The sequence below is a fragment of the Flammeovirga sp. EKP202 genome, from assembly GCF_014534745.1.
Lineage (GTDB): Bacteria > Bacteroidota > Bacteroidia > Cytophagales > Flammeovirgaceae > Flammeovirga.
Genome location: NZ_JACVVP010000020.1, coordinates 57,672 through 115,342, shown reverse-complemented (window position 1 = coordinate 115,342; position 57,671 = coordinate 57,672). Strand labels below are relative to the sequence as shown.

General features: G+C 34.6%; 47 protein-coding genes (2 of these 47 cut by a window edge). 18 read left to right on the top strand and 29 right to left on the bottom strand.

The window, feature by feature from the left end:
* The 6 genes from IC221_RS14090 to IC221_RS14065 form a co-directional block, all read right to left on the bottom strand.
* Nucleotides 1-1,077: the 5' portion of a hypothetical protein gene (locus IC221_RS14090; RefSeq protein ID WP_188169578.1), read on the bottom strand. It extends 234 nt beyond the left edge of the window; 1,077 of the gene's 1,311 nt are visible here — the first part of the coding sequence; the start codon lies at nt 1,075-1,077; the stop codon falls past the left edge of the window.
* 333 nt (nt 1,078-1,410) lie between these two features.
* Nucleotides 1,411-2,106 carry a DNA repair protein RadC gene (gene radC, locus IC221_RS14085; protein ID WP_188169577.1) on the bottom strand — a complete coding sequence of 232 codons (696 nt, stop codon included), beginning with the start codon at nt 2,104-2,106 and terminating at the stop codon, nt 1,411-1,413.
* A gap of 145 nt (nt 2,107-2,251) precedes the next feature.
* Nucleotides 2,252-2,866 carry a hypothetical protein gene (locus tag IC221_RS14080; protein ID WP_188169576.1) on the bottom strand — a complete coding sequence of 205 codons (615 nt, stop codon included), beginning with the start codon at nt 2,864-2,866 and terminating at the stop codon, nt 2,252-2,254.
* A 578-nt stretch (nt 2,867-3,444) separates the two neighbouring features.
* The gene (locus tag IC221_RS14075; protein ID WP_188169575.1) at nt 3,445-3,774 is read right to left on the bottom strand and encodes a YdcF family protein; all 330 of its coding nucleotides are present in this window, start codon (nt 3,772-3,774) and stop codon (nt 3,445-3,447) included.
* The gene (locus IC221_RS14070; RefSeq protein ID WP_188169574.1) at nt 3,758-4,003 is read right to left on the bottom strand and encodes a hypothetical protein; all 246 of its coding nucleotides are present in this window, start codon (nt 4,001-4,003) and stop codon (nt 3,758-3,760) included. The genes IC221_RS14075 and IC221_RS14070 overlap by 17 nt, the downstream gene beginning before the upstream one ends.
* 281 nt (nt 4,004-4,284) lie before the next feature.
* Entirely contained in the window at nt 4,285-4,899 is a 615-nt protein-coding gene (locus tag IC221_RS14065) for a hypothetical protein (RefSeq protein WP_188169573.1), read from the bottom strand.
* Between the two features lie 1,793 nt (nt 4,900-6,692).
* On the opposite strand from IC221_RS14065, the gene ctlX reads away from it, so the two are divergent.
* Entirely contained in the window at nt 6,693-7,628 is a 936-nt protein-coding gene (gene ctlX / locus IC221_RS14060; RefSeq protein ID WP_188169572.1) for a citrulline utilization hydrolase CtlX, read from the top strand.
* Here ctlX and IC221_RS14055 read toward each other — a convergent pair.
* The 7 genes from IC221_RS14055 to IC221_RS14025 all read right to left on the bottom strand — a co-directional run bounded on the left by IC221_RS14055 (nt 7,625) and on the right by IC221_RS14025 (nt 17,436).
* Nucleotides 7,625-8,902 carry a hypothetical protein gene (locus IC221_RS14055; RefSeq protein ID WP_188169571.1) on the bottom strand — a complete coding sequence of 426 codons (1,278 nt, stop codon included), beginning with the start codon at nt 8,900-8,902 and terminating at the stop codon, nt 7,625-7,627. The genes ctlX and IC221_RS14055 overlap by 4 nt on opposite strands.
* A gap of 57 nt (nt 8,903-8,959) precedes the next feature.
* A complete protein-coding gene (gene metF, locus IC221_RS14050; protein WP_188169570.1) occupies nt 8,960-9,919 on the bottom strand; it encodes a methylenetetrahydrofolate reductase [NAD(P)H] in 960 nt (319 codons plus the stop codon).
* Between the two features lie 306 nt (nt 9,920-10,225).
* On the bottom strand, nt 10,226-10,927 hold the full coding sequence (locus IC221_RS14045) for a hypothetical protein (RefSeq protein WP_044205277.1): 702 nt from the start codon (nt 10,925-10,927) through the stop codon (nt 10,226-10,228).
* A gap of 9 nt (nt 10,928-10,936) precedes the next feature.
* Nucleotides 10,937-11,953, bottom strand: coding sequence for a transaldolase family protein (locus IC221_RS14040; RefSeq protein WP_188169569.1), 1,017 nt, complete (start codon nt 11,951-11,953; stop codon nt 10,937-10,939).
* Between the two features lie 53 nt (nt 11,954-12,006).
* Nucleotides 12,007-12,837, bottom strand: coding sequence for a 3-deoxy-8-phosphooctulonate synthase (gene kdsA, locus IC221_RS14035; RefSeq protein ID WP_044205283.1), 831 nt, complete (start codon nt 12,835-12,837; stop codon nt 12,007-12,009).
* A 120-nt stretch (nt 12,838-12,957) separates the two neighbouring features.
* The gene (kdsB, locus tag IC221_RS14030) at nt 12,958-13,713 is read right to left on the bottom strand and encodes a 3-deoxy-manno-octulosonate cytidylyltransferase (RefSeq protein ID WP_044205285.1); all 756 of its coding nucleotides are present in this window, start codon (nt 13,711-13,713) and stop codon (nt 12,958-12,960) included.
* A gap of 141 nt (nt 13,714-13,854) precedes the next feature.
* Nucleotides 13,855-17,436, bottom strand: a complete 3,582-nt coding sequence (locus IC221_RS14025; RefSeq protein ID WP_188169568.1) for a S8 family serine peptidase — start codon at nt 17,434-17,436, stop codon at nt 13,855-13,857.
* A gap of 335 nt (nt 17,437-17,771) precedes the next feature.
* On the opposite strand from IC221_RS14025, the gene IC221_RS14020 reads away from it, so the two are divergent.
* The 3 genes from IC221_RS14020 (at nt 17,772) to IC221_RS14010 (ending at nt 23,688) form a co-directional block, all read left to right on the top strand.
* Nucleotides 17,772-19,535, top strand: coding sequence for a long-chain fatty acid--CoA ligase (locus IC221_RS14020; RefSeq protein ID WP_188169567.1), 1,764 nt, complete (start codon nt 17,772-17,774; stop codon nt 19,533-19,535).
* 207 nt (nt 19,536-19,742) lie between these two features.
* A complete protein-coding gene (locus IC221_RS14015) occupies nt 19,743-21,125 on the top strand; it encodes a 3' terminal RNA ribose 2'-O-methyltransferase Hen1 (RefSeq protein WP_188169566.1) in 1,383 nt (460 codons plus the stop codon).
* Entirely contained in the window at nt 21,115-23,688 is a 2,574-nt protein-coding gene (locus IC221_RS14010) for a polynucleotide kinase-phosphatase (RefSeq protein ID WP_188169565.1), read from the top strand. Before IC221_RS14015 ends, IC221_RS14010 begins: the two co-directional genes overlap by 11 nt.
* 73 nt (nt 23,689-23,761) lie before the next feature.
* On the opposite strand, the gene IC221_RS14005 is transcribed toward IC221_RS14010, so the two are convergent.
* Entirely contained in the window at nt 23,762-24,430 is a 669-nt protein-coding gene (locus tag IC221_RS14005; protein ID WP_188169564.1) for a PD-(D/E)XK nuclease-like domain-containing protein, read from the bottom strand.
* A gap of 266 nt (nt 24,431-24,696) precedes the next feature.
* Here IC221_RS14005 and IC221_RS14000 point away from each other — a divergent pair, with 266 nt between their 5' ends.
* A complete protein-coding gene (locus IC221_RS14000) occupies nt 24,697-25,764 on the top strand; it encodes a hypothetical protein (RefSeq protein ID WP_188169563.1) in 1,068 nt (355 codons plus the stop codon).
* 113 nt (nt 25,765-25,877) lie between these two features.
* Here the strand turns inward: IC221_RS14000 and IC221_RS13995 are convergent, their stop codons facing one another.
* From IC221_RS13995 to IC221_RS13970, 6 genes are all read right to left on the bottom strand, one after another.
* A complete protein-coding gene (locus IC221_RS13995) occupies nt 25,878-26,408 on the bottom strand; it encodes a gliding motility lipoprotein GldH (protein WP_188169562.1) in 531 nt (176 codons plus the stop codon).
* The gene (ricT, locus tag IC221_RS13990; protein ID WP_188169561.1) at nt 26,401-27,789 is read right to left on the bottom strand and encodes a regulatory iron-sulfur-containing complex subunit RicT; all 1,389 of its coding nucleotides are present in this window, start codon (nt 27,787-27,789) and stop codon (nt 26,401-26,403) included. The genes IC221_RS13995 and ricT overlap by 8 nt, the downstream gene beginning before the upstream one ends.
* A gap of 72 nt (nt 27,790-27,861) precedes the next feature.
* On the bottom strand, nt 27,862-28,323 hold the full coding sequence (gene coaD, locus IC221_RS13985; RefSeq protein WP_188169560.1) for a pantetheine-phosphate adenylyltransferase: 462 nt from the start codon (nt 28,321-28,323) through the stop codon (nt 27,862-27,864).
* On the bottom strand, nt 28,320-29,138 hold the full coding sequence (locus tag IC221_RS13980) for a DUF3822 family protein (protein ID WP_188169559.1): 819 nt from the start codon (nt 29,136-29,138) through the stop codon (nt 28,320-28,322). The genes coaD and IC221_RS13980 overlap by 4 nt, the downstream gene beginning before the upstream one ends.
* Before the next feature lie 59 nt (nt 29,139-29,197).
* Nucleotides 29,198-29,809 (bottom strand): hypothetical protein, encoded by a 612-nt coding sequence (locus IC221_RS13975; RefSeq protein WP_188169558.1) that lies wholly within the window; start codon nt 29,807-29,809, stop codon nt 29,198-29,200.
* A 211-nt stretch (nt 29,810-30,020) separates the two neighbouring features.
* The gene (locus IC221_RS13970; RefSeq protein ID WP_188169557.1) at nt 30,021-30,665 is read right to left on the bottom strand and encodes a peptidylprolyl isomerase; all 645 of its coding nucleotides are present in this window, start codon (nt 30,663-30,665) and stop codon (nt 30,021-30,023) included.
* Between the two features lie 30 nt (nt 30,666-30,695).
* Here IC221_RS13970 and IC221_RS13965 point away from each other — a divergent pair, with 30 nt between their 5' ends.
* Entirely contained in the window at nt 30,696-31,151 is a 456-nt protein-coding gene (locus IC221_RS13965) for a VanZ family protein (protein ID WP_188169556.1), read from the top strand.
* Between the two features lie 40 nt (nt 31,152-31,191).
* Here the strand turns inward: IC221_RS13965 and IC221_RS13960 are convergent, their stop codons facing one another.
* On the bottom strand, nt 31,192-33,198 hold the full coding sequence (locus tag IC221_RS13960; protein ID WP_188169555.1) for a fused protease/ribonucleoside-triphosphate reductase: 2,007 nt from the start codon (nt 33,196-33,198) through the stop codon (nt 31,192-31,194).
* 477 nt (nt 33,199-33,675) lie between these two features.
* On the opposite strand from IC221_RS13960, the gene IC221_RS13955 reads away from it, so the two are divergent.
* Nucleotides 33,676-36,864, top strand: a complete 3,189-nt coding sequence (locus IC221_RS13955; RefSeq protein WP_188169554.1) for a SpoIIE family protein phosphatase — start codon at nt 33,676-33,678, stop codon at nt 36,862-36,864.
* A 15-nt stretch (nt 36,865-36,879) separates the two neighbouring features.
* Here the strand turns inward: IC221_RS13955 and IC221_RS13950 are convergent, their stop codons facing one another.
* The 4 genes from IC221_RS13950 to IC221_RS13935 form a co-directional block, all read right to left on the bottom strand.
* Entirely contained in the window at nt 36,880-37,170 is a 291-nt protein-coding gene (locus IC221_RS13950) for a KTSC domain-containing protein (protein ID WP_188169553.1), read from the bottom strand.
* 63 nt (nt 37,171-37,233) lie between these two features.
* Entirely contained in the window at nt 37,234-38,226 is a 993-nt protein-coding gene (gene rsgA / locus IC221_RS13945; RefSeq protein ID WP_188169552.1) for a ribosome small subunit-dependent GTPase A, read from the bottom strand.
* Between the two features lie 86 nt (nt 38,227-38,312).
* The gene (locus IC221_RS13940; RefSeq protein WP_223241381.1) at nt 38,313-39,557 is read right to left on the bottom strand and encodes a 3-deoxy-D-manno-octulosonic acid transferase; all 1,245 of its coding nucleotides are present in this window, start codon (nt 39,555-39,557) and stop codon (nt 38,313-38,315) included.
* A 91-nt stretch (nt 39,558-39,648) separates the two neighbouring features.
* Nucleotides 39,649-40,155, bottom strand: a complete 507-nt coding sequence (locus IC221_RS13935; protein ID WP_188169551.1) for an RNA polymerase sigma factor — start codon at nt 40,153-40,155, stop codon at nt 39,649-39,651.
* Between the two features lie 156 nt (nt 40,156-40,311).
* Between IC221_RS13935 and IC221_RS13930 the strand changes: the two genes are divergently transcribed.
* The 7 genes from IC221_RS13930 (at nt 40,312) to IC221_RS13900 (ending at nt 47,961) form a co-directional block, all read left to right on the top strand.
* Nucleotides 40,312-41,202: a zinc dependent phospholipase C family protein gene (locus IC221_RS13930; RefSeq protein WP_188169550.1), complete on the top strand. Its 891-nt coding sequence runs from the start codon at nt 40,312-40,314 to the stop codon at nt 41,200-41,202.
* 108 nt (nt 41,203-41,310) lie between these two features.
* Nucleotides 41,311-43,326, top strand: a complete 2,016-nt coding sequence (locus IC221_RS13925) for an LruC domain-containing protein (protein WP_188169549.1) — start codon at nt 41,311-41,313, stop codon at nt 43,324-43,326.
* A 157-nt stretch (nt 43,327-43,483) separates the two neighbouring features.
* Nucleotides 43,484-45,049, top strand: coding sequence for an NFACT RNA binding domain-containing protein (locus IC221_RS13920; RefSeq protein ID WP_188169548.1), 1,566 nt, complete (start codon nt 43,484-43,486; stop codon nt 45,047-45,049).
* Nucleotides 45,050-45,170: 121 nt separating this feature from the next.
* Complete coding sequence (locus tag IC221_RS13915; RefSeq protein WP_044205478.1) at nt 45,171-45,398, top strand: DUF3098 domain-containing protein; 228 nt, start codon at nt 45,171-45,173, stop codon at nt 45,396-45,398.
* Nucleotides 45,399-45,432: 34 nt separating this feature from the next.
* Nucleotides 45,433-46,224, top strand: coding sequence for an undecaprenyl-diphosphate phosphatase (locus IC221_RS13910; RefSeq protein ID WP_188169547.1), 792 nt, complete (start codon nt 45,433-45,435; stop codon nt 46,222-46,224).
* 16 nt (nt 46,225-46,240) lie between these two features.
* Nucleotides 46,241-46,939: a tRNA pseudouridine(55) synthase TruB gene (truB, locus tag IC221_RS13905; RefSeq protein ID WP_188169546.1), complete on the top strand. Its 699-nt coding sequence runs from the start codon at nt 46,241-46,243 to the stop codon at nt 46,937-46,939.
* 77 nt (nt 46,940-47,016) lie between these two features.
* Nucleotides 47,017-47,961 (top strand): bifunctional riboflavin kinase/FAD synthetase, encoded by a 945-nt coding sequence (locus tag IC221_RS13900; RefSeq protein ID WP_188169545.1) that lies wholly within the window; start codon nt 47,017-47,019, stop codon nt 47,959-47,961.
* A gap of 13 nt (nt 47,962-47,974) precedes the next feature.
* Here the strand turns inward: IC221_RS13900 and IC221_RS13895 are convergent, their stop codons facing one another.
* From IC221_RS13895 to IC221_RS13885, 3 genes are all read right to left on the bottom strand, one after another.
* On the bottom strand, nt 47,975-49,351 hold the full coding sequence (locus IC221_RS13895; RefSeq protein ID WP_188169544.1) for a S9 family peptidase: 1,377 nt from the start codon (nt 49,349-49,351) through the stop codon (nt 47,975-47,977).
* Between the two features lie 392 nt (nt 49,352-49,743).
* Entirely contained in the window at nt 49,744-50,817 is a 1,074-nt protein-coding gene (gene dinB, locus IC221_RS13890; RefSeq protein ID WP_188169543.1) for a DNA polymerase IV, read from the bottom strand.
* 14 nt (nt 50,818-50,831) lie between these two features.
* The gene (locus tag IC221_RS13885) at nt 50,832-51,362 is read right to left on the bottom strand and encodes a hypothetical protein (protein WP_188169542.1); all 531 of its coding nucleotides are present in this window, start codon (nt 51,360-51,362) and stop codon (nt 50,832-50,834) included.
* Between the two features lie 210 nt (nt 51,363-51,572).
* Between IC221_RS13885 and IC221_RS13880 the strand changes: the two genes are divergently transcribed.
* A complete protein-coding gene (locus IC221_RS13880) occupies nt 51,573-51,929 on the top strand; it encodes a hypothetical protein (RefSeq protein ID WP_188169541.1) in 357 nt (118 codons plus the stop codon).
* Nucleotides 51,930-52,416: 487 nt separating this feature from the next.
* On the opposite strand, the gene IC221_RS13875 is transcribed toward IC221_RS13880, so the two are convergent.
* On the bottom strand, nt 52,417-54,645 hold the full coding sequence (locus IC221_RS13875; RefSeq protein ID WP_188169540.1) for a two-component regulator propeller domain-containing protein: 2,229 nt from the start codon (nt 54,643-54,645) through the stop codon (nt 52,417-52,419).
* A 176-nt stretch (nt 54,646-54,821) separates the two neighbouring features.
* Between IC221_RS13875 and IC221_RS13870 the strand changes: the two genes are divergently transcribed.
* The 3 genes from IC221_RS13870 to IC221_RS13860 all read left to right on the top strand — a co-directional run.
* Nucleotides 54,822-56,711, top strand: a complete 1,890-nt coding sequence (locus IC221_RS13870) for a glycoside hydrolase family 13 protein (RefSeq protein WP_188169539.1) — start codon at nt 54,822-54,824, stop codon at nt 56,709-56,711.
* Between the two features lie 197 nt (nt 56,712-56,908).
* Nucleotides 56,909-57,532 (top strand): CoA pyrophosphatase, encoded by a 624-nt coding sequence (locus IC221_RS13865; protein WP_188169538.1) that lies wholly within the window; start codon nt 56,909-56,911, stop codon nt 57,530-57,532.
* Nucleotides 57,533-57,654: 122 nt separating this feature from the next.
* On the top strand, nt 57,655-57,671 hold the start of the coding sequence (locus IC221_RS13860) for an SDR family NAD(P)-dependent oxidoreductase (protein ID WP_188169537.1). 967 nt of this gene lie beyond the right edge of the window; the window shows 17 of its 984 coding nt (coding positions 1-17); it begins with the start codon at nt 57,655-57,657; the stop codon falls past the right edge of the window.

Below are 57,671 nucleotides of genomic sequence, written 5' to 3'. Positions count from 1 at the left end.
ACGGTCATCTTCTTGTGCTTGGAAATCAATCTTTAAGTAATAATTCGTAGGATTAGGAAACACTTTTTCAATCCCAAATTCCTCTTTATCAGAATGATTGGCTAATAATTGCCTGCACCAGATAAATTCCTCACCATTTTGCTGTACTGTTCTTAGTCGGTAAAATGTGTTTTTATCTTTGTTAAATGTAGCGTCTTGTAATTCATATGGGTTTTCAGAGGATGATTTGCCGCTGGCATTGACTCTACCCAATTCCGTGAAATTTTCTCCATCATTTGATTTCTCAATGATAAAGTGACTTGAGTTACGTTCAGATGACGTCTCCCAATAAGCAAAAGTAATGTCGTTCTCTACCTCTATATCAAAGTATTCCAATATGGTAGGGAGTTTTAAACGATAGGCTGTAATTTGACTACAAAATTCCCCATTTCCTTGACAGCCCGATGTTGTGATTTTAGTTAAATCACCCAATATATTTTCTCTGTATTTATTTTTTACAACCAAATCACTTTGAATGTGAATTTCTGCACTTTCACCTATTTGAAGTTGTGCCTTTTTATCTAAAAAGTGAATATTGAGATAAGTAGATGAAATATGTCCTTTCAGTTCAGCGATATAATTGTCAATCTTTAGGAATATTTCATGTGCATCAATACTGCCTACTTCCCTGATAGAAAATTCACCGTCAGAAGCACTTATTATGGCTTTTTGGACCTTAAGTTTACCTTCGATTACTAATGAACACTTGGGATTAACAGTGAGTGTGTTGGTGATGAAGATACTGCCATGATTCGTAATGACAAATTCAGCACCATTCGAAATATCAACAGCACCTACCACTAATTTTTCAACATCTAAGTTGAAGTCAATGATAAAGGATTTATTTTTTACTAAAATGATACTTTCTTCAGAGGGAACAACTTTTGGAGACCAGTTATTGGGGTTTTCCCATTGTTCAATACTAGTATACCTTTCCAATTCTGGTTTGATACTCGTATAAGAATGAATTAATGGCGTAGCAAAAGTAGTAGTTGTTATACTAAAAATTAAAATAAAAAGAGTAGAGACTGATTTCATGATTCTGGCTTAGTTTAAAAAAACTAATAGTTACTTTTTGTTGATTCAATATCGATTTGGATACATAAGTACGACATCAAAAATAGTTCATTATTGATTCTTAATTATTTTTTTGTGGAAATAAATACGACATAGGGTTTGACGGTGATATTATTTAGATCTTTTCGAAGTTAATAATCAAAAAAATAGTAAGAAACAGTGTAATGTGATTTTGATGTTGTGCTTACTTATATTAAAATACTCAATATTTTTATTAAAAAGTTAATAGATTATCAGAACCTTATTAAAATGATATTGAAAATTAAATATGTGCAATACTCATTCTCTTAAAGGTTAAAGGATACCTTCATCTGCAAAGCTGAAATAGTTGTCATTGGCAAAAATGATATGATCTAATAACGGAATTTCTAAAAACTGTCCTCCTTCTTTAATCTTCTTGGTCATCGAAATATCTGCTTGACTTGGTTTAATTTGACCTGAAGGATGATTATGAACGATTACTATTGAACAACCTTGATGGGATAAAGCCTTCTGGAAAATGATTTTTGGATCGGCTACTGTACCGGTCATTCCTCCCATGCTCACCTTCTCAATATTTTTAATGTGATTGGATCTTGTAAGAATAATAACCCATAACTCTTCATGATTAAGGTCTAATAGATAAGGAGTAATAAAACTGTAAATATCCTTGGAACACGTAATTCGAGTCCTTTCCTTCTTTTTAGTTTCTTTTCTTCGTCTTCCCAATTCCAAAGCTGCAATAATACTTATCGCTTTTGCATCTCCAATGCCATTGATACTTTTTAAATCTTCAATACTAAATTGAGCTAATGCATTTAAGTCGTTATTTCCTTTATTAAGAAGGAGTTGAGCAACTTCTATGGCTGAGAGTTTTTTTGATCCTGAACCTAATAAGATGGCAATAAGTTCAGCATCAGAAAGGGTATGCCTTCCTTTGAGTTGTAGTTTTTCTCTAGGTCTATCTTCTTCAGCGAGGTGCTTGATCGTTAGCTTTTCTTCTTGTATCATAATTAGAATAGTTAGTAAGATGAATCAATTAAGAGTTGCTAATATAAAACAAAAGAGGTTATCATTTATATGATAACCTCTCCCAGTATGAAATGAAATGAAATAAATTATTACTTATATTTTTAATCTAATTTGATATCTCTAATTATAGGATTGAGAATGAATCTGAGTAAGATACTCCGTCAATGATTAATTCTGCAGTGTATGTTCCTGTAGGTAATGTTGAAAGGTCGAAACGCTTAACGTTTTTCGCTCCAGCTACAAATCTTGAATTGTAAACTGTTTCTCCATCAGTAGTGTATAATTTTACTTTAACGAAACCTTCAACGTTTTTACCTAAAATGATATTTAGGTTTTCTTTCACTACAGAAATTTTGAATTTTTGGTTTGAAGAAGCTAATTGGTAATTCATCATAACAGCTGTATTTGATGGTGTTACGAAAAATTCTCTAACTAACATTTTATCTTCAAAATTCATTTTGAATGTATATTTTCCTTCAGGTAAACTTTTGAAATTAATATCTTCTTTAACTTTTCCTGAAGCTATAACTCTTTTTGATGTATATACTTTACCAGAAGCATCTTCAATAGTAAAGTTAATTTCTTCGCCTTCTAAATTTTGGAAAATAATTGAAGCTGATGTTCCATCTTCTGAAGCTTTGAAGAAATATGAAATTCCATTAAATGGTAAGTAGTAATCTTTAGCTGATAAACTAAGGGTAACTAATAATGCAGCAAATAAGGTCGTGATCTTTTTCATAGTATGTATTATTTAATTTATGTTTTTTCTGTTTTGATTACATTACAAAGGTGAGTGATTATTTTCTTTTGTCAAAGTCAAAATCGCCGAAATTAATTAAGTGTATTTGTGTATTTTAATATTTAAAAGTTTTGTATTTAATACGCTTAAAACATTTTTCGTCATTAAGTGTAAGTTGATCCTTGTACAACGTTGGGGGTATATTGATTAATGGGGAAGTATGTTTGTAAAGTGTATCACGGTACACTTATAAATATTTCTCCAAATAAAAAAATGTTAAAAATCATTGTTAATATTTAGTTCACATATAATGCTGTTTCTGTATATGTAAATAATTGAAAATTAAATGTTTACGCAGTGTTTTAGCTGCTTTTTAGCAGGTTTTATTTTTCGTCTTTTAGCGTATTATAAATCAAAAGGGAGAATGATGAAAACTTATTGAAATGGGTATTGTAAAGCAGTTTTTTGTTCAGTTTTAAGAATTTGATATGAATTGATAGAATATACGAAATACTCGTGTTTTTTTATTGGAATTTTAAAATGATGGTATAATAGGTAATAAAAAAAGCAGCGTAAAATCAATACCAAAAAAGGTATTTATAGAAACCGAAGAATTCCCTGAATAATGAATAAAAATCCCTCCACTCAAAATAGTTTGGACTTACTGCTGACACATTCTCGATTCCCGCTTTTTTAAATGCTAATTTACATCTTGTGATGTGGCTAAACTGAGAAACAACAACTACAGATTTACTGTTCGGAACTAATTTCTTAAAATTTACAGCAGTGAGCCAAGTAGTATTTCCAAAGTCATCAATGATGATATCTTGTTGAGGTATTCCTTTTTGAATAAGATATTCAGCCATTTTCTGTGCTTCATAATGTCCTTCTTTACCTAAAGCCGCCACTTACTACTATTTTTTGTACAAGCCTTTTTGTATAGATTTCGAACCCCTTGTCCACTCTAGCTTGTAATCTCTGAGAGAGTGTACCATTTTCATTTACCTTGTTTCCTAATATCACTGCATATTCTGACGTGCGGGGTTGAGCACTGATTCCATCAACTATAATGAATACCTCGTGAATAATAAACCAGAGAAATGATAACAAAGTGATGATTTTAAAATAGCTCAACATGTTTGTAGGAAGTCGTATTTTAGTTTGTAAGTACAGAACGTCAGTTTAAAAAATTAAAACTGTTTGATATTAAACATAAAAGGATCATCTCTTATTCAAAAAATCTATTTCAATAAATGGGTAAAGTAAAGAGAACTCCATTGTATAGTTTTCAACCAAGTATTTTTCGATCGAATAGTAAAAACAAAAAAGAGGTTGCCACTGAATGACAACCTCTCCCACAAAGTATGAAATGAAATGAATTATTACTTATATTTTATAAACTAATCTTAATGTCTTGATTATAAGATTGAAAATGAATCAGAGTAAGAAACTCCGTCAATAATCAATTCTGTAGTGTATGTGCCTTGCGGTAATTTAGAAAGGTCGAAACGTTTGATGTTTTGAGCACCAGCCATGAATTTACTATTGTAAACTGTTTCACCTTTGTCTGTGAATAATTTAATTTTCACAAACCCTTCAACACTTTTACCTAAAATGATATTTAAGTGCTCGTCGATTACTGAAGTTCTAAATTTTTGAGTTGAAGATGCTAAGTGGTAATTCATCATTACTGCACTTTTAGATTCAGTAACGTAAAAATCTCTTACTAGCAAATTGTCTTCAAAGATCATTTTAAAAGTATATTTTCCTTCAGGTAAACTCTTAAAATTGATATTTTCTTTTACTTTTCCAGAAGCAATAACTGTTTTATTGATATAAACATTACCAGCTTCATCTGATAAAGTAAAATTGATTTCTTCACCTTCTAAGTTTTCAAAAATTAATGAAGCAGATGTTCCATCTGTAGAAGCTTTAAAGAAATATGAGATGCCGTTAAATGGTAAATAATATTCTTTTGCTGTTAAACTAAATGATACTATTAATGCCGCGAATAAAATTGTAAACTTTTTCATAGTATATGTATTAATGTTTCTTTATTTCTGTTTTGATTACCTTACAAAGGTGAGTGATTATTATCTATTGTCAAAGTGTAAGTAGTCGAAATTTATAAAGTGTAAAAATGCTATTTTATATTATAAAGTTTTGTATGAGATACACTTAATACTTTATTAATCATTAAGTGTAAGTTGATCCTAGAACATCATAAGGAGGATATTTATAATGCAGTAACTTTGTTTGTAAAGTGTATTGACCTACACTTAAAGAGAAAAAAACGAATAAAAAAATGTTAATTTTTTTTTATTTACACTCTGTTTACATTTTTGCGATAACTTATTCATTTTGAAGGCTTAGCTGATAAGAGGGGGGGAGTATTTAAAATGCCTACAGATTTAAAAAGTGAATACTGAGAATTTGAATAAATAGTAAAATCAATATTAGCCACTCATTTCATGAAATTCTTAAACTTGTCCCTTCAAGTCCAAAAATAGTACTACCAAAGTAATTGAGTAGAAAGCCACTGATGTAAATATAAATCTTAGCATCATTTGTAGGACACCTTACAAATCATCTGAAATCTCCTGCTTTCTTAATATCATAAATATTCGAAAGCTTAGTTTACAGCATATTGAATAAATTTCAAGAATGATGCACTGAAAATTAAAGGTATTGAGAGAGAATAGAACTATTGATACTCTTTTCCTTATTCGTTGTTTTAAGGGATCAACAACAAAAAGTGGGCAAAAAACATAAAAATTAATAAACAAAAAAAGAGGTTGCCACTGAATGACAACCTCTCCCACAAAGTATGAAATGAAATGAATTATTACTTATATTTTTAACTCTTAATAGAGTGTTTTTTCTTTTTTGAGTAATTCAAAAGTTATTTCCTTTTGATTACATAACAAAGGTGCGCGATTATTTTCTTTTGTCAAAATTTAAAACGTCAAAATTTAATAAGTGTAAAGTGTGATTTTAAATATTATTAATTTTGTATTTTATACGCTTAATTACATTTTAAGTATTAAGTGTAAGTTGACCCTTATGTTTCGTAGTGCATCTTGCTACGAAAGAGAAAGTTTGTTTGTAAAGTGTTCTGTGGTACACTTAAAAAATTATGACGATATTAAAAATTGTTAAAGATCTTTTTTTGGTGATTTTCGCCACTTTTTTGAAGGAAATTACTTCAGTAGAAGAGAGGTTAGATGTCTTAATTTTGGTATGTATCACATTATGAAGCGTTTCTTTGTTTGCAAGTGTACTCCTTCATCATGAAGTTCAAAATAATTTATCGAGTAGAGATGAAATTTTTATGTACAAAAAAAGAGGTTGCCACTGAATGACAACCTCTCCCACAAAGTATGAAATGAAATGAATTATTACTTATATTTTTAACTCTTTGTAGAGTATTATTTCTTTTTCTCAGTAATTCAAAAACTTATTTCCTTTTGATTACATTACAAATATGGGGTAATATTTTCTATTGTCAAAGCTTATTTATGTGAAATTTACTACTGCGAAATTTCGCAAAAACTAATATTAGTTTTGTATTATTCACACTTAATACTGTTTTGTGTTGAATTATTCTGTAATGACATAGATCATATTTTGATTTTGCATTGAATTACTGACAATAATATAGTTAAGTGTTCACTCGTACACTTATTGATTTTTTTTTGAAAAAACCGAATAAAAAAATAGATTTTTTATTTTTTGAAGTAATAAACGAGAATTTTGAGTAGTATTGCCACTGAATTTTATTCATTATTGATTTACCATACTATACTTATAAAACATATATACACAAATGAATAATTCCTCTCAACATATACTGATGGTAAGACCTGCGTCATTTGGCTTTAATGAAGATACAGCCGTAGATAATGAATTTCAGGAAACTAATTTTAATCTTTCAAATTCAGATTATGTAGAAAGTGCATTAAAGGAGTTTGATCACTACGTAGCTACTCTTAGAGCAAATGACATCGATGTGACTGTCATTGATGATACACCAGAACCTAAAAAACCTGATAGTCAGTTTCCTAATAACTGGTTTACAACACACCGCAATGGTGATATATTCTTATATCCAATGCGTCCTTTGAATAGAAGAGCGGAAAGAAGAAAAGATATCATTGATATGCTGGAAATGTGTTTCCATGTGTCTAAAGTGACAGATTTGTCAGTTTACGAAGAGAAAAATCAGTTTTTAGAAGGAACAGGAAGTATTATTTTCGACAGAGTCAATAAGATTGCTTATGCTTGCCTTTCTGGAAGAACTGATAAGGAACTGTTTGAACAGCATGCAGAAACATTAGGTTATGAAGCTGTTGCTTTTAATTCTGTAGATGAAAATGGAAAAGCAATTTACCATACAAATGTAATGTTTTCTATTGCAAGTGATTTTGTGGTGATTTGTGGAGCTTCTATTACAGATGAGAAAGAAAAGGCAATGCTTTGGGATAAGTTTAAAGCCACAGGTAAAGAAATTGTAGATGTTAGTTATGCTCAATTAAGAGACTTTACTTGTAATGTCTTGGAGGTGACAGATTTAAATGAGAATAAAAAGTTCACAATGTCTTCAAGAGCTTATCATTCTTTCACTCCTGAACAGATTGAATTGATGGAGAAATATGTGAAAATCATTCATTCTCCGATTGACACGATTGAAAATGTATGTGGTGGTGGTACAAGGTGTATGATGGCGGAAATTTACTTAGCCGAGAATATTCATAACCTCTAATCATTATCGGATAATTTCAGATAAGATTCTATTTGAATCAAAATAACATAGTATAAAAATACACTTGCCCCAATTTTGTATCTACTCAATGATCCTAAATTGGGGCTTGCTATTGCCAAGAATCCAATCATTGATAATGAATAAACCAACAGAATGCCTATAAGTAATCGATTATACTTTGAAATTTTGACCTTTTTGCTAATTAATAGATAAAAGTTCAGAATGATAAGTACAATAGAGGCAAGGTTTTCAGTACTGATTAATACATCAAAAATATGCCTTGATGTGAAATAATTGGGATAAATAAATGGTGTGATGATGGCCTCTGGGATTGAAAGAAGTATACCGTTCCAGCTTTCATCCATATTTTCAAGATGAATTGCATGAGGATCCTGTTCGTTTAAACTAAGTTTTAAATAATTAGCATAAATCGTTTTTGGAAACTGATCTAATCCAAAATGATATTCAAAATTGACTATAAAAATCCCACCCAAAGCAATGAAGGAAAGTAATAGGAAAAGATACTTTTTGTTAAATTCAATAGATTTGATTTTCAGATAGATAAAGAATAATATCGGTAAAAAGAAAATTACAAATCCTCCGAAATAATAAAACTTAAGTTGAAGTAAACTGTACAATAGAAAAAGTAGGATGATAATAGAAATTGCCTTTACTTTTTTAGTGATGATATCAATTGAAATACCAATGCAAAAATATAAAATAGGTATAGATATCGTTTCTTTAATGACTCCACTACTCCAAAAGACTACCGTTGGGAAACAGAAGTTGGCAATTAGAAAGCTAAATTGAGTAGAGGGGTAGAGTTGAGTGACTCTTTTTAATAAATACCATACCCCACAAAAACTGAAAAAAGACATGTAAAGAGACATTACCCAATAATTATTGAAGCAAATGAGACTCAAAACACTACCAATGATGGTAAAGTATACTGTGGAACTATTACTTTGGATCAGTTGGGCTTTTATTTCAGGTGGATAGTGATAGGGTTTGGAGAATACGAAATCAATGTATCCTAAAAAGTTAGTTTTAGCAATCTCTGCTAGTTTGACCGAATCATTGTAAAGTATAAATGTATCACCTCCTTTATAATAAGTAGAGTAGATGTACCCTAATAGTAAACCCAAAATGAGTTTTACGAATAAGGCTCGATCATAGATAAAGGGAAAAAGTGAAGCATTTTTTTTTCGATGTAAAAAAATACCTACTGCTAAAAGGAGAATACTAAAAATGATCATAAAAAATTGCTGCAACATTTGAATGGACTTCAAAATATTGCAGCAATATAATTACTTCGTTTGAGAAATCTAATCCTAGAAGATGGCCTCAGCGATATCTTTTACAGAAGTAGATCTACCCATAGAATAGAAATGCATACCTGGAACACCGTATTCAATCAGTTCTTTTGATTGTTTGATACCCCATTCGATACCCAACTCCTTGATCTCTTTATTATTTTTACACTTTTTAGCTTCAGTCAATAATTCCTCAGGGAAGTCTAACTTAAAGATACTTGGTAAAAGAGTCAATTGCTTTTGAGTAGTCAAAGGCTTAATTCCTGGAAGGATTGGCACTGTAATACCCGCCGCACGACATCTATCTACAAAGTCAAAGTACTTTTGATTATCAAAGAACATTTGAGTTACGATGTAATCAGCACCTAATTCTACTTTCTTTTTTAAGAAGTCAATATCAGATGACATGTTAGAGGCGTCCATGTGTTTTTCAGGATAACCTGCTACACCAATACTGAAACCACCTTTAAATCCTGCTTGATCTGCATATTTAAACTCACCTTCATTCATCTTAGTAATATGCTCTACTAACTCAGAAGCATAAGCATATCCTTCAGGGTGAGGTGTAAAAGACGCTTCACCTTTAGCGGCATCACCTCTTAAAGCTAATATATTTTCAATCCCTAAGAAGTTTAATTCAATAAGGATATTTTCAGTTTCTTCTTTAGAAAAACCACCACAAATAATATGAGGGACAGTATCTACTTTGTATTTGTGCATAATAGCAGCACAAACGGCAACTGTACCTGGTCTATGACGTTGGATTGATTTTTCAAATAAGCCGTTTGATAATTCTTTATAAACGTACTCCTCTCTATGATAGGTAACATCCACAAATGCAGGGTTAAACTCCATTAGTGGGTCGATAGCATCAAATAATGATTGAATACTCTTACCTCTTACTGGGGGAAGTAGTTCAAAAGAAAATAATGTCTTTTTATCCTCGGCTGCTTGATTAAGACGATCTATAACTTTCAAAGGCTGTAATATTTAGTTTGTTCGAAACATAAGTACTTGATTACAATCGCTCAAATACATAAAACGCGAATGCAAAGTTATTTTCATCTGTAAGCTTTACCAAAAAGAAAGTGATAAATTTTCTTTTTTTTGATGACTTTTTTATAAAATCTTCAATAATAACGTGGAATACCTATGAAAATGAAAGCTAATAGGGATAGGAAGAGAGAGAATCTCTTTGTGGAGTTCACTTTAATTCTAAAAAAAACAATCCCTACTCTTCTTTAGAAAAATAGGGATTGTATAAAAAGCTCTTATCAGTCAGCTTTAAAGAGGATTGTTTTCTATGAATTCACTGCCTTCATTCTTAAAGAACTTAGTAGGAATTTCATTTCTCAGTTTGATGTATTTTGCATAGTCACCTTCAAAATCAACTCTCTTATCGATAGTCTCATCAAAACGATCCAATAAACATAATACAACTTCTGATACTTCTCTTACTGCGTTGCTGTTACCTGCATTGCCAGTAATGTAATCAGCATAGCCATGCATACGGCAATATTCAGTGAAAAGTGGGCTTCCTTGTCTTCCGACCATAAAACGGGCACCTACTTCTCTAGCTAAAGAAATATCAAGGATATCATCAAAAGTGAAAAGGATCTCTTCTGCTTTCACGCCAGACATGCTGTCGACCAATGGAAGTACTTTTACTTTATCTTTGACTAAGTAGCAAACAGCATCAAAATGTTCCCTTTTGGCCCATTTAAATGCGGCTTCATTAAATTCTCCGGTTACAACTGCTGTGAAAGGGATTTCACCGTGCTCTAAGAAGTAGCCAAAGCGAAGCATATTTACACCCATAGAGTCCACTTCACTAAATGGACTAGGCATTGCACCACCTTTTACACCACCATTAAAAACACCGTCCCAGTCAAAGATTAATCCTTTGACTTTCTTCAATTGCTCTAAAAGAGAAGAGGAGGCGGTTACAAACACGCCTCCTCCTTCTTCGAATAATTCTTCTCTCATGGTTAGAGATTAGTATTTTACGATATCTTGAACGTCTAATAAACCAATAGCTTTACCGTCAAGTGTCACTACTAATTCATCAACTTGCTTCTCTTTGATTAAGTTTGATGCAGCGAATAATAATTCGTGAGCATCGATTGAGATAGGAGCGTTTAATCCTAAATCACCAACTTTAATGCTTGAAACATCACCACCTTTTTCAGATACTAAACGACGTAAGTCACCGTCAGTGAAGATACCGATAGCAGCACCGTTAGCGTCTACTACAGTAGCAGCACCAGTTTTGTTGTTAGTCATAACAACTAATGCCTCAGCGATAGTAGCGTCAGCAGTGATAGTAGGGTTGATGTCAGATAAAGCATCACCTACACGTACAGTCATTAAACGAGTATCGTTGATGAACTGATCAGTACCGATTTTTGTGAAGTGGTTCTCAGTTAATTGAGACATGATCTTCCAAGGTACAGTAATTGTATGAACTCCGATGTCTACAGCGTCACGTACGTGTTGGATTGTACGAACTGAAGAGAACATGATTTTAGTATTGTAACCGTAGTAGTTTACAGCTTCAACACAATCTTTCACTAATGAAAGAGCGTCATGTCCTTGGTCTTGTAAACGACCAACTAGAGGACAAACATAAGTTGCTCCAGCTTGCATAGCCATATATGCTTGTTGTAAAGTGTATACAAGGTGAACGTTCACTTTGAAACCTTCTTTTACAAGCATTGAACAAGCCTTAAGACCTACTTTAGATACAGGAATTTTGTAAACAGTAGTTTCACGGTCTAAACCTAACGCCTCTTGACGTTTTGCTTCAGCAACGATTTCTTCTGCAGTGTCACCTAATGCTTCGATTTGAAGAACAGGAACAATTTTCGACAACTCAACAATTGTACCGTCGATATCAGTGATACCGTGACGAGCCATGAAAGTAGGAGTTGTAGTTAAACCAGTCATGAACGGAAGTTGTTCAAAAGATGATTTGATCTCATTGATCTCCGCAGAATCTAAATATAATTCCATACTAGTAAGTATATATTTTGTTTTTTTAAATCGGAAAAAATGTGAAGAAAGTACTAGCGGTAGCTTACTTCGATATTGTGTAATTCAATTAGAGGTTTCATGAACTCTTCTAACTGATTTACATCTAATTGACTTGCCGCATCACAAAGAGCTTCGTTAGGGCAAGGGTGAGTTTCGATAAATAAACCATCGATACCTGCAGCTACACCAGCTCTAGCCAATGTGCTTAAGTATTGACGAGCTCCACCTGTAGGATCCGCAGAAGGGATACCATATTTACGGATAGAGTGAGTAACATCAAATACAACTGGGTAACCTGTTTGTCTCATTTCGTAGAATGAACGTGGGTCAACAATTAAGTCGTTATAACCGAAAGAATAACCTCTTTCTGTTAAGATGATGTTTTTATTGCCTGTAGACTCAACTTTTTGAGCAGGCTTGATCATGTTTTCAGGAGCTAAGAACTGACCGTGCTTGATGTTTACTACTTTACCTGTTTCTGCAGAAGCAACTACAAGGTCAGTTTGCATACATAAGTAAGCTGGAATTTGAAGAATATCTAAAACCTCAGCAGCAGGTTTTACTTGGTCAGGATAATGAATATCTGAAACTAAAGAGAAACCGAATTCATCTTTTACTTTTTGAAGGATTCTTAAACCTTCATCGATACCAGGACCTCTGTAGTAATCTACTGAAGATCTGTTATCTTTTTGGAAAGATGCTTTATAGATCATCGGAATGTTTAAACGTTCCGTAACCTCTTTTAATTTCTCTGCTGTTTTCATCATGATACTCTCGTCCTCAATAACACAAGGACCAGAAATCAGGAATAACTCGTCGGCTCCACAGTTAATATCGCCAACTTTGACAATGTTTTTACTCATCTGTATATATTGCTTTTGTATTGGGTGACGTCCAAACTTAAAGGACTAATCTCCAACGATGCGCAATTTAATTTATTTTTAAATTAATGCCCAATGATAAACGTTAGCTATTTGTAAATTTTAAACTAACTTTTGCATAATTTGTCGAACACGTTCTAAATCCTCTTTCGTATCTACAGGAATGCTGTCATGTTCTGTAATACCGACTTTGATTTTATAACCGTGCTCAATCCATCTTAGCTGTTCCAACGACTCTAATTGCTCTAAATTTGTAGGCTCAAGAGAAGAGAATTTTGCTAAGGCTTCTTTGGTATATGCATAAAGACCAATGTGTTTATAAAAAGTGGTATGTTGCATCCACTCTTTCGGGTCCACACCTCTTACGGTAGGAATGACTGCTCTACTGAAATACAATGCGTCTTTGTTGTGATCAAAAGTCACAAATACCTCACTATTATTGATCAAGTCTTCTTCATGAACAACCGGTAAGACGAGTGTAGCAAATTCAGTACTTTCATCAAAACTTTCGATCAACTCAGTCAGTTGAACAGGCTCTAGAAGAGGTTCGTCTCCTTGGATGTTCACTACTGCATCAAAGTTTTTACCTGTTTGTTGGTTGACGATCTCTAAGGCTTCAAGACATCTTGATGTACCATTAGAATGATCAACTGAAGTCATGACTACGTTCCCTCCAAAAGATTCAACTGCTTCAACAATACGTACATCGTCTGTGGCGATATACACATTTTCTACTGTTGCAGTAGCACGTTCGTATACGTGTTGAATCATCGGTTTTCCACAAATATCAGCAAGTGGCTTACCTTCCAATCTAGATGACCCATAGCGAGCAGGAATAATTCCTAAAAACTTACGCATATTTAAATTATTGATTCTTATTCGATTAGAGCTTGAAGAGTGTTGAAAAATCCCTAAAAACTCATAGTGGCTACAAATGTACTATTTTTGTTTTTGTTGACACTAAAATATTAAGAAATGATAAATTAAAAGTTTACAACGTTATTGAATGGAAATTTGCCATGATTTGCTTCCATATTTCGAAGAGGCTTTCAAAATACAATTCTTACTCTGAAGTGTTCTTGGAAGATAAATCGTATAATGTGCTCCGTTTATGGTATACGGAATTTGATCCAATAGTAAGCGTCCGTCTGTTGTATAGAGTTCAAATGACATCACTCCTAGATTTCTTGATAAAGCTAGATGTATGATGCCATCATGCACTGGATTTGGATACAATTTACCTTCTTCCAAAGTAGAGACCACTGAACTTAATGGGTTGTCACTTTTTACTTCAATTTCTTTTGAAATAATATAAGTACAGCCAGCTCGGTTGGTTGCAAATAGTCTTAATTCTGAAGTTCCGGTAGATGTAAACGTAGGAGTGACTGAAATGGCATTGGTTTCACCTATTTGTTCGCCATCAAGATACCATGACCATGTAGTTGCATTATTGTGTGCATTGAAAGTGGCAGTGATGTTTCCGTCAACATAAGAAATACTATCTGAAAGTGTATAAGTATTGAAAGTGGAGTCAATGACTACTTCAGTATATACTTTATCAGAAATTGCGATGTTTCCACTGCCGCAAGTAATCCAAAAAGAAGTATCTCGCTGTATATCTTGTAATAGAAGTGAACTTCCTGTATAAAGCAGTTGTGTTAAGAATTCGTCTTTGTAGAAATTATACATACCACAGCCTTTAGGTTGTATAATTACACTACTATTAATACACGAATAAAGTGTTGGTTCAATATCCAATACCGGAATCACTTCCCCTCTTAATTGCACGATATCTCCATTATACACATATCTCCCTTGGGATTGAACGTAATAATAGTCGATAGAATCAATTAAGACTTCAAATTGTCTTCCTCTACTTTGTAATACTTTATTGTCATCATTATCACTTTTGTATAGGGCTAAAGAGTCAAAATCATCGGTTCTGATTGTAACGGATTCTCCTTCGTAAGCAGCTTGAAATGGAATTTCAGGAGAAGGACCTTTTAACCAATATTGAGTGTAAGGACGAATGCTGTCAATTTGAGCATGAAGTTGTGTTAAACTATCGGCTGCTGTAATAAGGAATCCTACTCTTGCAGTCTCGTTCGCTTGTAATTTTGGAATACTTAAACTGATTACACTAGATGAATTGGTACCGACTCCGGCTGCACCGACTGTTGTAGTGCCAATGCCTGAAGATACCGCTTGAATTTTCTCTTGATCCGTAAAGCCATCTGTGATATCAATAGCACTATTGTCACCATTTAAATTATCTATGGCTTGGATATTAATTTTACCTTCATTTAATAATGTAATAGCCGCATACTTTCTTTCATTGACGTGCTTGACAAATACCATTCTTCTCTCTGGGTCATAGTCTAAAATGGAACTGTCAGCAGGGAAGTCATTTTGAGAAAAAGTAGTGTATTCCATCATCCAATCCATGAAAAGCCCAGCATATAGAGTGTCAATTTCAGCATTGGAATTATTTTTTATGGCAAGTTCGGTAAAGAATTCACTGTTTACGTAATATTGATTTCCAGAAAAATAAGTTTGATCAACTTCAACGGATACAGGAGCATTTGATTTCGAGTCAACATATTTCATTGTGTAAGCATGAACAGGGAAATTGTTGTCAGAAGCGTATTCTCTAATATAGTTGACAAAAGAAACGCCTTGGAAATCGGCACTTCGAGTATTTGTAGTGATGTTTGTATAGGTAGCATCAGATACTCGGTCTTTACTAGCCAATATGACACCAGCTTGTCTTGTAAGGTGATAATACCCAAAGTTATCTTTTTGATTTGAAGTATAATAGTTTAATCCATGCTCTTTACCAATGGTGCCGTCAGGACGGAATACCCCAGTGATTTTACTGAAATTGATAAACTGTTCAAGCGTGATATTTAATTCAACATTTTGCCAGTCCTTGTAAACATAATTGGAAGTGCTATCCACAAAGTTGATTCTGAAGTGCACATTTTCCTGAAGGTTTGCTGATTCACTAATTTTAAAAAGAAAAGGAGTGTTTTCATTCGAAATTTCTTGCTCATCATTTAGCTGTCCGATAAAAGTAGTATCAGCGATAGGGGTGTAACTATCGTTGTAGGAAGTCATAATAGCTTTTAAGTCCCCAGAATTTCCGTTTAAAATATTTTTAAAATCAAACCAAATTGCAATAGTGTCTCCTAGTTCTATTGTGATATCTCTTGTGATGTGATGACCATACTGTATGTTTTCAGCTTGAATAATATGTGCACTGTCTTTATAAGTTAATGCTCGGTATGCATCGGCTAAACCATATCCAAAGACATATTTATTGTTGGCATTACTTCCAATGGAATAAAAAGTCGTATCGGCAGTAAAGCGAATAAGTTGTTTGACTTGTTTGGCTGTAAGTTCAGGATATTCGCCTCTAACTAATGCGGCAATTCCTGTAAGAGTAGGTGATGCAAATGAAGTACCTGTAGCTCCTTTATATCCATTATTTGTGGTGGTAGTTAAAGAACCGTCAGTACCTGCTACAGTGATATTGTAGCTTTTAGTATAGTTTCTATGATTTTTATTTTGATCTACAGCAGAAACGGACATTACATTTTCATAAGAAGCTGGGTAATAATCTGTGAGTACTTGACCGTGATTATCATTTCCCGCAGCAGCAATGAATAGTACATCGTATTCGGGGTCTTCAGTATAAAAGTCAATGACTTCTGCATAAGCTCTTGAACTAACATTGGCAGCACCCCATGACATGTTAATGATATCCGCACCATTTTCAGCAAGGTAACTTAAGCTACTTAAAGTATTTCTGACGGCAAATATCATTTTCGTATTAAACCCCATACCTGCAATTCCAATCTCATTGTCAGGTACAGCACTGGCATTACCAGCAACTTCAGTACCATGGTCCGTACCTGTTAGGTTACCACTATTCGTACGGAAATTGTATCCATAAATATCGTCTACATAACCGTTATTGTCATCGTCAATACCCGCAATACCGTTAAGTTCTAACTCATTGACTTTCAAATTGCCTTTAAGGTCTTCGTGTTCTACATCAAAGCCACTATCATGAATACCAATGATAACATCTTCGCTACCCTTAGTAATAGCCCAAGCTTGTTTTAGATTGTGATTGAAGATATTGTGTTGCGATGTATGGCTTGGATCATTAGGAATATACTCTGGAATTTCCTGTAAATCTTCGTAGTAGAAATCTATTTCAGCGTACTCCACAAGAGGGTGTTTGTAGAGTTCTTCTAATGCAGCTTGAATATCGCTACCATTATTAATATGTATTTCTAAGATGTCAGGTCTTTCTTTTTGAAAAATTTGATAGAAAGAAAAGGGGTTCTTAGAAGGAGGAATGATGTGTGAAAACTTTTTAGGAGAAAGCATTTTAGCAGGGTAGTCACGGTCTTCAAGGTAAGACGTCGACCAAGGTTGAAGAATCTCTGCATCTGTACTTTTAAGCTTAGCATAAATCACTGAGTGATTCTTATCCTGTGCATTCATCACAAAATGGAAAGACACAAGAATCGTAACAATGATAAATTTGGAGAGGGTATTATATAATGACATTCCTTTCATGGAGAAATTGCAATCTATGTAAAGTCATGAAATACAACTTTATAAAGCTGTTTTCATTTATATCTTCTTAAAATTAGGACAAATATATTATTATCAATAGATTTAAGATAACACAAAATCCAATAACAAGAAAGAATGTCTCTCAACAAAGTCATTGGAACAAACTTTAGAAGCATTTGAAAGGATAAAATAAGTTTTTAGAGCTGATTGATGTCACTTTTATGTTGCATCATTCTCTTCATAAAACTTCCCTTTTACCTGAATAATATTAAACCTAGTTGCTTCATTTGAAGAGGTATTCCAATTTAATTAACAACCAATAAATTATGACAACACCTAAACGAACATTTGATTTTCTGTATTTACAAAAAGAGCACTTTCCGAAGGAGGATTGTGTAGCCTACAAACAAAACGGACAGTGGAAAAAGTTTTCCACAGAAGAAGTCGTAGAAATCGTTAACAATCTCAGTGTAGGGTTTCTTGAGTCGGGCTTAAAAAGTGGTGATAAAGTCGCAATCATCTCAGCCAACAGACCAGAATGGAATTTCATTGATTTAGCCTGTCAGCAAGTCGGTATTATTTCAGTGCCCATCTATCCGACGATCACCGTAGATGATTACAGCTACATTTTTGAGAATTCTGACTCGAAATTTGTTTTTGTAGGAGATGAGGATCTGTTTCAAAAATCAACTGAAGCAGCAGAGAAAGCGACTAACATTGAGAAGATCTTCACATTCGATAGAATTGAAAATGCTCCACATTGGACGGAAGTGGAAGAACTTGGTAAAGGCAATGAAAGAACTGAGATAGAGAAGATGATGGCAAGCATTAAAGAAGATGATTTGATGACCATCATTTATACATCAGGTACTACAGGAAGGCCTAAAGGTGTGATGCTTTCTCATAAAAATGTGGTATCCAATGCAATTGCGGTGTCATCCGTTTGCCCCATCGAAAAAGGAAAATCAAAAGCTTTGAGTTTTCTACCGTTATGCCACATATATGAAAGAACAGGCTTCCATTATTTCCTTCAGTACGGTGTTTCTGTTTATTATGCCGAAAGTATGGAAACAATCGCTGCCAATCTACAAGAAGTGAAGCCAGATGTATTCAACACTGTACCACGTTTGTTGGAAAAAATCTATGATAAAATTATAGCGAAAGGTTTAGAAGCAAGCGGACCGAAACGTGCTATTTTCTTTTGGGCCCTAAATTTAGGCCTCCGTTATGAACCAAGAAAAGATCAAGGTTTTATTTATGATAAACAGCTTGAATTGGCCAATAAATTGGTTTTCTCTAAATGGAGAGAAGCTTTGGGAGGCAATGTAAAAGCAATTAACGTAGGAGCGGCGGCACTCCAGCCTCGTTTGGCTAGAGTTTTTTGGTCGGCAGGGATAAAACTTTGTGAAGGGTACGGGTTGACGGAGACTTCACCGGTGATTGCGGTGAATAGAGCAGAGGAGATCGATATGATGGTAGGTACAGTTGGGCCATTGATTGAAGGAGTGGAAGTGAAAATTGCTGATGATGGGGAGATTCTCGCTAAAGGCCCTAATGTCATGATGGGGTATTATAAAAACCCAGAGAAAACAGCAGAAGTTTTGCAAGATGGATGGTTCCATACGGGTGATATTGGTGAGTTGGTAGAAGGGAAATTCTTGAAAATTACAGACCGTAAAAAGGAAATGTTCAAAACATCAGGAGGGAAATATGTTGCACCTCAATTAATTGAAAATAAAATCAAAGAATCTTATTTTATTGAGCAAGCTGCGGTGATAGGAAATAATAGAAAGTTTCCATCAGCACTTGTAGTTCCTAATTTTGATGGACTGAAGGAATGGTGTAATCTCCATCACATTGATTACACCACAGATCACGAAATGATAAAGAATGATCAGGTTCTTGAAAAAATTGAACAGGAAATTGAGAAAGCGAATAAAAACTTTGCTCAATGGGAAAAAGTGAAGAAAATATCGCTTGTTGATCATGTTTGGTCCATTGATTCAGGAGAGGTAACACCTACGTTAAAGTTGAAACGGAAGGTGATCAATGAGAAATATGAGAGCATGATTGAGGAAATGTATCAATAATTTTTGAAGAGGCTATGAGGTGAAATTCATAGCCTTTTTTATTAGTACTTAAACTTTTTATTCTTTACTTTTATTTACCTGTTTGGGAAAAGCAAACTAAATTTTGTCTGACAATAACAACAAACCAATATTGAATTCTCACAGGAATGAGATATTTCTAGCTTAGTCTATAGCAGGAATTAAATTTTTTTGAAACTTAAAAATCAAATGTTACTCAACATCACAACTACGCATCAGCCTGCGTCTGTATTGGGGTTTATGTTGCATAAGCATCCCGATAAACTGCAAACTGTAAAACTGTCCATCGGAAAAGCACATGTATTTTATCCCGAAAGCTCAGAAGAGAAAACAACAGTGTCATTGTTGTTGGATATTGATCCAATTGACATGGTAAGGGGAGGTAGAAACCTGTCAGGAAAAGGATTCGCATTGGGTCAATATGTGAATGATCGACCCTATGTGGCTTCGTCATTTATGAGCGTAGCCTTATCGAAAGCTTTTTCAACAGCGATGAACGGAAAGTGTAGTCATGATCCCAGTCTTGTAGATGTTGAGATGCCCTTTGAAGTAAGTTTAACTTCATTGCCAGCTCCAAAAGGTGGGGAATTGCTGATTAGAAATATGTTTGAGCCTCTAGGTTATGAGGTGGAATTGGAACGTTATACGTTGGATGAAAAATTCACGGAATGGGGCGATAGTAAATACTTTACATTGAATTTGAAGCATATTTTAAAATTGAAAGATCTGCTTTCTCACCTGTATGTTTTAATTCCAGCATTGGACAATGATAAGCATTATTTTGTGAGCAATAATGAAGTTGAAAAATTGTTGGACAAAGGAAAAGAATGGTTGAAAAACCACCCTGAGAAAGAACAGATTACCAAAAGGTATCTTTTTAATTTAAGCCATCTTTCAAGAAAAGCCTTAGAACAACTTCGTGATGAGGATGTCGCAGAAAATGAGGTGGAGGAAAATGTGAAGAAGGAAACATTGCATACTCAACGTTTGAAATTGGTCTTGGAAAAACTTTTAGCTTCCGGGGCTAAAAATGTGATTGATTTAGGTTGCGGAGAAGGAAAACTGATTCGAATGCTAATCAAGGAAAAGCAATTAGAGAAAATTGTCGGAATGGATGTTTCCTATCAAGATTTGACCAAGTGCAGGGAACGACTGCATTGGGAGGAAATGGCGCCTAAGCAAAAAGAACGAATAGATCTTTTCCAAGGAGCATTGACGTACCAAGATGACCGTTTGGCAGGGTTTGATGCGGCTACGATTGTGGAAGTGATTGAACATATGGATGAAAGCCGTCTTCAATCTTTTGAAAGGGTTGTATTTGAATTCGCGAAGCCTAAAACGGTTTTTCTTACCACACCAAATGGTGAGTACAATGTACTTTATGAGAGCATGGAAGAAAATACTATGCGTCATACAGACCATCGTTTTGAATGGACAAGAGCAGAGTTTGAAACGTGGGCAAACAAAGTAGCCGAAACGTACAATTACACCGTTTCATTTTTACCAATCGGAGAAGAAGACAGTAAAGTAGGAGCTCCATCACAAATGGCAATTTTTAATCATGGAAATTAAAGTACCTGAATTATCATTAGTACTTCTTATCGGTTCTTCGGGTTCGGGTAAGAGTACATTCGCAGCAAAACATTTTAATCAATACGAAGTCGTATCATCAGATATTTGCAGAGGCATAGTGTCTAATGATGAGAACAGTCAGAAAGCGTCACAGGATGCTTTTGATGTATTGAATTTTATTATAGAAAAAAGGCTGAAGAACGGCCTGCTTACGGTAGTGGATGCTACCAACGTTCAGAAGCAAGCAAGAAAGAATTTGTTGAATCTTGCTAAAAAATACCATACGCTTCCTGTAGCCCTTGTTTTAGATATGCCTCAGAAAGTATGTGAGGAAAGAAATAAGGAAAGGGAAGATCGTAATTTTGGCAATCATGTCATTAGAAATCAGCAACAGCAACTTCGAAAATCAATCAGAGGCTTGAAGAAGGAAGGTTTCAGAAAGACTTATGTGTTAAAAGGAGAGGAAGAGGTGGAAGCTGTCACTGGAGTGGTAAGAGAAAAACTCTACAATGACAAGAAAGATGTACATGGTCCTTTTGATATCATTGGTGACATTCATGGCTGTTATGATGAAACAATTGAATTATTAGAGAAACTTGGTTATTTGATCGATCAGGTGGAAGATAATGGTTCCAATTATGGTATCGAGGTAACACACCCAGAAGGTAGAAAAGTGATTTTCTTAGGTGATTTGGTTGATAGAGGGCCAAAATCTCCTGAAGTATTGAAGTTGGTGATGAGCATGGTCAGAAGTGAAGTCGCTTTATGTGTGCCTGGTAATCATGACATCAAATTACAAAAGAAACTGAGTGGTAGAGATGTGCAATTGAAGCACGGATTGGAAGTGACGATGGAACAGCTGGAAGGTGCTTCTGATGCATTTTTAGAAGATGTAAGAGAGTTTCTTTACAGTCTAGTCAGTCATTATATTTTAGATAATGGAAAATTGGTAGTCGCTCATGCAGGGGTGAAAGAAGAAATGCAGGGAAGAGGATCTGGGGCAGTACGATCATTCTGCCTTTATGGAGAAACCACAGGTGAAATTGATGAATTTGGCCTGCCAGTCCGATACAACTGGGCTTCGGAATACCGAGGTAGTGCGAAAGTGGTGTACGGTCACACTCCAGTTCCAGAAGCAGAGTGGTTTAATAAGACTATTGATATTGATACAGGTTGTGTATTTGGAGGGAAATTGACCGCATTACGTTATCCAGAAGAAGAATTGATTTCGGTGGATGCGGCAAAGGTGTATAGTGAGCCAGTAAAACCTTTGGAAGCAGGAAGTTCATCAGGCATGTCACATCAGCAGGAATATGACGATTTGTTGGTGATTGATGATGTCATTGGAAAGCGAATAGTACAGACAAGGTTGAGAAATAACCTTACTATTAAGGAAGAGAATTCCATTGCTGCACTAGAAGTAATGAGTCGATTTGCGATTAATCCAAAATGGTTGATCTACTTGCCTCCAACTATGTCTCCTTGTGAAACGAGTGATTTGCCTAACTATTTAGAACATCCAAAAGAAGCGATCAATTACTTCAAAAAACGTGGAGTAGAGCAGTTGGTTTGTGAAGAAAAGCACATGGGCTCAAGGGTTGTTCTTGTGGTTTGTAAAAATGAAGAAGTCGTACTGAAGCGTTTTGGTATTGAAAATGAAGGCATCGGAGTTTGTTATACTAGAACTGGAAGAAACTTTTTCAATGATCAGACTATAGAAAAAGAATTCTTGAGTAGAGTGCAAAGTGCCTTAATGGAATCAGGGTTCTGGGAACAATTTGATACCGATTGGGTCTGTTTAGATGCTGAATTGATGCCTTGGTCTGCTAAAGCACAGTCGCTGTTGAAAGATCAATATGCTGCAGTAGGTACTTCTGCTCAGAAATCACTGTCGGCTGTAGAGGAGGTATTGCAAAAAACACAAAGCAGAGGAGTGGAAGGCATTGAACAATTATTGTCAAAAGTAACTGATAAAAGAGGGACAGTTGATAAATATATTGATGCCTATAGAAACTACTGTTGGGAAGTGAAATCAATCAGTGATTATAAATTAGCTCCATTCCATATTTTAGCCACAGAAGGTCATGTTCATGTAGATAAAGACCATCAATGGCATATGGAAAAGATCCAATCGATTTGTGAAGCAGATAAGGAAATTTTCAGAGTCACACCTTACAAAATTGTGAATACAAAAAGTGAGGAGAGCATTGAAGAGGTCATTGATTGGTGGACAGATTTGACTTCAAAAGGTGGTGAAGGAATGGTGGTGAAATCCTTCGACTTCATTACTCGTGGAAAAGAGGGGTTGCAACAGCCTGCTATAAAATGTAGAGGAAGTGAATATTTGAGAATCATCTACGGTCCGGAATATGATTTGCCAGAAAATCTTGAACGACTTAAAAATAGAGGACTTTCAAGAAAACGTTCTTTGGCGTTGAGAGAATTTGCTTTGGGTATTGAGAGCTTAGAGCGTTTTGTACAACAAGAACCATTGAGGCGAGTGCATGAAACAGTTTTTGGAGTTTTAGCTTTAGAAAGCGAAGAAGTAGACCCAAGATTGTAAATTTGTTCTCAACAGGTCTAAAAATCAAAACCTCCCATCGTAGTTTTTTTACGATGAGAGGTTTTTTATTGAGTTATTTTCTTAGTGAAAGTGCCGTTTCATGAAGTGTAGCATCATCTGCAATTTTCTTCAGTAACACCTCCGCTTTTTTTCTGCCGTGAACCAAGTACTCATCTTCTTTATTCCATTCCAGTCTGAAAAGTCTTCCTTTAGAAGTTTTACTCACGCCAATAACACGAGCAATAGGCGCTTGGATTGGAATATTGTAAAATGAAATCTGTCTGTCAAAGTCTTTTTGTAAAACCTGCTTTTCAAACGCCTGACGCATATTTCTAGAAGTAGTCTTAAGGTCCAACACCACTTCACCTTCAATAAAAAGGTCGGGTTTTGCTTTACATTCTAGCCCCGTAAGAGGATCTTTCCAGAAAATACATTTTTCAATTAATACATTGGGGTGTGAAAGCAACTCATTCAAAAGAGGGTAATTTCTAGCAGTAGCGGCTATTCTTCCAATTTTATTGGCTTGCGGAGCCGTTAGCTTTTTTTGCATATCCACCCATTTTTCAGGTTCTAAAATTGCGGTGTGTAAATATGTGCCTTCTCTCAAAGCTTTTTTAGGAGTAAAAGGAGGTTGATTTAAAAGGTGCATTTGAGCATTTTTCAAATCGGTATTTGCAAGGGCAGGGTGTGCTCTGTATTCCGCCTCAGGCATATCTACTATATCGTAAGCAATTTTTGACATATAAATGAGTTTTTTCTGTCTTGCAAAGATGCAGTTAACTCTTGTAACTCACAACTCTTTTCTTTTGATGAAACCTCATCTTTTGTGATTGAAATTCTTAAAAAGTTATGAATGACAGCTTGAAAGAAAGTTTTTTGGAGATAGTAATCACAAAACAATAAAATACAGCAAATATATTGGAGTACTTCGTTAAATTTACTCAGAATCCATTTCAAGAATTATCAAAAGAAGGTTGTGCTTTTGGTATCGGTTAGAAGAATGATAATATGGCTTTAATTAGTAAGAAAAAATTACCTTATCCGGTTACAGAACCGTTAGAATATTTTTTAGATCAATACGATAGGATCTCTCCAGTAAATATCAAGTATGAAGATCTGACGCGTTTTAATAATGCAATTCCACTTTATGACTCACAAGGGGAGGATACTTTGTGGATTACTGTATTTTATCCACAGGATGATATGGAAGAATTGTATAAAACGCTTAAAAAACTTTATGCATCTTTGAGAGCCGATGGTAACCTGACGGTCATGGAACACCTTTTTGTGGATAGGGTAGATATGTGTACTTACGGTAATACCAAGCCATTTAGAGTGAGAATTGTAAACCGAATCAACGATAACTTTGACTACTTCTATATCAAAGTGGCCGATGCTTCAAGGATTTATGGTTTAGAATTAGAAGATATTTTATCACCGAATAAGGTGAGTTATCTCGTGACAGAACAGACGCTAATTGAGGAGCATATTCCGGGTATTCCTGGTGATACATTTATCAATAGCTATTTAGAAGATGGTCATCAAAATAAAACGCGTTTGACAAAGGAGTTTGTGAAATTCAATGAAAGATGTTTTGTACAGCTTCTAGGAGATATGCACTCTTCAAACTGGGTAGTTCTAATGGTACCTGATTTTGATGAAATCAACTACAGAATTAGACCTATTGACTTTGACCAACAGAGTTATGAAGGAAGAAGAAATATTTATATGCCACAATTCTACCGCCAGAACAACGCCATTTTAAAGCTGATGATGGGTAAAATTTCTTGGGAATCAGTAAGACAGTACCAAGCAGAGGAACGTTTTATGATTGCTAGTAGAGTAATGGGTTTCCGTCACAGAGCAAAGGATATTTTAAGAACGATGCGTAAGGATGTAATTGCACCAAGAGAAAATGTGATGTCATTGAGACAAGATCTTTCGGAACATTATAATAGCTCTAGGTTCTTGAAATGTGAAAATATGGGAGAGATTGTGACTGAATCAATTGAGCATGTTTTAAGAAGACAAGATAAATACAAAGACATGTTTGACTCTTCACAGTATGAACAATAAGCAAACAAGGAGAGGAATACTTTTATAGAAGTAATGCTTACTATTAATGCATTAAAAAAGGAGATCTAGTATTTTAAAATACCGGATCTCCTTATTTTTACCTTTAGAAAAACTTAATTTTTTTCTACTTTTTCCAATCGATACCCAACTCCAATAACACCTGTCAATTCATCAGGTCGCATAAAGTGAGCTACTTGGAATGTGTAATTTCCCTTTTTAGGAAATTTGAAATTTTCTTTCAGTTTCACTGGGTGATTATAAATCGCTCCAGTACTTGAATTTCCAATGGATTGCTCAACTTTACCGAATGGTTCTCCTGTTTTCATCTTAAACAGTTGACAATCTTTCATTGTTTCAGCAACTAAAGTATCAACTTCATCAAGTGTACCGTTTTCTACCAGAGAATACTTAATGTAAATATTCTGAAAAGGGTAGTCATTCGTGTTTCTTATGTAAGTAATCAGATTGTACTCCGTATTGATATCTTCCACATCAAATTGAAATGATGCCAATGAATCAATATTCCAAGTTTCATTCTCATAATCCACAAACTCTTCGTGAACCATTTGAGAATCACAAGAAATCATGAATAATGATAAGATTAAACATAAGAAAGGTAAAACTATTTTAGTAGGATTACTCATTTGTATTGTTAGGTCTTCTTCTTTTTCCTCTGAAATTTCCTCTTTGAGGTTTTCTAGTAGTTCCTCCCTCTTTTTTAGATTTAGGCTGTTGCTTAGGACCGTTATTTTGCTTTTTAGGCTCATTTGGCTTTTGTTCAGCATTATTGCCTTTTTGTCTATTAGGGAAGTTACCTCTCTTTTTAGCCGGTCCGTTATTTTGCTTTTTACGAGGCTGATTTTTCTGACGGTCACTTGGTTGTTGGCCTTTTTTATTGTCAGGTGCCTGTTTATTTTGATCCGGCTTACGTTTTCCTTTATTTTTCTTCTGAGGTACAGGTTGTTTGTCTAGCACAGAACTTAACTTCTGTTCCTGCATCACTGAAGTTTTGTCAATTGTATTCTCTTCAAGCGTTTCAGGGAATTTTCCTCTTTCGTTCATCTTAGAGATTTCATGCACTCTTTTGGTAGAAATCGCATGCCATGTTGTTTCTCCTTGGAAACTAAACCACATTCTCTTACGGAAAATATCCACTTTTTGAAGTACTGCCTCTCCCTTTTGTGTCTTTAGGTTTTTATCCAATAATGGAATATCGACCAAAGCATCAATATAAGTTTCCAATTCATAGTTGAGGCAGCATTTTAATCTACCACATTGACCAGATAACTTACTTGGGTTTAAAGAAAGGTTTTGATAACGAGCTGCTGAAGTAGAAACACTTTTGAACTCAGTCAACCACGTAGAACAGCATAACTCTCTACCACAAGAACCAATACCACCTAGTCTACTTGCTTCCTGTCTTAAACTAATTTGACGCATTTCTACACGAATCTTAAATTCGCTAGCTAACACTTTAATTAATTGACGGAAATCTACTCTGTCGTCTGCAGAGTAGTAGAATGTAGCCTTAGAATTATCCGCTTGGAAATCAACATCAGAGAGTTTCATTTGTAACTCCATGTCCTGTATAATTTCACGAGTACGGTATAAAGTTGGGATTTCTCTATTCTTTACCATTGCTAACTTCTCCAAGTCTTTAGGAGTAGCGTGGCGAAGAATATTTAATAATTCATCCTCTTCTTCATTAATCCCTTTTTTGATCAATTGTAACCTTACTAAATCGCCTTGTAAACTCACATGACCAATATGGTGTCCATTGCCCGTGTCGACAACTACTGGATCACCTGTATATAATTCAAGGTGAAGGTGATTTTTAAAATAACCTTTTCTACCACCCTTGAATTTTATTTCTACTATATTAAAACGTTGCGATGAGGGGAGATCCATGTCGCCTAGCCAATCGAAAGAATTCAATTTACTACAGCCGCCAGAACTACAGTCGCCATTACTGCCACATCCCGTTGGTACCCCACATGCTCCCGTTGCACACGATTGACATCCCATATCTATATATCTTTAAGTCTATCTTTCGATAGGTTTGGCAATTTAGCCGAATGCAAAAATGCATCAAAAAAATTAATATTCCGATTCTAATTTGAATGGAACAAACTCACTTACACTGTGACCAAATTTATGTAGTTCACGGATAATGGATGAACTGAGGTGAGAAAATTCTGGTGAAGTGTAAATAAATACAGTATCAATACCGTTCACATATCTGTTTGCTTGGGCAATACTGTTTTCGTATTCAAAGTCAGTGGTATTTCTAAGGCCTCTTAATAAAACGCAGGCTCCAAGATCTTTCGCTACTTTGGCAGTGAGATCTTGATATAAAATGACTCTTATACTTGGATTATCTTTAAAATAGTCTTCGATCAATGTTTTCATTTTTTCAGCAGGGAAAAAACGTTTTTTCTTTGTGTTATGACCGATACCGATGACAATTTCGTCAAACAATTGTGCTCCTCTTAGAGCAATATCTTCATGTCCTTTTGTGAAAGGATCAAAAGTGCCTGGAAAAAAAGCAATTCTTTTCATTTATATAATTTCATATTGCCTATAATATCAACGGCAGCATGTTGATGAGGCTCTTGGTCAAATTGATAAGCATATAGCACATCTTTTGGCTTATTTCCAAAAGTTACTTTGCCTATGAATTTTCTTAAGGTGTTAATCTCTTCTGCATTATTACTTAATTCACCCCAAATGTATAATTCCGTTTCTTTGGCTGATAAACCTAATTCATCAACGACAAAAAGAATGAAATACAACATGTCTTGAGCTGTTTTATACTTAAAAGTATTCGCAAAAGAGAGGGAGTTATTTCCATTGGTTTTGACTATGCAAATAGTATCAGTGTCAATATAACAATGAATGCCATTTGCTAATTCACCTACCTCATTGATAAAACTATTCGCATAGTGATTGTAAGAAATGCTAGAGTTACTATACATTTCATTAAGCCACTCTTCTAGTTCTGAGGGAAGTGCATAAACAATAGAAGCTCCAAAATTTGTAGCGTTCTTAAAGACTTTGTCTTTTTTACTACTAAACTTTGAAGACAGTTTTAAAATATTCTGTTCGGTTTCTTCATCGGCAATATCATCAGGCACAAATGCAAAAGATGATAGAGCGGAGATGATGTGTACTCTTTTCCAAAATGCAGCATTAAGGAAAGGGTGTTTCTGCACTATATTATGCAGATTTACGATTAAGGCAGTGGTATTCATTGCCGTCTCGTATGAATAAGATTCAAGAGCTAAACACTCGTTGTTTTCAGGGTCGTATACTCCTATAACAAGACAGCTTTGATGTATTCTCAAATGCAAGCTGTATTCAGCTAGCCGAGCCACATCAAAGCTGTTTGAATGTACGGAGTATCTGACTGATTCTAATAGCAGATCTTCCAATATTATTCCCAGTTACCTGCAGTAGTTGCTTCACTTAGTGAACCAAACTTAAGAAGTCTTCTTGTTGGTGAAGCATTAGATTCTTTACGTTGTTTATCTAGTGGGAATTTATCCACACATTCAACATAAGAAACCATTGCGTTACCCTTCTTTTCTTTTGCTGCAGAAAGTTCAAATTCTTTGCCGTCTTTACCAGCGATGTATCTTAACTTTGATGCGTCAAAATTACCGTATTCCTCAACAGGGAAAATCTTTTCTCTTACTTGAGTAGCTCCGATTGTATCATACTCGATACGAACAGAATCTGTACGTGTGTAGTATAATGGATCGTTTTTCTTACGAGCTTGGATAATTTCTTTCTTTTGTACGTTATAAATTGTGTCACTATCAATGAACATCGCTAACGTATCCCAAGAAGCAGTATATTGCTTGTATCTCGATAAATAAGCTGTCTCCGCTTCACGGATCATTTTTAATTGTTTGATCACACGAGCTTCGGACTTCTTAATCTGCTCACTTAACTCAATAGTGTCGAATACGCTATGAAATAACGTGTAGCCTAAATATACTACAACTGGCACCATTAACAAAGTAAGTATTTTTGTTTTTGTCATTTTTCTACAAAGAGTTTGTTGTAATCTTGCTGCGAACTAAATACTAAGTCCAAATTGAACTATACTAAATAATAAAGTCAATGCAAAACTTTATAACCTAGATCCAATTCAGACATTGGCAAATTTAATTAGTTTTCGGATAAAAAATAATCTCATTAACCTAAAACTTGTTACTGAATCTTTATAATTCGTGTTTTTTTTACATTATCACTTAAAATTGGCTCAAATCGTACATTTTCTGAAGATTCTTTCTTTTTTCTTTAACAACTTTTATATTTATTTCTACTCTTTTTAACGGTTTACCTTCGTTGTTAATTTCTAAATCAGCGAGTTTTTCAACCACATCCATACCTTTTACAACCATCCCGAACACTGTATACTCACCATCCAAATGATGTGCTCCTGCTTTGGCTTGGACAATATAGAATTGTGAACCACTTGAAGATTTATTAGGGTTGATTTCGTCATTTTGTCGAGCGGCACCTACCATGCCATAATCATGCACTAGCGTAGAATCAAATTCGCTATTTATGGTATAACCAGGGTTGCCAATTCCAACTCTTGTTGAATCTCCATTAGGTCGTGTGTTAGGATCTCCACCTTGAATCATAAAGCCTTTTAAAACTCTATGAAATGTGGTGCCATTGTAAAAACCATCCTTGGCAAGATGAATGAAATTCTTTTTGTGATCTGGCGTTTTGTCAAACAAAATGAGGACTATTTCTCCATAAGAACTTGTCATATGGATAACTTCATCTTTTCCTTTCAACTTCTTTTTACTTTGTGCGAAGCTCGCATTTGTAAAAAAAGAACATAAAAAAACAAGAATATAAAATGATAATGAGAATGAACGCATATTTTTGTACTTGAAAAATATTAATTACTTATGGCGAAAATAGAAAACAAGAACGAGTTTAAGAAAAAACTTTTATGGTTACTTCCATCATTCTTATGGTTTCTGATGACTATCAAGTTATTACTGACGGTAAGCCCAGTGGACGGTGATAGCTTTTTACTTAATTTACCTTACGGAGATAAAATTGGGCATTTTGGTATTTTCGGAATTTTCACTGCCTCGCTATTATTTTCTCTTTGTGGAGGGAGGTTTTTCAATAATGAAAGAAAACCAATAATAGTTACGGTCTTAATTATTATTTTTTCCTGGGGGATGTTGACCGAATTACTTCAAGGGATTCTCCTAGATGCACGGGAAGGTGATTTTTGGGACTTTGTTGCCGATGCAAGTGCGGGAGTGATTGGTATCTACTGTTATGAATTGCTTCATAAAATAATCAATCAGGTTCCCATCTATAATTATAAAAGAATAGAGCACCCTTTATAAATATAAAAGGTGCTCTAACTATTTCTAATGAAGTGTGAAATTAAAGTTGGCAGTGGTCGCCATCACAGAATTTCTCCGCTTCAACATCTTGACCTTGTCCTAAATCATTAAAGTTAAGAGGCTTGATGTGTTTTGCTAATTCCTCATACTTGTCTTTAGAAATTTCTTCGTAAGGCATTTGAGGATAAACAGTATTTCCTAACTCTAATTTCGGTAAGAAACTAATTGATTTCAAGTGATACTGGAAGTAGTTCAAGATAGGCTCAATTTGGCTGGCCTCGTCTTTCTTGAAAGTCACTGTTACAGAAACTTGGTTATCTGCCCAGTATTTCTGTAAGAAAGCGGCTAAATGTACTTGCTCCCAAATTCCTACTTGATTGACTGTTCTTACATTGTCGATACTTACCGGAATAGAAACAACCATTGTGTCTGATTCAGAAACACTTGGCTCAACATGATAGTTGGCTGCAATACATTTCTCAATCAATGGCGATTTTTTCGATAAGCGGATACGACGGATATAGTGGTTACTTTCAGGGTAGTGCATACCTGGTGTCACACCTGGTAAAAGTGATACTGTTCCTGAAGGTTTTACTGAAGTTGTTTTTACTGAAGGAGTTACACACAACCACTCAGAATAAATTCTATCCCAGTTTTGAATTGTGTTGTATCCATCATCACACCAGTCTCTGAATGTGTCTAATCCTTGGTTCTCAACAAACTGAGCAATACCAGACATAGAAGTACCAATTCTTCTGTTTCTTAATAATACTCTGTTCGTTTCAGGCCAGTGTGTATTTGTCAACGTTACAGTTTTCGCATATAAATAAGCAAACTTCAACGTTCTTAAATAATCTTCTTTATTTGTCGCTCTCGTAGGGAAAGTTTCTACTAAACAGCAAAGTTCATAAGATTCCAAAGTTTGCTCAGCACATGGGTTAGTACCCATTGCTCTGTTGTCTTTGTTGTCAGGAGCGTCACCCATACGTCCAAACTTACGCATGTTGTCTAGCCAGATATAACCAGGCTCTCCATTGACTGCAGATTGAGCAGCAACTTTTTTGTAATCCATTCCCACATGTGAGAATACTGAGTTATTTGAAGACCAACCATATTCAGAACGGTGTGCTGAAGATCCTTCCATTTGTTGTGTTTCAGGATTCCAACGATAGTCTTTCAATTTTAAGTATTCATCATCGTCTGCTTCACCAAATACAATTTCAGCAGAACGTCTAACGTTACCTGCAACAACACAGCAGCCGATCATATTCATGATGTCCACGATGTCCGTAACAGTGATCGTAGCATCTTCATTTCTACCTTCAAACATAGCACGAATTTGATCGTGTAGTTTTAATAAAGGTCCTGCACCTGATGCGATTCCACCAAAACCTTTGATTGGTAAACCTGCTTCTCTAATTTTTGAATAATCAAATTCTACGTTCACTCTACCTTTGTGGAAGAAAGAGTCAAGTAGCATTCCAGTACTGTTTACCCAACCTTCTCTACTATCAGGTATTACGTATGTAACCTTGTCTTCTTTGTTGGGTTGATAAATAGTGACAGTTCCAGCACCTTTAGTATCGAAACCAACACCTACACCCAACATTGACATGTCCATTAAGAACTCAAAAGGTTTTGTAGGGTCTGAAGCCATTGTTTCTGTACTTACAAAAGAACAGTTGTTTAAGGCTGCGAAGAGGTTTCTCTTTGTTGTTAATTCAGAACCCATTGCCCAAAGACCACGACCAGGAGGTAAAAACTTCATGTTAAACATGCGGTCAAACATCTCTTGAGCAGAAAGCTGAGCTTTGTTGTCATCCCATCCTAATTGGTACTTTAAGATGTGGTTCTTTTGGATCGTATAAGTACCTTCAACGACACGCCTTACAGTTTCCCACCATACTTCGTTGGTTCCGTCGTCTTTTAAGCGGGAATAAGTACGCATGTATACTAATTCTCCAAGACCGTTGAAGCCGAAAGGTGGTTTAGTATTTTTGTACTTTTCAAGGAAATCATCGTTCAAGATAAATTTATATGTCATCATTATATTAGAAAAGTTATAGTGCATCGAAACGGCTAAAAATGCACGAGTAAACTGGAATTTATATCACTCCTATAAATTAATAAAAGTTATCTAAAATTGCACACAAAGTTTGATTGGATATTTAATATCTATTTGTATATCAATAAATTATGTAATTCTAAATACTTTAAAAGAAAAATTAAGATAATTGAGCTACATCAATACAGATTAATGGATTTTAACGGATTGCTGTCTTTACACTTGTCTTAAAATGTTCTACAAAATAAACGAGGTTATTCATGAAAATCAATGTTGCATTTTTAATATTTTATTTTCATGAGGTAACGATCTAAAAATAAAAAATAACTTTCTGTAAAATTTATTGTGAATTCATTGATCATTTGTGTAAATTCTATCGAATTAACCAATTAAAAATATAGCGGACTTTTAATTTTGACCCAAAAAATAAAAATCATAATATCTTCAAAACATAGGCTGTTGCTTATCTGGCGTTTCTCTCTGTTAACTTTATTGAGTGGATTGTTGTGTTCTCAGGTATCATTTGCTCAATGGCAAAAAGTGACTTACAATGAACTTAACGGCTTGCAGAATAGCCTTGTGAAGGGAGTGTCTAGTGATAGTCTTGGATTTATGTGGCTAGCAACAGATGATGGACTCATACGCTTTGATGGTACCAATTTTACTCAATTCAAAGAGGAATTGCCTAGTAAATATGTGAAAAGCGTTTTCACAACTTCTACAGGAAAAACACTTGCTACCACAGATCTTGGTTTGGTGAGAGTAAATACCTTCCCTAATCATCCTACATTAGATATTATTATCAAGGGGGATAACTATGCCTCTGATACTTTGATGTGGTATCCAAAATCAATTTTTGAATGTAGTGATAAAAAAGTTTGGGTGAGTGATAATCATGCAATCTATAAGTTTGATTCTGATTTGAAGCTTCTAAACAGATATCAATTTTCTGAGCGGGATTTACCTACAAACTTTCAACGTTCATTTGCAATATTAGAAGATCCTGTACTTGGGATATACACGTTTTCAGAAGCAGGTTACTTGTATAAATACAATTCTTATAAAGATTCTTTTGAAGAAGTACCACTTTTAACGACTAACGAGAGGATTAATCATGCTTTTTTCTTTAAAGGTAAAATAATAGTAGCCACCCAATCAGGTGTAGCTGAAATCATATTAAATAAAAATGGGAAGGAGATTTTGTCTAAGAAACTTATCCTCCCTATTTCAGCCTCTCATATTACAAAGTATCAAGATGATGAGTGGATTGCAGGAACATGGACTGATGGAGTATACAAAGTGAAAGTGCTGAAAAGTGGTTATCAGATGGAGAAAATGGATTTTATTAAGCAGAAGGTGATATCTTCTGTGTTTGTTGATAATTCACAAAATATTTGGTTAGCATCAGATAATGGAGCATTGTATTTAAAGGAACAATATTTTAGTTCTCCGTACAAAAAATATACGAATGGTTATATACAGTCAATTATCGAGGATGAAGATAAGGTCATCTTTACGGATGGTAATACGGTTTATTTCTGTGATAGTCAATCCAATCATTTATTGGATCGATGGAAAATTCCAAGTGAATTTGGGATTGTATTGAGGATGATTAGAATTGAGGATGAGTATTGGTTTACAACAAATTTAGGTGATTTTTTAGTCTATTCTATTGAAGGTGATTTTTTAAGAAGAATTGAATGCTCAGAATATGGAGGAGCAATTTACGATGTCGTTTATTCTCCAAAATTTGGTCTTTGGTATTTACAGGATCATAGTGGTTTATATAACCTACATAGAATGAAGTATCCTTCTACTTATGATAGGAGTAAAGGAGTAGAAGGGAAGATTAATACCATTAAAATTCTAGACGGTCAGCTTTATCTTGGAGGAAGTAGTGATGAGGCTTATTTCTATAAGTTCAATACCAAATTTCAAAAGTTTGAAAACCTAAGTAAACCTGTAGCGATCACAAGAAATGTGGCTATTGGAATTAACGACTTTTTAAAAGCTGGAGATGACTTTTATCTCGCAACTAATTTTGGGTTGGCGAAGTTCTCTGAAGATTCTTTAATTGATTGTAAAATACCAAACCTAAAATTAGGAGCTGTAAAAGGAGTTGTTCAAGATCATAGGAATAACAATGTTTTTTGGCTTACGAATTCGAATGGTTTGGTAAGAATTGAAGATTGGAAAGACTATCTAGTATTTGATGAAATTTCTGGTTTACCTACCAAGACAATGACCTACAGAGGAATTCTTCTGAGTGAAAATGATGAAATTTGGGTAGGTACAGCTGCTGGTATTGGTGTTTCTAAAAAATTAGTAAGTATACAAGCGACGCCCACTCCAATCTTTACATCGATTAAAAACTCTAATTTTGATTTTAACCCAAAAGATAAACCTGAAATTGCAAAATCCTCTTATATAGAATTTCAGTTTGCAAGTTTGTCGTACCCTGGCAATTTAATTCAGTATAAATTTAGGTATAATCAAGGGGAGTGGAAGAACCTTGGTTGGGCCAATAAATTTATCGTATCTGGTCTTGAAACAGGTAAATATACTTTAGAGTTAATGGCAAAACAGACAGGAGAATATCATTGGAGTGAGCCAGCTCGTTTTTATTTTGTAGTATCTGAAAGATGGTATCGAACTTGGTATGGGATTTTAGGTGCATTTTCTGTTTTGTTTGGTGGAATATTTATTGTGTTTAAGCTTTATGATGAAAAGAATCAGCATGATAAAGAAATTCTAGAAAAGCTGGTGAGTGAACGTACAGAAGAGGTAAAGCAAAAAAATAAAATTCTTTCCAATCGAGAATTAATACTCAAAAAACAGGTCTCTAAATTCATGAATCTTAATAGTGTATTAGAGAAAAAGCAAAAAGAAGTAGAGGAGCAATTGCTTTATGCTAATTCGCTTCAATCCGTAGTTTTGCCTTCTTTAGAAAAAATGAATAAACACATTCAAGATTCATTTGTTCTATTCATTCCAAAAGAAACTGTATCAGGAGATTTTTATTGGGAAAAGACATTTGAGGATGAGAATGAAGTAGTTTCTTATTACGTCGTAGGAGATTCTATAGGGCATGGTATTCCTGGTGTAATTCAATCAATTATTGGTTTGGATTTGTTGAATCAGGTAGTGAATGACCGAAAAGTGAAAACAAATGATATATTAGAGCAACTAGATATCAAACTTTGCCAAATTGCCGAAAAAGATCCTACTATGATTGGTATGGACTTAGTAGTGTTACGGGTAGTAAAAATTGGTAAAGAGATGAATGTGGAATTCTCTGGAGCGAAAAGGCCTCTATTTTATATTGAAGATAACCAACTATTTGAAGTGAAAGGTACTAGAAGAGCAATAGGAGATGAGCCTACGCATGTAAAGGCAAAAGGATTTCAAGTTCACACTATGAAATTTAAGCCTAATACACTCCTATACCTTACTTCAAATGGTTATTATGACCAATTTAATAGTAAAGAAAAAAGGATTGGAATATCTAAATTTAGGGATTTATTGCGAGGTCTGTCAGATATAGAGTCACTAAGCGAACAAAAAGAGTGGCTTAATGACTATTATTTAAGATGGAGGGGTAAAGCAGAACAAATTGATGATATTACAATTCTAGGGTTGAGATTGTAGTTGGAAGTTGATTGTTTAGTAAGGAACTTTACTGTTCGGATTAAATATTTTTTTGAAGAAGCTAAAGAATGAGTTTTCTTCTTTCTTGTACCTTTTGAGTTCTCTTAAAAGGGCTTTTCCTTTTGAAGGAGCTGTAATGATCATATCAAATGAATCGGCAGGGAAATTTTTGTAGACTCTGTTTTCGCCTGCATGTCTCCCACGCTTATAAGCTACTTGTAAAGACTTTTTTTGTCTGTCATAAATCAAGAATTCGATAAGAGTCGATTCTGGTGTGATAATCTTTTCAACGAGTATTTCTCTCATAATTTGTATAGTTTCAACAGGTATTATCTTTTAATTGTCAAGATAATAGATCACATTTTAGTATTATTTTCTGTTATCATCTCCCTCTAACATACTTAAATAACTTAAGTACCTAGAGGTTGCTATAATTCCTTTATCCACAAGTTCAAGCACCTTACAATGTGGTTCATGTGTATGGGTGCAGTTGTTATATTTGCAGTCATGCATCACATCTCGGATTTCTGGGAAAAAATGACCTAATTCATTTTCTTCAATTCCCATAATCCCTAGTTCCTTTATGCCGGGAGTATCAATCAAATGACCGTTGTGGTCTTTCAACTCAAACATCTCAGCAAAAGTTGTGGTGTGCTTACCCTTATTGGCAAATAGCGACACCTCATCTGTTTTCTGGTGCACATTTGATGCCAATTTATTGAGTAGGGTTGACTTTCCAACGCCTGAATGCCCCACAAGAAGAGAAGTTTTGTCTTTGATAATGGATTTAATCTCTTCTAAGTTGCTATTTTCTAAAGCAGATATTCTCAAACATTTATAGCCTAAAGCTTCATACATCTCTTTTAAGTCATCCAAATAAGCTCTGCTTTCATCGTCCAATAAATCATCTTTATTGAAAGCAATGTATGTTGGTACATTGTACGATTCAGCAGCGACTAAAAAGCGATCAATGAACCCTAAAGAAGTTTTAGGTAATGCTAGAGTAGCAATTAAAATAGCTTGATCGATATTGGCTGCAATTGCATGTCCATGGTATTTCTTTCTAGTAGATTGTCTTAGAATAACATTTTTTCTAGAAAGAATATCATGAATAATCACTGTGTTTTCAACCTCATCTTCAATGGAATACTCAACAAAATCTCCCACTGCAATAGGGTTTGTTAATTTCATTCCTTTCAATTTTAATTTGCCTCTCAAGCGACCTTGAAAGCTTCTTTTTGTATCACAATCAATGACGGTGTACCAAAGTCCAGTTGATTTTGTGATTAAGCCTTGAAACTTTACAACTTCAACTTTCTCTACTTGTTTTTTCTTTTTTGATGTACTTTTCTTTTTTGCCATTGAGTGATAAAGAAGATAAAATAAAATATTTTAATTAGGAACGAATTCGACTTAGAGTGCAAAAGTACCTTATTTTATTGAATTTTCTACAAGACTTCTTTACAAAAATCAATGATTTTGTCAGTGCTTCCTAAGTTTTCTTCTACATACTTTTTTGTGATGTTACCAGTATTCAAGCGGTAGTTTTTATCATCAAATAATTGTTTCATTTTGTTGAAGCATTCTTCTTCATTTTGAAGGCTAAAAGCCCCTTGTCTATCAACAAGCTGAATTGCTTCATTAAATTTAGAGTATTCTTTGCCGAATATGACTGGTATTCCAAATGTAGCTGGTTCAAGTATGTTATGAAGACCTTCTCCGAAAGCTCCACCAATGTATGCAACATCTGCGTATTGATATAACGAAGATAATAGGCCTACGTTATCTATGATGAGCAAATTTTTGTCTTTTATGTTCTCTGATGTACTATTTGAGTAAGTTATGCCTTTTTTTGATGAAAAAGTATTAAATATTTCATCAATTTTTTTGTCGGAAATTTCATGTGGAGCTACAATCCACTTTATATTTTTGAGTTCGGCAGCTGTTTTTTTAAGTGCTTGAATGTCTCTTGGCCAGCTACTTCCCACTACTACAGTAAATGAATCTTTACTGAAAGCTTCTGCAATTTGGTCTACTCTTGGTTTCTGACAAATGGCTGCAACCCTATCAAACCTAGTGTCGCCCGCTATCATTTTGCTGTTGATGTTGATAGAAGATAATAGGTCGTAGGAGTTTTGATCTTGTGTGAAGAAATAATCGAACTGTTTCAACATGTTCTGTTGAAATCCTCCTTTATTTTTAAAGAATGCCTGATTGGCTCTGAATATCGTAGAAAAGGAAATGATTTGTGCATTTACCTTTTTGAGTTCCTTTAAGTAGTTATGCCAAAATTCGTATTTTACAAAAAAAGCAATTTTCGGCTGAACGTATTTTACAAAGCTAGAAGTGTTGGATTTAGAATCAATGGGTAGATAATATACAAAGTCTGCATATTCATAATTTTTTTGAACTTCATATCCACTTGGTGAATAAAAGGTCAAAACGATGATATAATTTGGAAACTGTTGCTTGAATGCTTCAATGACAGGTCTTCCTTGTTCAAACTCTCCTAAAGACGCGCAATGAAACCAAGCAACGGCTTTTGTGTTATCTGAGAAATCATTCTTTATCTTTTGAATTAAATTTTTTCGGCCCTCAACAAACAATTTTGCTTTGGGGTTAAATAAGGCAACTGCACTCATTGCTCCAGAGTAAGCATGTATACCTAAGTTGTAAAACGCTTCTTTTAACATGATGCAAATTTATAAATTTAAATAATGAATCAATGAAAGAGTGGTTTTACTTAATTATGATTTAGCGTATTCTTAAAATTTAATTCAATGATTACAGCTCGTAAACCTTTAAAATTTGTTTTAACTCTTTTCTAGCTAAAAATATTCTATTTTTTACGGTTCCGATTGGAATGTTTAAGCGTTCTGAAATCTCGTGATATTTAAAACCTCTGAAATACATTACGAAAGGTCTTTTGTAAATTTCTTCTAAATCTTCTATTGCTGCTTGAATATCATCCATCGCGAAATTACTGTAGGCAGCATTCTTTTGTTCAATATTAGTACTGTTGATAAAATGTAAATTATCAGTAGTGTCGATGAAAGTCTTTCTTCTTGATGTTTTTTGATAATCTGTTAAGAAAGTATTTTTCATGATGGTAAATACCCAAGCTTTCAAATTTGAGCCTGTAGTAAATTTTTCCTTGTTTGAAAATGCCTTCAACATTGTTTCTTGGATTAGGTCTTTTGCGTTGGAATGGTCTTTTGTAAGCTTCATTGCAAATGGTTCCAATGAAGGTATCAAAAACTGTATGTGATTATTAAATTCTACTGCTGTCATGATATTATGTTTAACGATTTGGTGATTTGTTTAAACAATAATAGAGGTTAAAAATTTATTATCAAAATTTTGTTTAATAAAAATTAGAATAGGTTAAACAAAAATGGAAATTTGTTGATTTTGTCATATTTACAGAGCTTGCTTAATCGATTCATTATGTCGAAATTGCTTAGAAACAAAGACTTAACGACGATGCTATTACAAACTATTTCTATCTTGTTCTGGGGATTTTATGCCCATGTGACAATCAACACTGAGGCAGTATTAATACTTCCACAAGAATTATTTCCTTTCTACAAAAGTCAACTTTCAGAAATTAAAAAAGGAGCCGTAAGACCTGATCAGAGAAGAGGTTTATTAGAACGAGAAGGAGGTAAGCATTATATTGATATTGAACATTATTCTGACTCAATACTATTAAAAACAATAACTTACGAAGAAGCTTTATTGATATATGGTGAAAAACACTTGATGGAAAATGGTGAGGCACCATGGAATCTTATTCGTTATTATTATATGTTGAGAAAGGCTTTTGAGGATCGAAATGAGAAACTGATTATCAAGTATTCCAGCGAGGTGGGGCATTACATTGCTGACCTTCATGTTCCTTTACATACCACCGAAAATTATAATGGGCAATTGACAGGACAGATAGGTATACATTCTTTTTGGGAATCGACTCTACCTGAGCACTTTGGGAATTACTATTCTTTTTCGGGTTTAGAACCTTATTATATTGAAGATATCAAAGAAACGGTATGGCAAATCATGCGAGAATCCCACGCTCTGGTCGATAAAGTGTTGAAGGATGAGCGGGTAATAGTTAAACAATTACCATCAAGCTCAGGAATGACAATTAAAAGAAGAGGGAGGAGGCTTGAAATACAGGCTTCAGAGGAGTACGCGAAAGCTTATCATGATAAATTAGGTGGAATGGTAGAAAACAGAATGCAACTTGCCGTTCAACGAATTGCGTCTTTCTGGTATACTTGCTGGATAGATGCAGGCCAACCTGAACTAACAAAAGCTAGAAACACTATTGAATAATTCAATGAAATATCTAAATAGTTTAATTGAAAAAATATTATTGTTAATGTTGAACTTTTCTTGAAAATAAGAAGTTATATTGATTGAAGTTTTGTTAACCATCCAATCATGAAAAAATTACTCTTTCTCATTTTATCATTTACTTTCTTGTGTGTTTCATGTCAGAAAGAAAATGAAACTACTCAAAATGTCCCTTCTGCTGAAGAAGGATTTGAGTCAATCCAAGTAGATCCATCCTTTGACTATTCTACAAACGCAAATTTCCTGTTCTCAGTTGAACAAGAATACACTGATTCCAACTTGCCTATAGAAATTTATACTTCGAATTCATTTGAAGAGGGCGAACTTATTAGTGAGGTAGCTATAAAAGGATCTGAGTCTTTCACTTCAACTTACAATCTTAATAAAGGATTGAAAAAAGTGTACATCAAAGTAAATAAGGTAGGGGTACCTCAATTTTACGAGTTTGATGTGCAGCCAGGCTTAAACCGCTTAGTCGTAAATGAATCATCGATTTATGATAATACTATTGAAAATGAAGCAAATTCATCTGCAAGAATGAATTACAGCGGATCGCTTTACGATACGTATGGCGGTTGGAATGCTCAAGGTTTACCTAATTATTTAACTGATCCTGATACGGTACCACAAGCCTTATTAGATGATATCGATGCATCATTACCAGAAAGAAGACCTGTACCTACGTACAATCCCGACTACCTTGTGGACGTAAATTATGATAGTAGAGTCACGGACTCATGCGATATCTGGATAACCTTTGTGCATGAAGGTGCTGGCTGGAGAAACTCTTTAGCGTATTATACTTACACTACAGGTTCACCTCCTCAAACAACGGATGATATTGATAGTATCAAAGTCGTCTTTCCAAATGTTTCTTTCTTGTATTCAGGTGGTCAGTTAGAAACAGGCCATAAAATTCATTTAGGTACTTTTGCACCCAATACTTCAATTGGTTGGGTATTGATACCGAATGGATGGCAAAGTAGCTCTTCTCAAGCGTTTTATAGAAATGACGTTAAATTCAGTAACTATCAATTAAATACTGTGTCAGCAGAAGGTTTTAGACAACATATGGTTGCTCTAAAGGATGTGGATAGAGAATTAATCCTACTTGGTTTTGAAGATATCACAAGACCTAGCGGAGATAACGATTTCAACGATTGTATTTTCTATTTGACCAGTAATCCATTTAATGCTATTGATACGGGAGATATTGGAGATATTTCTGAAGCAGAAGATTCAGATGGAGATGGTGCATATGACCATGAAGAGGAATATCCTGATGACCCAGAACGAGCATATAATGTTTATATAAACAACAGAACCAACTATTCTACTTATGGTTTTGAAGATATGTGGCCTGAGAAAGGGGATTATGACTTTAATGATGTAGTTATCGGAGTGAACTACAAGAAAGTAGTCAACACTAATTACTATATTAAAGATATTGTGATGCAAAGTGAATTGTATGCAATTGGTGGATTCTATCATAATGGTTTTGGAATAGCGTTTCCATTTAATGCCTCTACAGTCAATTCAATTTCTGGGCAAATATTAGATAAAGGTGTAGTGAATGTCGGATCCAACGGTACTGAAGTCGGTAATACAAAGGCTACAGTCATCTTTTTCGAAGACGCTTACTCCTTAATGTCGTCCAGTGATGTTTTAGTAAATGTGAAACAATCTGGCAATTATGTCACACCACATCAGTTTACCATTACAATGGATATGAACATCGGTCAAGTGCATAACACGGCATTTACTAACTTTCCAAATGCATTTATTTTTGTAGATCAAGATAGAGGCAGAGAGGTTCATATGCCAAATCAGCCTCCTACGCAATTGGCAAATTCTGATTTCTTTGAAACGTATGATGATGTAACAGATCCAGACGCTAGTATTTACTACAAAACATCTGCTAATCATCCATGGGCAATCAATGTAGTTGCGGAAAAATTCTATTATCCTTATGAAGGAGTTGAAGTGTCGAATGCTTATAATCACTTTAAGAATTGGGCAGAATCAAGTGGAAATAATTACTCCGATTGGTTTAAATCAAAATCAGGATACAGAAATAGTGAAAAGATTTATCAAAGACCGTAAGTATTAAAAATTTAACCTTTTAAGCCTCAAGCATCGTTCTTGGGGCTTTTTTTATATCATTTATATGCGTTTTTTTGTATTGAAAATTAAAAAGAGAAGAATCTAAACATAAATACATGGCCTTTTGAAGAGACGGGCTATTGTAAATACTACAGAGATGTTCAATAATTATTATTTCCTCAGACAGCTGAGTCAGGCATTAAAAGAAAGATTAGTAGGGATGACCCTTGGTGCTTGTTTTAGCCAAAGTAAGGACGAATTGATGATTGGTTTTTATAAAGGTGTGCAAGAACAGTGGATTAGAGCATCATTGATACCTAATTTCAACTTACTCACTTTCCCATTAGACTATCAGAGAAAAAAAGTAAATAGCATAGATCTTTTTAAAGATGCTATTGATCAAGAGGTGGAAGATATCATTCAATATGATAATGAAAGAGCCTTTTTAGTTAAAATGACAAATGATTGGGGAATTTTATTCAAAATGTACGGCAATAGGTCCAATATACTTTTGATTCATGAAGGTGAAGTGCATTCTATTTTTCAGAAAAGACACATCGAAGATCAAAATATGGAGATTAATGCCTTGGATAGAACTATTGATCAATCTAAAGAGGCCTTTTTTGAAGGAGGAATAAAAGCGACTTTCCCAACTTTAGGCCGTGAAGCGAATGCCTATTTGGAGTCTCAAGGTTTTAATGATGTCTCTCTTGACGAACAATGGACAAGACTTTCTGATTTAGTGAAAAAGCTGGAGTCACCACGTTATTATGTGGAAGAAAAAGACGAACAAGTTCAGTTTTTATTATTTCAGCTGGAAGAGGCTAAAACGTTATTGGAGTCTGCTCATCCCATAGAAGCAGCTAATGAGTTTTACTACCGATTTTCTAAGCGATTTTTTGTTGAAAGGGAAAAAGGTCCTCTTATCAAAGAAATAGACAAGAGACTGAAACAATCCAAAAGTTATCTGAAGAAGCATTATGCAAGGTACGAGGAATTGACAGAGAGTGCTCGATTTGAGGAAATAGCCAATATCATTATGGCTAATCTTCATAATATTCCACCCCGAACGAAGAAGATTACATTATTTGATTTTTACAATGAGGAAGACATTAAAATTAAATTGAATGAACTTCATACTCCTCAAAAAAATGCGGAAACCTATTACCGTAAAGCAAAAAATCAGAAACTGGAAGTCAAAAATCTAGAAGCTAATATTCAGCAAAAGGAAGATGAAATGGAGGAACTGAAGGTACACCGTGATGCTCTTGGTCAATTTGAAATGGTTCGAGAAATCAGAAAGTACATTAAAGCTCATTCTTTACAGAAATTACAGAAGAATGAACCTGTTTTTCCATTCAGAAAATTTGAATACAAAGGATTTGAAATTTGGGTGGGTAAAAATGCAGTGAATAATGACCTCTTAACGCAGCGATATGCTCATAAAAGAGACCTTTGGTTACACGCCAGAGATGTGGCAGGGTCACACGTTGTGGTAAAATGGAAGTCTAAACAACCTACTTTTCCTGTCAATGTAATTGAAAAAGCAGCTTCTTTAGCCGCTTATTATTCACAAAGAAAGACAGACACACTTTGTCCGGTGATCTATACACCTAAAAAGTTTGTTAGAAAAAGAAAAGGAGATCCTGCAGGTTTGGTAGTTGTGGATAAAGAAAAGGTGGTATTGATAGAACCGGCACCATTTTCAGAAGGTTTAAACTAAATGAATATTAAACTATCTGACAAACCACGTAATTTTTTAATATACTATTTATGAAATAGTAAATAATTTGACTGAACTATTAACTTTGTGGATTATACACAAAATTGAAATCACAAAATTCATGAGCAATAATAAAGAACACTTAGCATTTGGAAAGAAAAATTACATGTGGATGCTTATCGGTATCCTGTTAATTGCCTTAGGCTTTTTTGTAATGTCATTGGAATCAGCGCCAATGGGATTCGGTGTTTTAGGTTTAACAGTAGGGCCAATCATCGTAATGAGCGGTTTTGGTTTGAACTTTTATGCCATTCTAGTCAACTCAAAATCCAAAGACGTTTCAGAATAAATTAGCGAACAAACCATATTAATTTAAATTATCAATGAATATTTTTGAAGCCATTGTTCTTGGTATTATCCAAGGTCTAACGGAATTCCTACCCGTAAGTAGTAGTGGTCACTTAGAGCTTGCCAAGGTAATACTAGGGGATACTAGTGTTGCAGAAGAAAGTATGATGATGACTGTTGTACTTCATTTTGCGACAGCACTGTCTACAGTGGTTATTTTTAGGAAAGAAATTTTAGAGATCTTAGTGGGATTATTCCAATTTAAATGGAATGAACAAACACAATTTTCTTTAAAGATCATTCTTTCAATGATTCCTGCAGCCTTTGTAGGAGTATTTCTAAACGATCAAATCGAACAACTTTTTGGAGGTGCTGTATTATTAGTTGGGTGTATGTTAATTGTAACAGCTGTATTATTAATATTGGCCGATAAGGCAAAAAACACCAACAAAAGTGTAGGTTATAAAGAGGCAATCATTATTGGTATTGCCCAAGCCATTGCCATTTTACCAGGTATTTCAAGATCAGGTGCAACGATTTCTACGTCAGTTTTATTAGGAATTGACAGAGAGAAATCTGCCCGTTTTTCATTCTTGATGGTAGTACCTTTGATTTTTGGTAAAATAGCGAAAGATATATTAGACGGAGCATTTTCATCTACTTTTGAGGTGGTTCCAATGACTGTTGGTTTTGTAGCCGCCTTTTTTACGGGAATGGTCGCTTGTACATGGATGATTTCATTGGTGAAGAAGTCGAAATTGATGTACTTCTCCATTTGGTGTGCAAGCGTCGGAACAATCGCTATCGTCTATTCTTTACTTAATTAAGATATAAACAAACAGTATGCAGGATTTTGATTTTGTAGCAGGAGAAACTGTATTGGTGGATAAGCCATTGGAATGGACTTCCTTTGGTGTAGTGAAAAAGTTACGCTGGGAAATGAAGGTGAAGAAAGTAGGGCATGCAGGTACTTTGGATCCTTTGGCTACAGGGCTTTTGATATTGTGTACAGGAAAAAAAACAAAGACAATAGATCAGATTCAGGGACAAATTAAAGAATATGAAGGCGAAATGGTGATTGGTGCCACTACACCTTCTGTTGATTTGGAAACTGAGATTGAAAATGAAGTAGATTCCAGTCATATCACTGAGAAAAATATTTACGATCTATTGCCTCAATTTACAGGAAAGATTATGCAAGTTCCGCCTATGCACTCTGCTATTAAAGTAGATGGTGTGAGAGTCTACAAACATGCTCGAAAAGGGAAGGAAGTGAAGATTGATCCTCGTGAAATTGAAATCAAAGAATTGGAAATTACTTCAATTGACTTTCCAAAAATTCAATTCCGAATGGTTTGCTCTAAAGGAACTTATGTAAGAAGTTTTGTAAGAGATTTTGGAGAAGCTCTAGGTGTCGGAGCCTACATGTCAGCACTGCGAAGAACAAAAATCGGAGAGTATGACGTAAAGGATGCAAAGACCGTTGATGAGTGGATTGAAGTCATTAGAGATTGGAGAAACCGACAAGAAGTAGAGGAATAAGAGCATGCATTAATCATGCTCTTATTCTTTGTGATATCATATATTTAATGCTTGTAATTGATAACAGCGATTTTTGAATGAAAGTACATTACGGTATAGAAAATTTCATCCCTTTAAAGAGGGCAACAGTAACAAGTGGTACTTTTGATGGTGTACACTATGGACATCAACAGATCTTGACACATCTTAGAGAAGTGGCTAAAAAAGATCAGTCAGAAACGGTATTAATTACTTTCTGGCCTCACCCAAGGTTTACGATTCAACCTGAAGAAGCTAGGAAATCATTAAAGCTATTAACGAATCTTGAAGAAAAAATTGAACGATTACAGTTGGAAGGAATTGACCATTTAATTGTAATCGAGTTCAATGCAGATTTCTCCCAAATGACTTCTATGGATTTTGTGAGAAAAATATTAATCGAAAAAATTAATACCACCAAACTTGTCATTGGTTATGACCACCGTTTTGGTAGAAACCGAGAAGGAGGTTTTGAATATCTTAAAGCCCACCAAGAAGAATTTGGTTTTGAGGTGGAAGAAATTACAAAACAGGAAATCGAGAATGCAGCGGTGAGTTCTACAGCCATTCGTAATGCATTATTAGAAGCCGGAGACGTTCGTTTGGCGAGTAAATATTTATGTTATAATTATAGTTTTGAGGGAACGGTCGTCAGTGGCAATAAGATTGGAAGAAAGATCGGTTTCCCTACCGCAAATATTCAACTTTTAGATCAGTTTAAATTGCTTCCTAAATCCGGTGTATATGTTGTAAGGATTTTAGTGGGTGAGGTTTGGTATAATGGTATGATGAATATCGGAAGAAGACCAACTGTAACGGCAGGAATCCAACAAACTATTGAAGTCAATATTTTTGATTTTTCATCAGACATTTATGATCAACAGGTAAAAGTAGAATTTGTAGATCATATTCGTGACGAGATGAAATTTGATGGAGTAGAAGCATTGATCGAACAACTTCATTCTGATAAAAAAGTAGCGCAATCAATGCTGTCAAAGGCTTAATTTATCATTTCTTTTACTGCTCTGTTTTAAAAGCAATCCACTTTTTTATTTCATCTAAAAGCAAGGGAGAAAGAGTTTGTTCAATTTGACCATACTCGGTAGGTAATCCAGTAGAACATTCTTGAAAGAGGTGATTCAAGCCTTCCAATTCTAATATTGTTACATCCTTATTACCCGCTTTGTTCAAGGCGGCTTCTATTGCAGGTAAATTTTGAGAAGCAACCACCTGTACATCTCTGGAACCATTTAATGCTAATACTGGGCATTTTACATTTTGAAAATAAGTGGAAGGGTCCAATCTTATAAATTCCAAGAACCAAGGCGTTGATATTGATTGAACAATAGTGTGGATCTGTTGGTCACTCACTTGAGCATTAAGCTGATGTTTGAAATATTCTTTTAAGCGGTCATAAATGGGTTGTTCTTTTCTGAGAATCATATCATATGCTTCTCCAAACATTTTTTGATTTTGAGCCACTATTGGAGCTGGAAGTAGACTTTTTTCTTCAATAACTTTTTTCTGAAGAAGCATTAAATCTTTACCATTGACACCTGGACTTGCCATTAATATCATAAATCCGATTTGAGGAACTTTTTCATGGGCAACAGCAGCAATAATACCGCCTTCACTATGTCCTAGTAAACCAATTTTTTGAGTATCGATATCAGTTCTTTTTTCAAGGAAGTGAAAAGCTTCTACAACATCATCTGCAAAATCATAGGTTGTGGCACTTGCAAAATTACCGGTAGACTTTGCTGTTCCTCTATCATCAAATCGCAATACAGCAAAACCACTTCTTGTCAATTGATCTGCTAATAACAGAAAGGGTTTATGGCCTAAAATTTCTTGGTTTCTGTCTTGCGGTCCACTACCTGAAATTAAAATGACGGCAGGGTACTTTTTATGTTCTTTAGGGCGAGTAAGAGTACCACTCAAAGTGATGTCCCCATTCTGAAAAGTCACGTTAGTTGAAATATAAGGAAAAGGTGCTTGAGGCTCCTGAGGTTTTGGTTGATCAAGTACAACTTCCAAACTTTTCTTGAGGTTCAATGAAAGAGAAGCTCCTCCTTGTTGGAATGTACCTTCAATATGATCATCATCTAACACATTGCCTACATACTTTATTCCTAGGTTCGGTAATTCTATTGTTAAAAAAGGATTTTGGTATTGAACACTATGGATAGGTATACCTTTTCCCCCTTGTTCAGGAACATCCATAGTACCTGAAAAACGGTTGTTTTCATGTTTGATATGGAAGATAATCGTAAGTTTTCCGGTAGGAACTTTTAATTCACCTTTCCATGGACCTACTAAATTTTGAGCTTGCATTGGGCTACATAATAGAAAAATTAAAAGGAAAATATTTACTGAAATGATGTTTCGTTTCATCTTTTTATTTAATTGGTAATGAATATATTAACGAATAGAAGGGGGAGTAGGAATGATCTACTTTTCTTATCTTGATAACCCTTAAATTGAAAATATTCTTATTTAAAAATGATTAAGTATTCACATTGAAGCGTAATAGTAAAGTTTACATCTACAATTGCATCATTTAATTATAAAATTAAATTTTGTGAAGAGACTAAAAATGCTATATTTGTAAATATATGTAAATAATTATAATTTAACGTGACTGACTATGGTACATCAAATTAAAAAATTGTTGACAAGTCATAGCTACTTTGGTTTAGGTCTACTTTTAGGATTATTATTAGGTTACTTTTTAGCATTTGTCGTAGTTAGCTATTATTTAAATTAGAGTATTAGATAGTATTTATTTAAAACAATTTCAATTGTTCCTGTGTGTTTTCAGGTTCATCATCATTACTGCTAAAATTACTGACACTAATACCTAGAAGCCTTACATTGAACTTTTGTGGTTCAAGATCATCTAACAAGTGATAAGACTCTTGCAACAAAAAGTTGTAGTTGATAATTCTTTTTTCGAAAGTCTTACTTTTTGTATGCGATTCAAAATTGTGAAGCTTTACTTTTACAGTTAAAGTTTTACCATATTTATTGGCATTTGTGATTCTCTTCCAAAGAATCTCAGCAATCTTACTTAAGTGCTGTTTCATGGTGCCAACATCAGCTATGTCTTTGGAGAAAGTGCGTTCTGCACCGATCGATTTCCGTTCACGAGAAGGTTTTACTTGTCTATTGTCGATACCTCTCACAATATGATAGTAAAACTTTCCACTTTTTCCGAAAGTATCAATCAGGTGTTCTAATGGCCATTTTTTAAGATCACTCCCTTTGAAGATACCTAACTTTTTCATTTTGTCGGCCGTAACGTTTCCAATTCCATAAAATCGGTCAATTTGTAATTTTTCTAAGAAATCAATCGCTTCGTCTGGGAGAATAACTGCTAATCCATTGGGCTTATTAATATCCGATGCTGTCTTGGCTAAAAACTTATTGTAAGAAACTCCGGCACTTGCTGTTAAATTAAGTGTATCACTAATTTTTTTTCTGATCTCTTCTGCAATTTGGATTGCAGAGGCAATTCCTTTTTTATTTTCAGTGACATCCAAGTAAGCTTCATCCAATGATAATGGCTCGACAAGATCGGTATATTCATAAAAAATCTTTCTGATTTGTTCTGATACCGCTTTGTAGACATGAAATCTCGATTTCGTAAAAATGATTTGAGGACATTTCCTGTAAGCCAAGGAAGAGGGCATAGCAGATCGAACACCAAACTTACGAGCCTCGTAACTTGCTGCTGCCACTACACCTCTTTCTCTACTTCCACCAACAGCAACAGGTTTCCCTCTAAGGTGAGGAAAATCTCTCTGTTCAATGGAAGCAAAGAAGGCGTCCATATCAATATGAATAATCTTACGTATCAATGTTGAATTAGTTATTAATCAAAATAACGAACATCATAGCTTTTAGAAACAAATTCAATAGTTTCCAAATCAGCCATTTTATTGACATAAACTGACATTACAAAAAAGATATTCGCCATGGTGTTCAACAAGTCAGGTACTAGACCGTCTACTTTTACATCCTCAAATTTTGCTATTTTGTAAGCCCAACGTGTCGAATTTTTACTTTTGGAGCGACAAAGGTTAAGCATACCTGATAATTCAGTGCCAAGAGGAAGGCTAAACATTTTAGTTTCTTTTTCTACCATTGCTTGGTATTTATCATGAATACCGATAGCTCTGTCAATATCTTCTGGAGTAACAGCTACATTTCCTCTTATTGATCCATTGACATGATAAGCCATTTCACAAAGCCAAATCAATTCCTTTTTCATTTCTGGAAATTGATCTGCTTTTGAATAAGCGTATCCGATATGACTTGCTAAAGAATCCGTCTCAACTTCAAAGTCACACTTAAAACTTGTTTCCTTAAGGTAAGGGTAACACATTCTAACTTTTTTACTCATGATAATGAATTTGTAAGGTGGTTTATTTTCAACAAAAATACCTTAGATTTTCCATTCAAAAAATGATAGTGATTTGTTTATTTTAAAAAGTAAATCGGCAATATAACGCTAGTTCATTTTTGTTTTGTGAACGAATCTGAATTTTCTCCGCTCCGAAATGGTTTTCTGATACTATCTATTTTAATTTGTATAATATCAAACTAAATAAAAATGAGAAAATTAGCGTTATTTCTAATCAGTTTACCCTTCATTGCCTCGTGTTCTAAAGATGTCGAACCCTTAGGAGGGAATTTTGATAAAGTACTGTACAGTGAAAGTAGAGATACTTTGTACATCTATCATTCCAATACAAACTTTGAAGTCTATATTAATTCAACGAATGAGTTTGTCAAAGGAGCATGGCAAAGAGTATCAATGTCACCTGATGGAGGTCAAACTATATTGAATGCTTCTGGTCTAAAACGAAGAGCTTGTGATGGAGTTGCTATTTCTTCTTTTCCCGCATTAGAACAGGATATTAATTCATTGGAAGAAGCTCCTTCGGATGAGTTTGTGTATTGTGATTGATTTTTTCTTGAAGATGATTTTATGGAATAATAAACTTGTAGGAATATCGATTGATGGTTCTACAAGTTTTTAGAAGAGAATTATAAAACACTTTTCTTTTGATTTGTAATTAGGTAATCATCTAGCAGTAAGTTCCTTCGGCCTTGAAGGGAAAAGCGTTAAGAATTTCATGTATTGAGCCGTTAAGAATGATTTTTTTGTTTGAGCTTTAGCGAGTTTAAAATCATTTAGGTGGGAGGAATGGAATTTAGCTTTTGACTTCAAAGCCTTGACTTTTTTGCTTCGTTTTTGTGTTAAGACAAAAATGAAGAAGAAGGAAGCTTGAAAATCGATCTTATAAATGTTGGTAGAAAGAACAAATGAAAGTTGACTATAATTTAGTTTACAATGTGTTTGTTAGCTACACCTTAAAAACTCTTATATCATAAAAAAGCTCATCCTTCTGTAAACTGACAAAAGAATGAGCTTGATATATATTGATTGGAAACTACCTAATCACCGCAAACTTCCCAACATTCTTTTCTACACCATCAAGGTCAGTGGCAAATATGAAATAAACACCTGTTGCAGGTTTTGTACCGCTGTCTAACCTAAGATTCCATGAAGTACTACCACCATAAGATTTTCCATCCCAAACAATATTTCCTGCCGTGTCAGTGATTTTTACACTAGCATTATCCACCAAGCCGTTTATTGTTAAAACACCATTATAATTTGGTCTCACTGGACTTGGGAATACAGTAATTTTATCAATTGTTCTTGAAGGTTCGGTAGCATCTGATCGGTAAGAAACAACACCGTTATCAGTTCCTATAAATACTTCTCCGGTACTTGGCTGTATTCCAATAGTTTTGATTTCATTGGACAAGAGCGGAGAATTATCTTGAGTAAAGTATTCAAACAACTGCCCTCCATCTTTGCTGAAAAGCCAAAGGCCATTACCTGTACCAATCCATTTTCTATTTCCGCCATCAATACCATAACTCAACACTCTTTCACCCCTTAATAGTGGAAAGCCATCAAAACGAGGTAAGGCGACTGAAAATTCACTGACTTCAGAAGGAGAGAAACCAAAATATTCAGCACTACCATCTTCTGTACCCATCCACATGCTTCCACTGTTATCCAACTGAATGGTGAAAACAACATTCGAAGGAAGTCCACCACTAGTTTGATCAGTTGTTAAGAAACGAGTACTACCTTCTTTGTAGGTAAGTAATCGATTATTATCCAATATAAACCAAACATCATTTTGAGTAGAATTTTGAGTTGCAATGGCAGCAGAGCTTAAGCTAGAATTTCTTGTGTGTGTCCAAGTTCCCTCAGTATCTCTTTGGTGGATATAAAATTGGGAGCTCGTCCATAAGTTGCCAAAAAAGTCAAAAGAAAGACTTTTAAGATTAGCATCCGTTCTGCCATCTAATAAAAATGGCGATTTGATCACTTCATAGGATTCATCATTGAGATTGTATGCTAGAAGTCCATCACCATTACTCGCAAAATAAAGTATATTTTCAAAGGCATTGAAGGTCACTCCATAAAAAGGAGCCGTGGCAGGAATAGTGATGACTGAAGTTTTATTTTCCGAAGTATAATTGATCCATTGGCCATTTTCAAAAATTGAGAAACTTCCTACAGTTACATTAGGATCATCTGTAGATGGGATCATTACTATTTTATCATTAGCATTGATGATTTGTCTTGCAACCGGAAATAATGGTCCTGAAGGAGCGAAACCTTGAATTTCATCTCCATTTGCTGAGATTGAAACAAGCCCGCTTGTATTATCTGCTACCCAAGCTCTTCCTTCTTCATCGTCTAATAATTGTCTGGGAGCAGGAACTTTAGAATCGGACCAAGTGGTTACCTGATCTTGATCGTCAATTCTGTAAATTTCATCTTCGGCTACAAGCGTGATATCATCTCTCCAGAAATCAAGCAAGTAAACATTCTTTGAGTAATTCAACACAGTTGATGAGGTTTCATCCGCATATTTTCTTAATTCATTGACTTGGTTGTTGGTGTAGTACAATGCATCGCCTGCCCATAACACTGATCTTGTAGAGAATGAAGTAGAAGGAATGATTAAATCCCAATTATTAAAATCTTGTTTGTTGACATCGTCATCTGTAGAAGCACTTTTTATACCTTCATTAGATGCAATGTATATTAATTCTTCACTGAATGTAATATCAAAAACAGCATTTTCAGAACCATTTTGACCGATGAAATCATATGTTTCTTCAATGGTAAAATTATCCGTATTGATCTTCGCAACACCAAAACTTGCACAAACGTAGAGATAGCGTCCATTAACTCTCAACCCATAAAACACCTTATTAGGGTATGAAGTGTTGAGTAAGGTTCTCATGTTTACGATTTCGTCATCGGTAATGAAATCAAGGTTGCCATTTGCATAAAGTACAATCAGTTGGTCTGAAGGTGCAGCATAGCCTAATGCTAAAATATTGGTGTCACTTAGTCCATCATCTTTTGTAAGAGTGGTGATAATACTATTATTTCTGCCATAAGAAAACAGGGCATTATTGGAAGCACAGAAAACTTCATTGTCTGTGATGGCTACAGAATGAGCATTACTAAAGTTGAGGTGTGAACGCCAAGTTTTTACAGGAATATTTTGTGTCCAACCAAAATTAGACGAAATGACAAATAAAATTAGTACATTAAAGAATGTAACTTTAAAAAATGATCTCATGAAGATTATTGATGTTTAGAATTAGCAAGATAATAATCTGTTAACACTAAACTTTGAAAAAACCCGAAAATTTAGAAAAAACTATTTAACGCAAACGGTTGAAATTTTTTTCAACTTTTTAATAATCATAAATCAAATTATGTTTGTGTTAATTAAAACTGCAGAATATCGTAAGTATGAAAATTGAAAAAGCTGGCATCTTGGCCATTTTAGTTTCTTTATTAGGAATGGGTTGTACTCCTATGGAAGAGAGTACGGCACTAGTTCAACAAGCTAGTATTCCGAATATGAAGCCCGCTTCAGAAGTAAAGTTAAAAACAGTGGAACCTGCATATTGGTGGGCAGGTATGAAAAACGAAACTGTTTTGTTAGTGATTCATGGTAAAAATATTGCCACTTCTTCAGTAGAAATTAAAGAAGAAGGAATCGGAATTGAAAGTGTGAATACGCAAGACAATCCTAACTACTTATTTTTGAATTTAAATATTGCAAATGCGAAAGCTGGAAAATATCCTATTTCTTTCAAAGCAGGAGCAAAAGAGTTGACGTATGAGTTTGAATTAAAGCCTAGAAATAAGGCAACAAAAGCTCAGGGTCTTACTGCACATGACGTAATGTACTTGATTATGCCGGATCGTTTTGCAAACGGCAATCCAGCCAATGATTCTCAAGCAGACTTAACGCAAAAAGCCAATCGTAAGGATAGAGATGGAAGACATGGTGGAGACATTGCAGGTGTAACTTCAAAATTAGATTATTTGGATGATCTTGGTGTAACAACAGTTTGGTTAACACCTTTCTTAGAAAACAATCAACCAGATTGGTCTTACCATGGTTATGCTATTACTGATTTTTACAAAGCAGACGGACGCCACGGTACAAACGCGGAGTACAAAAACATGGTAGACGAGGCCCACAAAAGAGACATGAAAGTGGTGATGGACCTTGTATTCAACCACATTGGTAATGGTCACGATTGGATGAAAGACCTTCCTGCAAAAGATTGGATTCACGAATGGAAAGAGTTCACAAAGACCAACTATAAAGGTGAGGCTTTATCAGATCCAAACGCTTCTGATTACGACAAAAAAATCATGACAGATGGTTGGTTTGACGGTCACATGCCTGATTTAAATCAAGGAAACCCTTATTTAGCAAGATACTTAATGCAAGCTTCTGTTTGGTGGATTGAGTACGCAGGTATTGACGGTATTCGTATGGATACATACCCTTACAACAAAAAAGAAATGATGTCGGAATGGGTGTCATATGTATTAAGTGAATATCCTGATTTTTATATTGTAGGAGAAACTTGGTTACCGGGTGCTACTTGGGAATCGTATTGGAAAGCAGGTGGAAACAATCGTGATGGATTTGTTTCAACTTTAAAATCAGTTTCTGACTTCCCTGTTTGGGACGCTTTGAATAGAACTTGGAGAAATAACTGGAGTATCACAGAGGTGTATAAGACATTAACAGAGGATTTCTTATATGATGATGCCAACCAAAACAAAATCTTCATGGATAACCATGATGTGGACAGAGCGTTTGGTGTTTTCAATAAGAATATTCCTAATATGAAATTAGCAACTTCTTTCTTATTGACGACAAGAGGTATTCCTCAAATTTTCTACGGTACTGAAATCTTAATGGGTAAAGGTGGTCACCATGGTGACTTGAGAGAGGATTTCCCAGGTGGATGGGCAGGTGATAAGCGTGATGCTTTCACTGAAGCTGGCCGTACAAAGAAAGAAAATGACTACTTCAACTACATGCGTTCTATCCTTCAATGGAGAAGAACTTCTAAGGCAATTGCTGAAGGTAAATTAAAGCATTGGGTACCATTCAATGAGGTTTATGCTTATGCAAGATATACTGATAGTGAAACAGTATTTGTAATCTTGAACAACAACAAAGAGGAGCAAACGTTCACAACAGATCGCTTCTCTGAGGTATTGAAAGGGAATGCAAAAGGCAAAGATATCTTGACAGGTAAGGCAGTAACCATTGGAAGTGAATTTACAATTCCTGGTAAAACAGCAATGATTATTGATTTAGGTAAATAAGTAAGTACTTAATAAAATTATCTAAAATTGATAGAGATAGAGCTAAGATGAATTCCTTGGCTCTATTTTTTTTGTAAATAAAATTGTAAATTATGATTAAGCAGTTGATATAGTTGAAATCCAATATGTTTCATTTTTAATTGTACAACAGCTTGAAGAATACAGATTCATTTTTTAATAACGAATAAACAAGTTTGATGAGCGATTGGCAAAATAAATTAAGACAGAGACTATCAGAACCTAAACCAGGTCGTGATGCACACGATAAGATGTCGTCTTTAAAAAGACAAGACGAAACACCTTTTGATATCCCTACTACAGCAAGAAAAGCAGCAGTATTGATTCTATTGAAAGAGGAAGAAGATTCATTAATTTTTCCATTAATTCAGCGTCCATCTTATGATGGAGTACATAGTGGTCAGATGGCTTTCCCTGGAGGGAAATATGATGATACTGATGAAGATTTAATAGAAACGGCCTTAAGAGAATGCTATGAGGAAATAGGTGTGAGTGTGGAGAGAAATAAAGTATTAGGAACATTATCGGATATCTATATTCCGCCTTCAAATATGCATGTAGTACCTGTAGTGGCGAATTATAGCGATGTTTTTCAATACAATATTGATGAATACGAAGTGGATAAAGTAGTGGAAGCATCCATTAGTCAATTACAAGATATCAATAACCATAAAGAGCATATCGTTGATTTGGATAATGGTGTGAAGTTTAAAACGCCAGCTTTTGATGTTTATGGACATACTGTTTGGGGAGCTACTGCTATGATGTTGAGTGAATTATTAATGATTATAGAGAAAATATAATCTCTCTTTCAGCTCAATTACCTTGACCTAATTTACCATTTTATTGACCTAATATTCCAATTTAATCCTTTTGTAATAGCCGTACTTTGTACTATCGAAAATCAATAATCGCTATTACTATTATGAAAAATAAATCAAA

Bases quoted from the DNA above. Each gene is read 5' to 3' on its own strand.
- radC (WP_188169577.1), bottom strand. From the start codon at position 2,106: ATGATACAAGAAGAAAAGCTAACGATCAAGCACCTCGCTGAAGAAGAT.
- IC221_RS14080 (WP_188169576.1), bottom strand. From the start codon at position 2,866: ATGAAAAAGATCACGACCTTATTTGCTGCATTATTAGTTACCCTTAGT.
- IC221_RS14070 (WP_188169574.1), bottom strand. From the start codon at position 4,003: ATGTTGAGCTATTTTAAAATCATCACTTTGTTATCATTTCTCTGGTTT.
- IC221_RS14065 (WP_188169573.1), bottom strand. From the start codon at position 4,899: ATGAAAAAGTTTACAATTTTATTCGCGGCATTAATAGTATCATTTAGT.
- ctlX (WP_188169572.1), top strand. From the start codon at position 6,693: ATGAATAATTCCTCTCAACATATACTGATGGTAAGACCTGCGTCATTT.
- IC221_RS14055 (WP_188169571.1), bottom strand. From the start codon at position 8,902: ATGTTGCAGCAATTTTTTATGATCATTTTTAGTATTCTCCTTTTAGCA.
- IC221_RS14045 (WP_044205277.1), bottom strand. From the start codon at position 10,927: ATGAGAGAAGAATTATTCGAAGAAGGAGGAGGCGTGTTTGTAACCGCC.
- IC221_RS14040 (WP_188169569.1), bottom strand. From the start codon at position 11,953: ATGGAATTATATTTAGATTCTGCGGAGATCAATGAGATCAAATCATCT.
- kdsA (WP_044205283.1), bottom strand. From the start codon at position 12,837: ATGAGTAAAAACATTGTCAAAGTTGGCGATATTAACTGTGGAGCCGAC.
- kdsB (WP_044205285.1), bottom strand. From the start codon at position 13,713: ATGCGTAAGTTTTTAGGAATTATTCCTGCTCGCTATGGGTCATCTAGA.
- IC221_RS14025 (WP_188169568.1), bottom strand. From the start codon at position 17,436: ATGTCATTATATAATACCCTCTCCAAATTTATCATTGTTACGATTCTT.
- IC221_RS14020 (WP_188169567.1), top strand. From the start codon at position 17,772: ATGACAACACCTAAACGAACATTTGATTTTCTGTATTTACAAAAAGAG.
- IC221_RS14015 (WP_188169566.1), top strand. From the start codon at position 19,743: ATGTTACTCAACATCACAACTACGCATCAGCCTGCGTCTGTATTGGGG.
- IC221_RS14010 (WP_188169565.1), top strand. From the start codon at position 21,115: ATGGAAATTAAAGTACCTGAATTATCATTAGTACTTCTTATCGGTTCT.
- IC221_RS14005 (WP_188169564.1), bottom strand. From the start codon at position 24,430: ATGTCAAAAATTGCTTACGATATAGTAGATATGCCTGAGGCGGAATAC.
- IC221_RS14000 (WP_188169563.1), top strand. From the start codon at position 24,697: ATGGCTTTAATTAGTAAGAAAAAATTACCTTATCCGGTTACAGAACCG.
- IC221_RS13995 (WP_188169562.1), bottom strand. From the start codon at position 26,408: ATGAGTAATCCTACTAAAATAGTTTTACCTTTCTTATGTTTAATCTTA.
- ricT (WP_188169561.1), bottom strand. From the start codon at position 27,789: ATGGGATGTCAATCGTGTGCAACGGGAGCATGTGGGGTACCAACGGGA.
- coaD (WP_188169560.1), bottom strand. From the start codon at position 28,323: ATGAAAAGAATTGCTTTTTTTCCAGGCACTTTTGATCCTTTCACAAAA.
- IC221_RS13975 (WP_188169558.1), bottom strand. From the start codon at position 29,809: ATGACAAAAACAAAAATACTTACTTTGTTAATGGTGCCAGTTGTAGTA.
- IC221_RS13970 (WP_188169557.1), bottom strand. From the start codon at position 30,665: ATGCGTTCATTCTCATTATCATTTTATATTCTTGTTTTTTTATGTTCT.
- IC221_RS13965 (WP_188169556.1), top strand. From the start codon at position 30,696: ATGGCGAAAATAGAAAACAAGAACGAGTTTAAGAAAAAACTTTTATGG.
- IC221_RS13960 (WP_188169555.1), bottom strand. From the start codon at position 33,198: ATGATGACATATAAATTTATCTTGAACGATGATTTCCTTGAAAAGTAC.
- IC221_RS13950 (WP_188169553.1), bottom strand. From the start codon at position 37,170: ATGAGAGAAATACTCGTTGAAAAGATTATCACACCAGAATCGACTCTT.
- rsgA (WP_188169552.1), bottom strand. From the start codon at position 38,226: ATGGCAAAAAAGAAAAGTACATCAAAAAAGAAAAAACAAGTAGAGAAA.
- IC221_RS13940 (WP_223241381.1), bottom strand. From the start codon at position 39,557: ATGTTAAAAGAAGCGTTTTACAACTTAGGTATACATGCTTACTCTGGA.
- IC221_RS13935 (WP_188169551.1), bottom strand. From the start codon at position 40,155: ATGACAGCAGTAGAATTTAATAATCACATACAGTTTTTGATACCTTCA.
- IC221_RS13930 (WP_188169550.1), top strand. From the start codon at position 40,312: ATGTCGAAATTGCTTAGAAACAAAGACTTAACGACGATGCTATTACAA.
- IC221_RS13925 (WP_188169549.1), top strand. From the start codon at position 41,311: ATGAAAAAATTACTCTTTCTCATTTTATCATTTACTTTCTTGTGTGTT.
- IC221_RS13920 (WP_188169548.1), top strand. From the start codon at position 43,484: ATGTTCAATAATTATTATTTCCTCAGACAGCTGAGTCAGGCATTAAAA.
- IC221_RS13915 (WP_044205478.1), top strand. From the start codon at position 45,171: ATGAGCAATAATAAAGAACACTTAGCATTTGGAAAGAAAAATTACATG.
- IC221_RS13910 (WP_188169547.1), top strand. From the start codon at position 45,433: ATGAATATTTTTGAAGCCATTGTTCTTGGTATTATCCAAGGTCTAACG.
- truB (WP_188169546.1), top strand. From the start codon at position 46,241: ATGCAGGATTTTGATTTTGTAGCAGGAGAAACTGTATTGGTGGATAAG.
- IC221_RS13900 (WP_188169545.1), top strand. From the start codon at position 47,017: ATGAAAGTACATTACGGTATAGAAAATTTCATCCCTTTAAAGAGGGCA.
- IC221_RS13895 (WP_188169544.1), bottom strand. From the start codon at position 49,351: ATGAAACGAAACATCATTTCAGTAAATATTTTCCTTTTAATTTTTCTA.
- IC221_RS13885 (WP_188169542.1), bottom strand. From the start codon at position 51,362: ATGAGTAAAAAAGTTAGAATGTGTTACCCTTACCTTAAGGAAACAAGT.
- IC221_RS13880 (WP_188169541.1), top strand. From the start codon at position 51,573: ATGAGAAAATTAGCGTTATTTCTAATCAGTTTACCCTTCATTGCCTCG.
- IC221_RS13875 (WP_188169540.1), bottom strand. From the start codon at position 54,645: ATGAGATCATTTTTTAAAGTTACATTCTTTAATGTACTAATTTTATTT.
- IC221_RS13870 (WP_188169539.1), top strand. From the start codon at position 54,822: ATGAAAATTGAAAAAGCTGGCATCTTGGCCATTTTAGTTTCTTTATTA.
- IC221_RS13865 (WP_188169538.1), top strand. From the start codon at position 56,909: ATGAGCGATTGGCAAAATAAATTAAGACAGAGACTATCAGAACCTAAA.